The organism is Paenarthrobacter sp. CCNWLY172 (assembly GCF_037402035.1).
In the GTDB taxonomy this organism is placed as follows: Bacteria; Actinomycetota; Actinomycetes; order Actinomycetales; family Micrococcaceae; genus Arthrobacter.
The window spans coordinates 1-57,130 of sequence record NZ_JBBEGB010000014.1 but is presented as its reverse complement, the minus strand read 5'-3'; the positions used below and the strand labels follow the sequence as shown (position 1 = coordinate 57,130).

Below are 57,130 nucleotides of genomic sequence, written 5' to 3'. Positions count from 1 at the left end.
CCCTGGCGAACGGGCCCTTGTGGAGGAATGGAGGCCGCTGGTGATGAGATGGCGGGCTACCCGCCGATGGCACTGTAAACTCTTTGTGGCGCCAGCCGCCCATGGTGGTGACGGCGTCAGTGCGCCCCAGTAGCTCAGGGGATAGAGCAGCGGCCTTCTAATCCGCCGGTCGGGGGTTCGATTCCCTCCTGGGGCACCACCGCATCCCCCTTGGACAAGCTTCCAAGGGGGATGTTCCTTTATCGCCTCGCTTCAAGAACTTCGATGCAACGGCATCACGGGCCTTCCGCTCATGGTGGTTTGCGCCATTCCTCAGCCGGGTTACCAAAATCCCTTCAGCCGAACCCTGCCGGTGAGCCCCCCGTGTGAATGGCACAATGTCTAAGTGATGAGCAGGGGAACGACGCCGGGTGGCAAGTCAACGGGGGCAGCGAAAATCCGCGGTGCAGCATTGTCGCTGTCGGTAGCGGTAACAATTGCGCTGACTGGTTGCACTTCAAGCACGGGGTCCACGGCGCAACCAGGGACCGTCCCGGCCCCCTCCACCTCTGCCCAAGCCACAGCTCCGGTGGATCCTGCCGTGGCCGCCACCTCGGCAACCGTCGAAACCACGTTGAAAAACCTCGTGGCCGGCAACCCCAAGCCGGACCAGGAAGCACTCCGATCGGCCTTGGTGTCGGCCGGGATTCCGAAGGCCAACGTGGAAGTCTCTGTCAGCCGTACGCCCACGGGCCTTGACGTCGATGCCCTGGAGGCAGCCGCTTTGACCGGAGGGAGCTGCGTCGTGGGGCAAATCCGAGACGGTGGTGTCCTGGTGACCGTACTGCCCGTGCTGGCTACCGGTAAATGCTTCGTGGGAGACGCCCGCTAGCGGCTCTTCGGGGCGCGAATGTGAGTTAAGCAGGCCGAGCCATTAGATTTAAGGGCATGGCGGAATTCATTTACACGATGACCAAGGCTCGCAAAGCCGTTGGCGACAAACTTATTCTGGACGATGTCAGCATGTCGTTCTACCCTGGCGCGAAGATCGGCGTCGTGGGACCGAACGGTGCTGGTAAGTCCACCATCCTGAAGATCATGGCCGGACTGGACACCCCTTCGAACGGCGAGGCCCGCCTGAGCCCCGGCTACACCGTGGGCATCCTCCTGCAGGAACCGCCGCTGAACGAGGAAAAGACTGTCCTGGGCAATGTCCAGGAAGGTGTAGGCGAGATCTACGGCAAGATCCAGCGTTTCAACGAGATCTCCGAAGAAATGGCCAACCCGGACGCTGATTACGAGACGCTCCTGGATGAAATGGGCAAGTTGCAGGAAGCCATTGACGCTGCCGATGCCTGGGATATCGATTCCCAGCTGGAACAGGCTATGGACGCCTTGCGTTGCCCGCCGGCCGATTCCGACGTCACTGTCCTCTCCGGTGGTGAGCGCCGCCGCGTGGCCCTGTGCAAGCTGCTCCTCCAGAAGCCTGACCTGCTGCTCCTCGATGAGCCCACCAACCACTTGGACGCCGAGAGCGTGCTGTGGCTCGAACAGCACCTCTCCCAGTATCCCGGTGCTGTCCTTGCCGTGACCCACGACCGTTACTTCCTGGATCATGTGGCAGAGTGGATCGCAGAAGTTGACCGCGGCCACCTCTACCCATACGAAGGCAACTACTCCACCTACCTGGAGAAGAAGAAGGCCCGTTTGGAGGTTCAGGGCAAAAAGGACGCCAAGCTGTCCAAGCGCCTTACCGAAGAACTTGAGTGGGTGCGCTCCAACGCCAAGGGCCGCCAGACCAAGTCCAAGGCCCGTCTTGCCCGCTACGAAGAAATGGCTGCAGAGGCCGACCGCACGCGCAAGCTGGACTTCGAAGAAATCCAGATCCCGCCGGGACCGCGCCTGGGTTCCCTGGTCATCGAGGCCAAGAACCTGAAGAAGGGCTTCGACGACCGCGTCCTGATCGATGGCCTCTCCTTCTCGCTGCCCCGCAATGGCATCGTTGGCGTCATCGGACCCAACGGCGTGGGTAAGTCCACGCTGTTCAAGACGATCGTCGGCATGGAGCCTTTGGACGATGGTGAGCTCAAGATCGGCGAGTCCGTGAAGATCTCCTACGTGGACCAGTCCCGTGGCGGCATCGATCCGAACAAATCCCTCTGGGAAGTTGTCTCGGAAGGCCACGACTTCCTCCAGGTCGGTCAGGTCGAAATGCCTTCGCGTGCCTACGTGTCGGCGTTCGGCTTCAAGGGCCCGGACCAGCAGAAGAAGGCCGGTGTCCTCTCCGGTGGTGAGCGCAACCGCCTCAACCTTGCCTTGACGCTCAAGCAAGGTGGCAACTTGTTGCTGCTTGACGAACCTACCAACGACCTCGACGTCGAAACCCTGAGCAGCCTTGAAAACGCTCTTCTCGAATTCCCTGGTTGCGCAGTGGTTGTTTCGCACGATCGCTGGTTCCTCGACCGGGTAGCGACCCACATTCTCGCCTACGAAGGCGACGACGAGAACCCGTCCAAGTGGTACTGGTTCGAGGGAAACTTCGACTCCTACGAAGAGAACAAGGTGGAGCGCCTTGGCCCCGATGCCGCCAAGCCGCACCGCGTCACGCACCGCCGCCTGACCCGCGACTAGGAATTCCAGGTACACACAGAAAGGCCGGTCCCGCAAGGGACCGGCCTTTCTGCTTTAACTTCCCGCCGTCACACGGCGCCTCGAAAGCCTACGGGATCCGCACCATACCCTCTTGGGCCACGGTGGCAACATGCAGTCCGTCACGGTTGAAGATGCGGCCCGTGGCGAGTCCGCGCGCGCCTTGGGCGCTGGGGGACTCCTGGACGTAGAGCATCCACTCGTCCACCCGTACCGGGCGGTGCCACCACATGGCGTGGTCGAGGCTGGCGACGCTCATTCCCGGCGTCATCCATGCGAGGCCATGTGCGCGAAGAATAGGCTCGAGCAGCGTGTAGTCGCTGGCATAGGCCAAGGCCGCGCGGTGCAGGTTGGGATCATCGGGCAACGGTCCCATGGTTTTCATCCACACGGCGTTGCTTGCCACGTGCTGGGTGGGCGGGGAAACATAGAGTGCCGGGTCAATGTGGCGGACGTCGAACGGACGTTCCGATGACATGTGCCGCGCCATCGGGTGGTCGTACTGCGACAACAGCTCCGCAGTGCTGGGCAGGGATTCCGGGTCGGGGATGCCTTCGGGCATGGTTGCCTGGTGGTCCAGGCCGGTGTCCTCCACCTGGAAGGACGCGATCATCGAGAGAATCGGCACGCCGTCCTGGTACGCGTGAACGCGCCGGGCGGAGAACGAACGCCCGTCCCGCAACCTCTCAACACCGAAAGTGATGGGCTTGTTGGCGTCCCCCGGCCGCAGGAAGTAGCCGTGCATGGAGTGTGCCACCCTGTCCGGTTCCACTGTTCGCATGCCTGCCATCATCGACTGCGCCAAAACCTGGCCTCCAAAGACCCTGTGCCTCGGCTGTTTCTGCGATGGGCCCAGGAAGATGTCCTCGTTGGTCCGGGCTCCGTCAAAGTCACCAAGGTCCAGCAGGCCGATCAGCACATCCATGGGGTCTTCTGCGGGTGCTTCCACTTCAAGGCCAGCATTCGTCTCAGTCATGGTTCGACTTTAGACGCCGCCCCGACCCCTCTCAACCGGGGACATGCCGGTAGAGTCGATGATGTGACAGACGTCTTGACCCAGTCCTTCCGCTTCGCCGATCCCCATGACCTCGCTGACTTGAAAACCTTTGTGACGCGGGCAAAGAGCATCGACGACGGCGCCATCCGCCTCCAGGCCGCGGGCAGTGTCCTGGCCGCATACGTGTGCGTCCTGCGGCCGCGCATCCTGGGGGAGTCCACTCCCACCATCCTCGGCCTGCGGACCATGGCCCTGGCTGAGCCGGCCCATGCCGATGTGACGGTGACGCTTGCGTCCGTTATGGACCGGTTGGCCCGCTCGGGTGCCGACGACGTGGAGCTGCCCATTCCGCCGTCGACCGTTTCCGAGTCCTGGGCCGGCGTTGGGGCGCCGCGCTCCGGGTGGGAAGCGCAGGGATCAATACTCGACGCCGACCTCAGGTCGGCGGCCGAGGCCGGCATAGCCGAGGTGGCCGGTGTCATTCCGGCTCTGGCGGGTGCGGCGGTGGTCAACAACGCCAGGGCAGCAGTATGGGGTCGTGAGCTTCCAGACGCCGGCAACCTTCCTGCCGGCGCGGCCTTCGCTGCTTTCGCTCTGGGCTTCCTGGGCGACGCCGAGCAGAAGGTCTTCCGCAATGGCCGCTGGTTCCGTTTGAGCGGCCCCCGCGGCCATGTGCTGGTGCGCACAGGCGCAGGCCTGGGACTCGGCTTCTAAAGGTCAGGCTCCGGACGAAGGACTGTTGACCATGGTCAGCGCAGCCCGTTCCATGTAGTCCCACAACGTTCCCTCATGCAGAGGGGAGAGCTCCAAGGAGTCCACCGCCGTGCGCATGTGGAACAGCCAGCGGTCCTTGGCCTCGGGGGTTACCCGGAACGGCATGTGGCGCATGCGGAGCCGGGGATGGCCGCGTTCTTCGCCATAGGTGGTGGGGCCGCCCCAGTATTGTTCCAGGAACATCAGGAAGCGCCTCTTGGCCGGCCCCAGGTCCTCCTCCGGGTACATGGGCCGAAGCAAGGGATCCGTGGCAACGCCGTCGTAGAAGACGTCGATGAGCTTGACGAATGTCTCGTGACCGCCCACTGCGGCGTAAAAACTGTCCGTGTAGGCGGGCTGGCTGAAGGGATCATTCTGCATCAGCTGGCGTCGGGGGCCTGTTTGGGGTGCCGGGGGTTGCCCGCCTGCTGTGCTACTCATTGGACTTCTCCTCGGCTTTGGTGACGCGGGGTGCGCCTGCTGTGACGGGCGCAGTTGCTGCAGCGCCGGGCTCAATGGTGGTGTCCGGTGTTTCCAGTGGGACGTAGTCACCCTGCGAGCGGTTGCCCACGCGGAGGATCTCGCCGTTGCGCAGATACCAGATGGCTCCGTCTTCAGCGCGGACCCGGGTGATGCGCAGGCCCACGGATTCAACGGTACCAATCACTTCGCTGGTGACAATGACATCGCCGATTCCGTATTGGTCTTCGATGGTGATGAAGATTCCGGCGAGGAAATCACGGATCAGTTGCTGGGCGCCAAAGCCGATGGCGACACCCAGGATGCCCACGCTGGTCAGCAGCGGCGCGACGTCCACGTTCATGTACTTGAGGACGTAGATGATCACGATCACCACCACCACAACGCTCACCAGGCTCGTCAGCAAGGTGCCGATTGTCTCGGCGCGCTGTGAGCGGCGCTCGTGGTCGAGCGCGCGGATGGCTGGTTGCACCCACTTGAAGTGCGCTTTCTTGAAGAAGGAACTTCCGGCGGAAACCCGCCGGGTGATGCGCAAGATGATGAACCGCGCCACGATCCACACACCCAGGCCCACGCCTACGGTGATGAGGATTGAAACGAGGTCGATCTTTTCGGGTTCCAAAGTGACAATTTCTGCCAGGGGGATGGAGGTCAAGGGTGAATTTCTCCTTGTCGTCGGCCCGTGTTCGCCGGGCGCGGAACACTCTGTCCACCTACAACCCTAGCGCCGTAGCGTGACGGTATGCGCATCCTGGTCCTTGGCGGTACCGCCTTCCTGTCCGCAGAAACCGCCCGGCAGGCTGTTGCCGCCGGACATGACGTCACCTGCTTTGCCCGTGGCACCTCAATGACCCCGCCCGACGGCGCCACCTGGGTCAGGGGGGACCGCGCCTTGGGCGCGGCGGCCTATGCTGAACTCGACGGCGGATGGGACGCGGTGGTGGAGGTATCGCGGGATCCCGTGCAGGCGGGCGAGGCGTTGGACGTGCTGGGAGCCGCCGCCGCGCACTGGACGTTTGTGTCGAGTTGCTCTGTTTATGCAGACCATTCGATACCCGGCGCGGATGAGGGCGCGGAGCTGCTTGAGCCGCTGCCGGCGGGACAGGCCGGTACCCCGGAGACTTACGGCGAATCCAAATCGGCTATTGAGCAGATGACTCTGGCTGTGGTGGGGGAGAAGGCACACATCGTGCGGGCGGGTCTCATCAGTGGCCCGGGGGACGGCACTGACAGGTACGGATACTGGCCCGCCCGATTCGCTGCTGACACTGACCCGGTGCTGGTTCCTGACATCCCGGATGCCGCAACACAGATCATTGACGTCCGGGATCTTGCCGCCTGGATCCTGCAATCCGCCGGTGGAGGACTGACCGGTACCTACAACGCGCTGGGAGACGTCGTGCGCTTTGAGGACTACCTGGCCGAGTCCCGGCAGGCGGCTGGAACCGGAACCGGGGATGGAGCGGTGCAGGACGTTGTCCGGGCTGGCGAAGGGTGGCTCCTTGAGCACGGCGTCGACTACTGGGCAGGACCGGACTCGCTTCCCTTGTGGTTGCCGGCGGACCATGATGGCTTCCAGGCCCGGTCCAACAAAGCTGCACGTGAGCGCGGAATGGTCCTGCGGCCCTGGCAGGAGACGTTGGCGGCCACGCTCGAGGATGAAAGGAGCCGGGGATTGGACAGGGAACGCAAAGCCGGGCTCAGCCGCGAAACCGAACGACGTCTCGTGGCACTATGGCGGGCCCAACAGACCTAGGCCGCTGCCGGCGTCGTGCGTGGTTCGTGGAGGACCGGGAAGTTGACGCTGCGGGCGATGAAGCAGACCTGGTTGGCTTCATGGTGCAGTTGGGGCATCAACTCGGAATGGCTGGCATCGGCTATGGTGACGTGGGGTTTGAGCGTGACGCTTTCGAATTGACCGCTGCCGTCCCGGTTGAGCTTCATCAGGCCCTCGGCATTGTCCTCGTAGCCGGTGACCACCACCCCGTGCTTGACGGCCACATGGAGAAAAGACAGCATGTGGCACTGCGAGAGGGCAGCGAGCAGCAGCTGCTCCGGGTTGTAGCGTGAACGGTCCCCATGGAAGGTGGGATCAGCGGAGCCCTGAAGGGTGGGCAGACCCGGGATCTCCACGTCGTGGTCCCGTGAATAGGCCCGGTAGCCGGCCGTGCCCTCACCCAGGTTTCCGGTCCAGCGGACTGTCAGAGCGTAATGGTGTTCGTTGAGGCCCATGCGGACAGTCTAGCCAGCAGGCATCGACTGTCCGCAGTGACCTCGTCAGGTGCGGGCCTAGACGTCGGCAGCCCGTGCGCGGAGAGCACGGGCCACGCCGTCACGGTTCTCCAGCATCATCCGGCGAAGGGCCGCGCTGTCCTCCGGAAGCGCCGCCAGGAACTCGTCCGTACGGTCCACCGTTGCCTGCGTCGTAAGCTGCGCGGGGTAGAGTCCCACCACGATCTGCTGCGCCAGGGCGTGAGTGCGCTCCTTGACGATTCCAGGCACGGCGTCAAAGTACTTTTCGGCGTAGGGCTCCAGCAAGTCAGTGGTGGGGACCCGCATGAACCCGGCCACGGCTGACGCCTGCAGCGCGTTGGAGAGTTCTCCGGTGACAACGATCGCGTCCCACGCTGCAGCTTTGGCTTCAGCAGTGGGGATGGCAGCCTTTGCTTGGGCGGCTGCATTTTGACCGTTGGAGGTGTTGTCGCGGGCAAGTTCGGCGTCGATGCGTTCCTGGCCTTGGCGCCCGCCGGCCACCAGTGCGGTCAGGAGCTCCCAGCGCATGTCCTGGTCCACCGTGAGGCCTTCCAGGGTTTCGGCTCCGTCCAGCAGCGCCTGGATGCGGTCCAGCTGGCGCCCGCCGCGCGCGAGTTGGGCAAAGGACTTGGCGAACTGCAGCTGGGCATCCGAGCCCGCTTCCACCGAGGATGCAAGCTCCCACAGCTTTTCTGCGGCCGCGATGGTGACCTCGGCTTTGTGTTCGGCGGCCACGTAATAGGTCAAGGTGGTGGCCAGCTGGCGAAGTTGGACCAGAATGACCGAGGAATCCGTTTCATGGGCAATGTTGGCCAGGACCAGGTCCACGTAACCACGGGCGGGGGTTTCGCCGTCGCGCGCCGCATCCCAGGCCGAGCCCCATACCAAGGTGCGCGGCAGGCTGGCTGAGAAGTCCTTCAGGTGGGCCGTGGCGGTGGCAAGGGAGTGCGGGTCGAGGCGGACCTTGGCGTAGGCGAGGTCGTCGTCATTGAGCAGGATGAGGTCCGGACGTGCCTTGCCCATCAAGGCAGGGACCTCCGTGCGGGGGCCATCGACATCAAGCTCCTCCCGGTGGGACCGTTCCAGCTTGCCGTCACCGGAGAGCGAGTAGAAGCCAACCGCGAGGCGGTGCGGACGGAGGGTTGGCTGTTCGTCGATCGCGGTCTGCAGAATCGCGAATCCGGTGATGATGCCGTCAGCGTCAACGCTGACCTCGGGAGCCAGGGTGTTGACGCCTGAAGTTTCAAGCCAGAGCTTGCCCCACCCATCCAGATCGCGGCCGCTGGCCGCCTCAAGCTCCACCAGGAGATCGGTGAGCTCAGTGTTCTTCCAGGCGTGCTTGGCGAAGTAGCTGCGGACGCCGGCCATGAACTGCTCCGGACCGACCCAGGCCACCAACTGCCGGAGCACGGAAGCCCCCTTGGCATAGGTGATGCCATCGAAGTTCACCTCCACGTCTTCGAGGTTGTTGATTTCCGCGAAGATCGGGTGGGTGGTGGGCAGTTGGTCCTGCTTGTACGCCCAGGACTTTTCCACCGAGGCGAAAGTGGTCCAGGCGCGGTCGAATTCCGTGTTTTCCACAGCGGCCAGGTGCGACATGTATTCGGCGAAGGACTCGTTGAGCCAGAGATCGTTCCACCACCGCATGGTCACCAGGTCCCCGAACCACATGTGGGCCAGTTCGTGCAGCACGGTGATGGCACGCCGTTCGACCTGGGCGCCGGTGACCTTTCCACGGAATACGTAGCCCTCCAGGATGGTCACGGCGCCGGCGTTTTCCATGGCCCCGGCGTTGAACTCGGGGACGAACAACTGATCGTACTTTTCAAACGGGTAGGGGCAGCCGAACTGTGCTTCGAAGAACTCAAATCCTTGACGGGTCAGGGTGAAGATGTTGTCCGCATCGAGGTACTGCATCAGCGACTTGCGGGCAAAGACTCCCAGCGGCACAACCCGCCCGTCGGCGCTGGTGACTTCGGAACGGACCGACTGATACGGTCCGGCGATCAACGCAGTGACGTACGAGGACAGGCGGGGAGTAGGCGCGAATGCCCACACGGACCGGGCGCCGCCGTCTTCTCCGGCAGGAGCTTCAACGGGAACCGGCGTGGGGGAGTTGGAGATGACATCCCAATGCGACGGCGCTGTGACGTTAAAAGTGAAGGTTGCTTTCAGGTCGGGCTGCTCAAAGACGGCGAACATACGCCGGGAGTCCGGAACCTCGAACTGCGTGTAGAGGTACACCTCGCCGTCCACGGGGTCAACGAAACGGTGCAGTCCCTCGCCCGTGTTCATGTAGGGAGCGTCGGCGACCACCACCAGCTCGTTGTCTGCGGCGAGGTCCGGGAGGTGGATACGGATACCGTCCGAAACTTCCGCGGGGTCCAGATCGGTTCCATTCAAGGTCACGCTGTGGACGGCCTGGGTGATGGCATCAATGAAGGTTGTGGATCCCGGGGTCGCGGAGAACTTCACCACAGTGGTGGAACCGAAGACCTCAGGGCCTTTGGTCAGGTCCAGAGTGACGTTGTACGACTCGACATTGAGCAGTCGGGCGCGGATCGCGGCTTCGTCGCGCGTGAGGTTCAGGCCTGGCAAGTGGTGCCTCCGGAAGATTTTGGGATGCCCGGCCACTCGAGGCCGGACGCTGGTGTGAAGCCATTCTTTCACTCCACGGCCCGAAGGCAAGGAGGGAACACCACAGTGTCGCCCCACGGAGTAGCGTTGGATTATGGGATCGTTCCGGGACACTCTCGACTTCCGCGCACTGAGGTTTGCGGTTGCCTTTCCTTTGCTCCTCGCCGTCGGATTCGTGGTGTGCGCCCAAATGCTGCGCAACGATCTCCCCAACCCCGTTGCCGTGATGTGGAACGCCGACGGCGGCAGCTCGTTCGCGCCGTTCGGCGCCTATGTGACCGGCGGCGCAGCCCTCATCACCTTCTGCGGATGGGCGGTATTCCTCCAGGCGGTGCCCATCACCAGGCCTGTTGTCATGAGGCGCGTCATGATGGGCCTGGGACTGACAGTGAGCCTTTTCATCACCACGGTGGTGGCAGCCGGACTGGTGGGACAGTCCGGGCTGGGGGACGCGCGCGAGTCCCACGTGGACCCGATCGTGCTGGCCATGGGCAGTGGCGCCGCGGTGGCCCTGGGCGTCGTGATGATGTTCGCCTTCAAGCCGGACCCGCGCTGGACCCGCGAGGATGACGTTGCCCTCCAAGAGGAACTGTCCCTGCTCGCGGACCCGGACCTGGCCCGCGACACGCTTCGCCTGTGGGTGCATGCCCGGAGCTCGGTTTTCATCATGATCATTGTCTCCGCCGTTTTTCCGGCGGCCTTGATTGCGGTCGCCGTCCCTTGGCTCGGCGCCTTGGTGGCCGTTGCTGCTTTGGTAGGCGCCGGCTTCCTGTTTGCCCGCGTGCGGGCGGACAGGGGCGGCCTGCAGGTGTTTGCCGGTGGCATCGTGCGCGTCTTGACCGTCCCCGCCGTCGAGATCGCCGGGGCGGCTCCGGCGGACGTCAAAGCGGCTGATTATGGGGGGTGGGGTTGGCGGCATCACGATGACGCCACGGCAATGCTGGTCAGCAGCGGGCCTGCCGTCGTCGTAAGGAAACTTAACGGGGGACGGGTGGCTCTCAGTGCCGGCTCCCAAGCCTCAGCTGACAAGCTGGCGGGGATACTCAACCGGGCGGCCCACCGGGCCCGGGATGATGGACAGTCCCAACAACCCCGGTAGCGGTACCCTAGGTAGCGCATCCCTCACCGCCGCGCCCCGGCCAGACGCCGTCCCCGCGCGCCAGAAAGAACGGACTTCCTGTGACTACACCCCGCGTCCACATCGCTACTGACCATGCCGGCATGGAACTGAGTGCCCACCTGGTCAGCCACCTCACGGCCAAGGGCTATGAAGTGGTGGATCACGGACCCAAGGAGTACGACGCCCTGGACGACTACCCCTCTTTCTGCATCAACGCCGGCGTTGCTGTCGTGGCGGATCAGGAAGCCGGCATCCACGCCCTGGGAATCGTCTTGGGTGGTTCGGGAAATGGTGAGCAAATTGCCGCCAACAAGGTCAGGGGTGTCCGCGCTGCGCTCGCCTGGAACCTTTCCACCGCAAAGCTGGCCCGGGAGCACAACGACGCCAACGTCGTCGCTGTTGGAGGCCGCCAGCACTCGGTTGAAGAAGCTACCGAGCTCATTGAAGCCTTCCTTGAGGAACCGTTCAGCAACGATGAACGCCATGTCCGCCGGATCGGAAAAATCGCGGTGTACGAAACCACCGGCGAAATCGTCGAGTAGTGCCTGAAGGACATTCGGTCCATAGGTTGGCCCGCCAATTCCAGGATGTTTTTGGCGGCCGCCGCCTGGCCGTTTCCAGCCCGCAGGGTCGGTTCACCCACGGCGCGCAGGTGCTGAGCGGGCACACCATGGTTGAGTCGAGGGCCCACGGGAAGCAGTTGTTCCTCAGGTTCGACCACGATCTCTTCCTTCACGTCCATCTTGGCCTGTACGGTGCGTGGAACTTCGGCGGGGACAGTTCCTTCAAGGGTGCCTCCAGCATCGGTGCGCCACGACGCATCGGTGAGCGGGAAACAGGGCCGGCACAGGACGAAGCGGCGTTAGGTGAAACGGAGTACACGGGCCCGCCTGCACCGGTGGGCGCCGTCCGTGTCCGACTCGTTTCAGACCATGGCTGGGCCGACCTCCGTGGCGCCACGACATGTGCCGCCATTACGGCGGCGGAAGTTGCCGTCGTCATGGAACGGTTGGGTCCGGACCCGTTGCACAACCACCCCGGCGACCGGGGGGAATTCATCCGCCGCCTGCGCCGCCGGAAAACGGCGGTGGCCCTGTTGCTGATGGATCAGTCCGTCTTGGCCGGCGTGGGCAATATTTATCGAGCGGAAGTGCTGTTCCGGCAAGCCGTCGATCCCTGGACGCCGGGCAGCTCCCTTGACGAGGAAACGGCAGGGCGTCTGTGGGACGACACCGTGGCCACCATGTCCGACGGTGTTCGTGACGGACGGATTGTTACGACGCCTTCCGCGCTGTGGAGTGGTGGCGGTGTCGTAGCGCCCGACGCCGACGCCCACTTTGTCTACAAGCGGGACGGCATGCCCTGCCGGGCCTGCGGGACGCCGGTGGGCATGACGGAAATCGGTGCGCGCAAGCTGTATTGGTGTCCGGGCTGCCAGGTGTAGCAGCAACAAAAAACGCCCCGATCCGAGGATCGGGGCGTTTTCCCTTGGAGGGGACGACGGGAATCGAACCCGCGTAATCAGTTTGGAAGACTGAGGCTTTACCATTAAGCTACGTCCCCAGGACGGATCTCCTTCTTTCAGGACATCTTCCCGGTGGCTGTTCAAGCCGGGTACAACTAAACCTAATTCCGGCGGCGGTGTCAAATGTGCATTCCTGGCTCGCTTGCCCGTAGACTGTCCTGTGCGTTCGGGGTGTAGCTCAGCTTGGCTAGAGCGCCTGCTTTGGGAGCAGGAAGTCGCAGGTTCAAATCCTGTCACCCCGACTCTGTGTTTGTGTCCGCCTCAGGGACGCGACAGAACCCCATACCCACAAAATCAGGAGTACTTAGACTGTGAAGAGCGCTGTCGAGAACCTCACCGCAACGCGGGTCAAGCTCAACGTTGAGGTTCCCTTTGAGGAACTGAAGCCGAGCATCGATGCCGCGTACAAGACCGTTGCTTCGCAGATCCAGGTTCCCGGATTCCGCAAGGGCAAAGTTCCCACCAAGCTGATCGACCAGCGCGTTGGCCGCGGCTACGTCCTGGAGACGGCCATCAACGATGGCCTCAATGGCTGGTACCAGGCTGCAGTTCAGGAAACGGGCGTTCGCCCCCTGAGCCGTCCCGAGGTTGAAATCACCGAGGTTCCCGACCCCACCTCCACCGATGGTGAACTCAAGTTCCAGGTGGAAATCGATGTCCGCCCCGAGATCGAGCTGCCGGACTACGCCGGCATCAAGGTCGAGGTGGCTGCCGCTGAATCCTCCGAAGCTGACGTCGAGAAGTCCCTTGACGAACTGCGTGGCCGTTTCGGCACGCTGAAGTCCGTTGAGCGCCCCGCCAAGAACGATGACTTCCTGACCATCGACATCACCGCCACCATTGACGGCAAAGAGATCGATTCCGCGGCAGGCCTTTCCTACCAGGTTGGCGCGGGCACCATGCTCGAAGGCCTCGATGAAGCCGTGACCGGCCTTTCAGCCGACGAAGAGGCAATCTTCGACACCACGCTGGTGGGCGGCGACCACGCCGGCGAGTCTGCCCAGGTGAAGGTTGTTGTCAAGGCCGTCAAGGAGCGCGAGCTCCCCGAGGCCAACGATGACTTTGCACAGCTTGCCTCCGAGTTCGACACCCTTGCCGAGCTCCGTGAGGACCTCGCCAAGCAGGCTTCCGACTCCAAGGTTGTGGAGCAGGGCGTTGAGGCACGCGACAAGGTCCTGGACAAGCTCGTTGAGCTCGTAGAGGTTCCGGTTCCGGATTCCGTGGTCGAAGAGCAGATCGAAGCGCACTTCAACCCGGAGAACGCCCACGGCGAAGGTGACCACGACACCGAGGAACACCGCGCCGAGGTCAAGGCCAACACCGAGCGTGCGTTCCAGAACGAGATCATCCTTGACGCCATCGCGGACAAGGAAGAAGTGGATGTCAGCCAGAACGAGCTGATCGACTACATCGTCACCACCGCAAGCCAGTACGGCATGGACCCCAACCAGTTCGCCCAGATCATTGATCAGAGCGGCCAGGTCCCCATGATGGTTTCCGAGGTCCGACGCCGCAAGGCGCTGGCAGTTGTGCTCGGCCAGGCAGAGGTTGTCGACTCCGAGGGCAACAAGGTTGACCTCACCGACTTCGTTCGTCCTGCCGGTGAAGCAGCAGCCGAAGAGGCCGCCGCAGTCGAGGCAACCGACGAGGCCGACGCTGCAGCAAGCGACGACCCCGCAGCAGTGAAGTTCTAGTCAACGACTTCAACCGGCCCCGGATCTTCTGATCCGGGGCCGGTTTGCTTTTAAGGCTGAACATTGGTGCTGAACGCAGACGTGCGCCGTCAGCGAACAGCGCGATTCCGGCGAACAAATCACCGCGGAAAACGGTTAGTGTCCAAGTAGTGAAGTTCAGTGAGGTCACTGGCACCAGCGAGAGGTAAGTACTTATGTCACAGCAATCAGAGGCTCCCCGGATGGCAACTGTCGATCCCGCAGCCCAGGACAACTACATCTACAACCGCCTGCTGAAAGAGCGCATTATCTGGCTCGGCTCTGAAGTCCGTGACGAGAATGCCAATGCCATCTGCTCCCAGCTCCTCCTCCTCTCGGCCGAAGACCCGGAGAAGGACATCTACTTGTACATCAACTCCCCGGGTGGGTCCGTGACGGCCGGCATGGCCATCTACGACACCATGCAGTTCATTCCGAACGACGTCGTCACCGTCGCCACGGGTTTGGCTGCCTCGATGGGCCAGTTCCTCCTGTCGTCCGGCACCAAGGGCAAGCGTTACGCCACGCCCAACGCCCGCATCCTGATGCACCAGCCTTCCGGCGGCATCGGCGGCACGGCCTCGGACATCAAGATCCAGGCTGAACTGATCCTGCACATGAAGAAGGTCATGGCGGAACTCACGGCTGAGCAGACCGGTCAGTCCGTAGAGACCATCCTCAAGGACAATGACCGCGACAAGTGGTTCACTGCCGCCGAGGCGTTGGAATATGGCTTCTTCGACAAGATCTCGGCGCACGCCGGTTCTGTTGCCGGTGGTGGCGGAACGGCCAACCAGTCGGGCGCAGAGCCGAACTCCGAAAACTAACCGGCACAAAGAACCACTGAAACCCCAGGAGTAAAGAACATGAATTACAACTTCGGATGGTCTGCCGGTAATCTCCCGTCCAGCCGTTACGTCCTGCCCCAGTTCGAGGAGCGCACGCCTTACGGCTTCAAGCGCCAGGACCCGTACACCAAGCTGTTCGAGGACCGCATCATCTTCCTCGGTGTCCAGGTTGACGACGCCTCCGCCGATGACATCATGGCCCAGTTGCTGGTCCTTGAGTCAACCGACCCGGACCGCGACATCACCTTGTACATCAACTCGCCAGGTGGTTCGTTCACTGCCATGACGGCCATCTACGACACCATGCAGTACATCCGTCCGGAAATCCAGACGGTATGCCTGGGCCAGGCTGCCAGTGCAGCTGCAGTCCTGCTCGCTGCCGGTACCCCGGGCAAGCGACTGGCACTCCCGAACGCACGTGTCCTGATCCACCAGCCGGCTCTCTCCGGTGGCCAGGGTGGCCAGGCCTCGGACCTCGAAATCCAGGCTGCGGAAGTCATGCGCATGCGTACCTGGCTTGAGGACACGCTGGCACACCACTCCGGCCGCACGTCCGAGCAGGTGAACAACGACATCGAGCGTGACAAGATCCTCACGGCTGCTGATGCCTTGAGCTACGGCCTGATCGATCAGGTTCTTGACTCCCGGAAGATCAAGCCGCAGGCAATCACCCGGTAGCACACGGAATTCGACGCCGGTGCGGTTCACGAAATATGGACCGCACCGGCGTTCTGTTTCCACCCAAGCAGCTCATTGTGACCTAGAGTGGATCTTGTCACGGTGGTGCCAACCGCGGCTTGGCCGCACACTTGAGTACGGCGCGGAGCCGCATCACCCGCATGCAACGAAGGGATTCCCACATGGCTCGGATTGGCGAGAGCACGGATCTGCTGAAGTGTTCTTTCTGCGGAAAGAGCCAAAAGCAGGTACGGAAGCTGATAGCCGGGCCCGGTGTCTACATCTGCGATGAATGCATCGAGCTGTGCAACGAGATCATTGAAGAGGAACTCGCTGAAGTTTCCGATCTCGGCAGTTTCGAACTGCCCAAGCCCCGTGAGATTTTCGACTTCCTGCAGGAATACGTCATTGGCCAGGAACCGGCCAAGCGGTCGCTGGCAGTGGCTGTCTACAACCACTACAAGCGGATCCAGGCCGGCCATGCACCCAAGACCGGCAGCCTCGGCGAGGGATCGCATCACGAGGACGTGGAGATCGCAAAGTCCAACATCCTCCTGATCGGCCCCACCGGCTGTGGCAAGACCTATCTCGCCCAGACCTTGGCCCGTCGACTCAATGTTCCCTTTGCCGTAGCGGATGCGACTGCACTGACGGAGGCCGGCTACGTGGGCGAGGATGTGGAGAACATCCTGCTTAAGCTCATCCAGGCCGCGGACTATGACGTCAAGAAGGCCGAGCAAGGCATCATCTACATTGACGAGATCGATAAAATCTCGCGTAAGAGTGAGAATCCATCAATCACCCGTGACGTATCCGGTGAAGGTGTGCAGCAGGCGCTCTTGAAGATTCTTGAGGGAACCGTGGCATCCGTGCCCCCTCAGGGCGGCCGCAAACATCCGCACCAGGAATTCATCCAGATCGACACCACCAACGTGCTCTTCATCGTAGCCGGCGCTTTTGCGGGCCTTGAGGACATTATTGGCTCACGGTCCGGGCGTAAGGGCATCGGCTTTGGTTCACCCCTGAACGAGGCCCGGGACAACGTGGACAGCTACGGTGAAGTGATGCCGGAGGACCTGCTGAAGTTCGGCCTCATTCCGGAATTCATTGGGCGGCTCCCGGTGATCACCACTGTCTCCAACCTGGACCGGCCCGCCCTCATCCAGATTCTGTCCACCCCCAAGAACGCGCTGGTGAAGCAGTACCAGAAGATGTTCCAGCTGGACGGCGTGGATTTGCAGTTCGAAGACGACGCACTGGACTCCATCGCGGATCAAGCGCTCGAACGCGGCACTGGTGCCCGTGGACTCCGGGCCATCATGGAAGAAGTGTTGCTGCCCGTCATGTTCGATCTCCCCAGCAGGGACGACATAGCCACGGTGGTCATCACAGCTGATGTTGTTTTGAAGAAAGCCCAGCCCACCATGATTGCCCATGACGTGGTGGCCAAGCGCCGGAATAAGTCGGCCTAGCAACCTGTTGGCCTAGGCAAGGAGCGGTTCCGTTGGACCGCTTGCCACCACACGTATCCCACCTTTTCCGAGGAGTTCCCTATGCCCGAAAAGTCCACGCCCGAACAGACCGTCAACAAAGCCGATTTTTGGTTTGATCCTGTTTGCCCGTTTGCCTGGATCACGTCGCGCTGGATTGGTGAGGTTGAGGAGGTACGTGGCATCCAGACTGAATGGCACGTGATGAGCCTCTCCGTCCTCAACGAGGGCCGGGACCTTCCTGCCGATTACCGGGCAATGATGGATGACAGCTGGGGTCCTGTCCGCGTGATCATCGCCGCCCAGGAACTTCACGGCCCGAACTACGTCAAGCCGCTGTATGACGCCATGGGAGAGCAGATCCACCACGAGGGCAACAAGGACCGGGCATCGGTCATCCAGAAGGCCCTTGCCGAGGTAGGCCTGCCGGCTGATCTGGCACGCTTCGCTGACTCGGAGGAGTACGATGCCCAACTGCGCTCGAGCCACGAGGCGGGGATCTCATTGGTAGGCCAGGATGTTGGAACTCCCGTAGTTGCCTTCAATGGGACTGCTTTCTTCGGTCCCGTAATGACCCGTATTCCCCGCGGTGAAGAAGCCGGTAAGATCTGGGACGCCACGGTGACCTTGGCCGGCTACCCGCACTTCTTCGAGTTGAAGCGCAGCCGCAGCGAAAGCCCCGAATTCAACTAGTTTCCCGAACCCAAGAGGCTTCCCAACCTCAACCAGCAGGTTACTTCAGGAACCGGGATGTCCGTCGGTCAGCAAGGATCTTTCCGTTGGTCTGGCAGGTGGCACAGTATTGCAGGGAGGTGTCCGCAAAGGACACCTCCCTTACTACGTCCCCGCATACCGGACAGGGAAGGCCGGTCCGCGCGTGCACTCGGAAGTTGCTGCGTTTGGTGTCCTTGAGTTCGCTGGACGGCTTGCCTGCCGCTGCGTTGACAGCTCCCACCAGGATCTCCTGCATGGCCTCGTAGAGCCGCGCCACTGTGGCCTGGTCCAAGGACTTGGCACTGGCGAAAGGAGAGATTTTTGCTGCGTGCAGGATTTCGTCACTGTACGCGTTTCCTATGCCGGCAATGACGCCCTGGCTCCGAAGCAAGCCCTTGATCTGTTGGGAACTGGATCCAAGGATTGACGCCAACGCGGCAAGGTCGAAGTCGGGGCTGAGGGGCTCCGGTCCCAAGGTGGCGATTCCCGGCACGTCCTGGGGATCCCGCACCACATAGATGGCCAGGCTTTTCTTGGTTCCGGCTTCCGTGAGGTCCACGCCGATGTGGGCTTCGTCGGCAGGACGGTGCAGCAGGAGCCTTGCAGAGATGTTGCTTTTGCCCATCCGCAGTCCGGCAGACGAAGGGTGCTCGGTGTAGCGGACCCAACCGGCCTTGGCCAGATGGAAGACAAAGTACAGGCCGTCAACATCAACGCACACGAACTTACCGAGGCGTTGTACACCCTGAACGGTTCTGCCTTCCAGGACGCTGTACGGAGGATCAGCAGTCTTCAGTGCGGAGAAGGAGTTGATGCGGACCTCGTTGAGCACGGCTCCACTGAGTTGGGTGTCCAGATACATGCACAGGCCGTGCACTTCGGGGAGTTCCGGCATGCTCAATACTCTGCCACAGGTAGCCCCCGGAGCGTAGGAGAACTACAGGTTTGTAGTTCTTCCAAGGGTCTTGTGCATTGCATTCAGCGGGACAACAATGGTTCTTACCCACTTCGAAAGAAGAGGGACACGGAAACCAAAGATTCAGTGATTGCAGCCAACGCAGCCTTTGGCAAAGTTGGAAGCAGGCTACCAGTGATGAGGTAGGAAGACCTGAAATTCCTAGGATTCCGCCAGACTGTCAAGACATCACCAGACAGCCGAAAAGTCGAAGCCCCACCAACGGCAAAACGCTGATGGGGCTTCCCCTTTGCCCTGAATCAATGGGCGCAGTGACTTCCGGGACTACGACTGGGACGCGGACGTCTCCTCGGCAGGCGCCAGGACAACGTCGCTGACGGTCAGTTCGCCTTCACCGGACTGGAGCGTGATTTCCTGTGCGTTGGCGGCTGCCTTCAAGTCGCCCAGGCCGGCCTTCAGTTGGGCCACCAGAACCTCCGAGGCCGTGATCGAGGCAGAGACCACCTCTGTCCGCTGCTTGACCTTTGCCTCGGACTTCGCTTTGCGGATACCGCTGAGAGCAATGCCCACTGTGCCAAGCATGGTGGTGTCGCCGTCGGTGATTTCCAAGGCGGCGGGCCACTCTGCACGGTGGACGGACCCTGCGCGCCACCAGCCCCAGACCTCTTCGGTGGCGAAGGGCAGGAACGGTGCGAAGAGACGCAGGAGCGAGTCCAGCGTTGTCGCCAGCGCAGCAAGGACCGAGGCCTGCTCAGTCTCGCCGGCGGCACCATAGGCGCGGTCCTTGATGAGCTCTACGTAATCGTCCGTGAACTGCCAGAAGAAGGATTCGGTGATCTGGAGTGCGCGGGCGTAGTCGTAGTTCTCAAACGCCTTGGTGGACTGGGCAACGACGTCGGACAGTTGCGCGAGCAGCGCACGGTCCAGCGGGTTGGTCAGCACAGAGAGGTCACCGGAGACCACGGAGTCCTCGGTGGCACCAAGGTTGAGCACGAACTTGGAGGCGTTCAGCAGCTTGATGGCCAGGCGACGGCCGATCTTCATCTGCGCTATTTCGTAGGCAGTGTCTGCGCCAAGCTTGGCCGAGGCCGCCCAGTAACGGACGGCGTCGGAACCGTACTCGTTGAGCACATCCGTGGGCACCACAACGTTGCCCTTGGACTTGGACATCTTCTTGCGGTCCGGGTCCAGGATCCAGCCGGAGATGGCCGCATGCTTCCACGGGGCATTCTTCTGCAGGGCATCAGCGCGGACAGCCGACGAGAACAGCCAGGTGCGGATGATGTCGTGGCCCTGCGGACGGAGGTCGAAGGGGAAGACCTTGGAGAACAGGTCCTCGTCACGGCTCCAGCCGCCCACAATCTGCGGGGTGAGAGAGGACGTGGCCCAGGTATCCAGGACGTCGGCGTCACCTGTGAAGCCATTGGCTTGGTCACGCTGCGCTTCGTCGAAGCCGGGAGCAGCGTCCGCAGCGGGATCCACGGGCAGCATGTCGTCCGAGGGCAGGATGGGGTTGTCGTAATCCGGGTTGCCCTGGGCATCCAGCGGGTACCAGACGGGGATGGGCACGCCAAAGAAGCGCTGGCGGGAAACCAGCCAGTCACCGTTCAGGCCGGCGATCCAGTTCTCGTAGCGGGAGCGCATAAAGGCCGGGTGGAAGGTGATTTCCTGGCCTCGACCGATCAGGCGTTCGCGGCGTTCCTCATCGCGGCCACCGTTGCGGATGTACCACTGACGTGACGTGACAACCTCGAGGGGCTTGTCGCCCTTTTCGAAGAAGTTCACCGGGTGGGTGATCTTCTTCGGTTCGCCGTCCAGCAGGTCCGCTGCCTTGAGCAGTTCAACTACGGCTTCCTTGGCGGAAAAAGCGGTCTTGCCCGCGATCGCAGCGTAGGCTTCCTTGCCTGCCTCGGTGGTGATCCATTCCGGGATGTCGGCAATGATGCGGCCGTCGCGGCCCATGATGGCACGCGTGGGCAACTGCAGTTCGCGCCACCAGGTGACGTCGGTGAGGTCGCCGAAAGTACACACCATGGCAATGCCGGAGCCCTTATCCGCCTTGGCGAGGGGGTGGGCCTTGACCTCAAGCTCGACGTCGAACAGCGGGGACTTCACGGTCTTGCCAAACAGCGGCTGGTACCGTTCGTCGTCGGGGTTTGCCACCAGGGCCGCGCAGGCAGCCAGCAGTTCCGGGCGGGTGGTCTCGATGAAGATCTTTTCGCCGTCTTCAGTGAAGAACGGGTAGCGGTAGTACGCGCCGGCAACTTCGCGGTCCTCAAGTTCGGCCTGTGCAACAGCCGTGCGGAACGTCACATCCCAAAGCGTGGGAGCTTCGGCCATGTAGGCGTCACCGGCAGAGAGGTTGGTAAGGAAGGCGCGCTGGGAGACCGCACGTGAAGTGTCGTCAATGGTGCGGTACGTCAGGTCCCAGTCCACGGACAGGCCGAGGGTCTGGAACAGGTTCTCGAAGACCTTCTCGTCCTCAACGGCGAGTTCCTCACACAGTTCGATGAAGTTCCGGCGCGAGACGACGTCGAAGTCGCGCTGGTTCTTGGCCGGCTGTGCGGGCGGCGTGTAGTCGGCCTGATAGGGGATGGCCGGATCGCAACGCACACCGTAGTAGTTCTGGACGCGGCGCTCGGTGGGCAAGCCGTTGTCGTCCCAGCCCATGGGGTAGAAGACGTTTTTCCCGGTCATTCGCATGTACCGGGCCTGGACGTCAGTCTGGGTAAAGGAGAACATGTGGCCCACGTGGAGCGAGCCGGATGCCGTGGGCGGGGGAGTGTCGATCGAGTAGACCTGCTCCCGGGTGGTGTCCGGGTTGAACTTATAGGTTCCTTCAGCCAGCCAGCGCTGCGTCAAGGCAGCCTCAAGGCCTTCAAGGGCCGGCTTGTCGGGAACGTTGATGGGGTTGGTGGCGGGCGTGTCTGTACCCTGCGTTGATTCAGCCATGGATCAATTGTTTCATGGCCTGGCGTTACAGCCCGCCGGGGAATGACTGCGCACCCCCGGATAAGGTGGTGCCATGACTTCGGCAGCGCACAGCACCCCCTCAGGACAGAATTCCGGCACAAACAGGACGGCCGTGGTGACCGGTGCAAGCACCGGCATCGGTGAAGCCACCGTGAGGGCCCTGGCTTCCTCGGGTTGGACGGTATTCGCGGTGGCGCGCAGGGCCGACAGGCTCGAGGCCCTGGGTGCTGAGACCGGCGCTGTGCCGTTCCCTGCTGACATCACCAACGACGACGACGTCGCCGCCTTGCTGGAGGCCGTGACCACGTCCGGAGGTGCTGACACCCTCATCAACATCGCCGGCGGTGCACGTGGCGCGGACACCATCGCCAACGCCGACACCGGGGATTGGGAATGGATGTACCAGGTCAACGTGTTGGGGACCATGAAGATCACCCGGGCGTTCCTGCCCATGTTGCGGGACCACGGCGAAGGTACGGTCCTGAACCTGACCTCCACTGCCGGCCTGTCGGCGTATGAGGGCGGTGCCGGCTACAACGCCGCCAAGTTTGCCCAGCACGCCATGACCAACGCCTTGCGCCTGGAAGAGGTGGGCAACAACATCCGGGTCATCGAGGTGGCTCCGGGACTGGTGCAAACGGAGGAGTTCGCCCTCAACCGGCTGGGCGACAAGGACGCGGCCGCGAAGGTGTATGCCGGCGTCGAGAAACCCCTGACGGCCGCGGACGTGGCGGACGTCGTGAAGTACGCCGTCTCCTTGCCGCATCACATCAACCTCGACGAGATCGTCGTTCGTCCTGTGGCACAGGCAGCCAACCACAAGCTGATCCGCAGGGAAAGTTAACCGGCCGGAATGCTGAGCGTTGCCAGGATGGCGGCGTGGTCGGTACCCGGAACGTGGAGGACCGCGTAGCCGCTGCTGCTGATCCGGGGCGAGGTGACCATGTGGTCGATGACAATGCCCGGCAGCGGCTGTCCCTCCATGGGCCACGTCGGGGAGAACCGCCCACCGGAAGCAATGCCGACGTCAACGAGCTTCGTGCCCGTTTGCTGACCACCCAAGGGGTTATCGAGCAACGAACGGAACTCGGCGTGATCGTACGTTGCGTTGTAGTCGCCCACCAACAGATGGTTCCCGGGCCGGGAAGCCTGCCGGGACAGCTTGTCCAGATCGCTGCGCCACTGCCCGATCCGCTCATCAACCGGTGGAAGGGTATGGACGTTGGTGAGGTTCAGCGCCGCCGTGGAACCAGCACCGGCATCCGTGACCTGTACCCGGGTCACGTCCATCCGGAACGGGGTGTCAGGGAGCAGCCCCACGGCCTCCAGCGGGAACACGGAGTACACCGCGCCGCCGGACGCGTCGTCATTGGGTTGGCTGAGGAGATTCGGCAGCACGTGCTCCAGGCCCGCTGAGCGGAGGGCGTCTTCAAGCCGTTGGGTGTGTTCCTGGATCGTCAGCAACTGGACACCGTTCTCGCGGACCAGCCTCACAATGGTCGCCGCGTCCGCCTCGCCATACTCGGAGTTGAGGCTCATCACCTTCAGCGAAGCCGTGGCCGTCCCAGCCGGCAGTGCTTCCGCTTTTCCGCTGTCCAAAGGGAACAGCCAGAAGAGTTGAACCGCCAACAGCGCCGCCGTCGTGAGGATGACCCACCGCCGCCGCCCCACCACAGCAAGCACCAGCGCAAGCGCCGCGGGCAGCACCATCCAGGGTGTGAAGGACAGCAACTGCACCACAACGAGGGGCCATTCAGCAGGGATGGCACGGAAAATCGACAGCCCCGCTACCGGCAGCGACACCACCAGGCCCAGTACCGACCACGCGATGGACGCGGACTGCCGGGGGCGGCTTTCCTGAAGTGCAGGAGCGGGAAGCATCATGGGGATGAGTCTATGTACCAGCAGCGCCACCGGACTCCATCCATGGGATGAACTCCGGGTAGAGGGAGGCGCCAGGCTGCCGCTAGACTTGGGGGAGCAGCTTTGACCCGGCCATCACCGGTGAGCTTCCGGAAGAACAGCTCTGACCACCTGCAAAGGTGGCAGGCGCCCAGTAGAACCGGACGGGTAAGCCCGTCACAGCAGTAATGAGAGGCCGGAATATCCGTTCCGGTAAGTGAGGTGGTACCGCGGTACCTGCGCAGCCGACAGGCAGCACAGAAGCCGTCCTCGCATCCTGACAGTCAACCAGCTATCACAGGATATGAGATGACCCACTACCCCAAGGCCTCAGCGTCTTCGTCCGGCACGCACGGCGTGTCCGCTTCCGTGAAGTTCCCGGAAATCGAAGAGCGCATCCTCAAATACTGGGATGAAGATGGCACCTTCCAAGCCAGCATCGACCAGCGCGACAGCGACCTTCCCGGTGGGACAGCCGGAAGCAACGAATTCGTCTTCTACGATGGCCCTCCTTTCGCCAACGGCCTGCCCCACTATGGCCACCTGCTGACCGGCTATGCCAAGGACCTCGTAGGCCGCTACCAGACCCAGCGCGGCAAGCGCGTGGAACGCCGCTTCGGTTGGGACACCCACGGGCTCCCCGCAGAGCTCGAAGCCATGAAGCAACTGGGTATGACGGACAAGACCCAGATCGAAGCCATGGGCATCGACAAATTCAACGACGCCTGCCGCGCCTCCGTCATGAAGTACGCCAATGAGTGGAAGGCCTACGTCACCCGCCAGGCCCGCTGGGTGGATTTCGACAACGACTACAAGACCCTCAATGTCGAGTACATGGAGTCGGTGCTCTGGGCTTTCAAGCAGCTGCACGAGAAGGGCCTGACTTACAACGGTTACCGCGTCCTCCCTTACTGCTGGAAGGACGAGACGCCGCTGTCCAACCACGAACTCCGCATGGACGACGACGTCTACAAGAACCGCCAGGACCAGACTGTCACCGTGACGTTCCCCATCAAGGCAGGAGAGTCCGAACTCTCCAAGGCTCTTGAAGGTGTGCAGGCGCTTGCCTGGACCACCACGCCCTGGACGCTGCCCACCAACCTGGCGCTCGCCGTCGGGCCTGACATCTCCTACGCCGTCCTGCCCGCAGGACCCAACGGCGTGAAGGCGGCCTCCGCTGAGGCGCCGGTCACCGGCAGCTTCCTGCTCGCTGCTGACCTTGTGGGCTCCTACGCCAAGGACCTGGGGTACGGTGACGGTGCCGACGGCGTCGCTGCCGCAACTGCCGCCGTTGTCTCCACCCACTCAGGCTCCGAGTTGGCAGGCCTTGAGTATGAGCCGCTGTGGAACGACTTTGCGGATACTGAGAAGTACGGGACGCAGAATGCCTGGCGATTCCTGGTGGCGGACTACGTCACCACCACCGACGGTACGGGCATCGTCCACCAGGCTCCGGCCTATGGTGAGGATGACCAGAAGGTCTGTGAAGACGCCGGTATCCCTGTGGTCCTCTCCGTGGATGAAGGCGCCAAGTTCCTGCCGCTGTTTGCCCATGGCGAGCTGGCCTCGATCGTTGGCCTGCAGGTTTTCGACGCGAACAAGCCCATCACCCAGGTGCTCCGCGCCGATGGCCGGTTGGTCCGCCAGGCCAGCTACGAGCACAGCTACCCGCACTGCTGGCGTTGCCGGAACCCCCTGATCTACCGCGCAGTGTCATCCTGGTACGTGGAGGTCACCAAGTTCAAAGACCGCATGTCCGAGCTCAACCAGGAGATCAACTGGATCCCGGGCAACGTCAAGGACGGCCAGTTCGGCAAGTGGCTGGACAACGCCCGCGACTGGTCCATCAGCCGCAACCGCTACTGGGGCTCACCCATCCCCGTTTGGCAGTCGGATGATTTCGAGTACCCGCGCACCGACGTCTACGGTTCGCTGGCGGAACTGGAAGCCGACTTCGGCCGCCTCCCGGTCAACAACGAAGGCCAAGTGGACCTGCACCGTCCGTTCATCGATGAACTGACCCGCCCCAACCCGGACGACCCCACAGGTCAATCCACCATGCGCCGCGTCGAGGACGTCCTGGACGTCTGGTTCGACTCCGGCTCCATGCCGTACGGACAGGTGCACTACCCGTTCCAAAACGAAGAGTGGTTTGACACCCACAACCCGGCGGACTTCATTGTGGAGTACATCGGACAGACGCGCGGCTGGTTCTACATGCTGCACATCCTGTCCACCGCTCTGTTTGATCGCCCGGCATTCCGCAATGTGATCAGCCACGGCATCGTACTGGGCTCCGACGGCCAGAAAATGTCCAAGAGCCTGCGCAACTACCCGGACGTGTCCGAGGTCCTGGACCGCGACGGTTCCGACGCCATGCGCTGGTTCCTCATGTCCAGCCCCATCCTTCGCGGTGGGAACCTCGTGGTGACCGAGCAAGGTATCCGCGATGGCGTCCGTCAGGTCATCCTGCCGCTGTGGAACGTCTACAGCTTCTTCACGCTGTACACCAACGCATCGAACGGGGGTTCCGGTTACGAGGCGAAGCTGCGCTACGACGGCTACGCCGACACGCTGGACCAATACCTCCTGGCCAACACCGGAGACTTGGTCCGGAACATCACGTCAAGCCTGGACAGCTACGACATCTCGGGTGCCTGCGATCAACTGCGCAGCTACCTGGACATGCTCACCAACTGGTACGTCCGGCGCAGCCGCCAGCGTTTCTTCGACGAGAATGTTGACGCCTTTGACGCGCTCTACACTGCGTTGGAAGCCGTGTGCCGGGTTTCGGCATCGTTGTTGCCGCTGGTCTCCGAGGAGATCTGGCGTGGTCTAACGGGTGGCCGCTCCGTACACCTGGCTGACTGGCCGGACGCGTCCTTGTTCCCTGCCAACGCCGGGCTGGTGGAGGCCATGGACCGTGTGCAGCAGATCTGCTCCACTGGTTCCAGCTTGCGCAAGGGAGCCAACCTGCGCGTCCGCCTGCCGCTGCAGGAACTGACTGTTGTGGCACCTGGAGCAGACGCGCTGGAAGGCTTTGCCGCCGTCGTCGCCGATGAACTGAACCTCCGGTCCGTCCGCCTGCTGGACGCGGCAACTGCCTCGCCTGAGGAATTCGGCATCGAGCAGAAGCTGGTGGTCAACGCCCGCGCTGCCGGACCTCGCCTGGGAAAGAACGTCCAACAGGCCATCAAGGGATCCAAGTCCGGAGATTGGTCTGTCAATGATGCCGGTGTTGTGGTTGCCGGTGGCCTCGAGCTCGAACCGCACGAGTACACGCTGGAGACTGTGGTTGCGGAAGCCGCCGATGGCGGCAGTTCGGCAGTAGCGGTACTTCCTGGCGGTGGCTTTGTGGTCCTCAACACCGAGGTCACCCCGGAGCTTGCGGCAGAAGGGCTGGCCCGGGACATGGTCCGCGCCATCCAGCAAGCCCGCAAGGACGCTGGACTCAACGTGAGCGACCGCATCCGGACGTCTGTGGAGGCCGCACAGGATGTCGTTGACGCCCTGAAAGCCAATGCGGAGCTCGTCAAGACAGAAACGCTGACCCTTGAGCTGGAGGTTCTGCTGGCCGGCGTCGACGAACCGCAGGTCACGGTCACCAAGGCAGGAGCCTGACCATGACTGACGAATTCTCAGTAGAAAGCGTCTACGCCGAATTTCTGGGCCGTGCTCCGGAAAACAAGATGGAACCGCGCCTGGCCCCCTTGTTCCGTGCCATGGATGTACTGGGGGAGCCGAACAAGGCGTACCCGATCATTCACATCACCGGTACCAACGGCAAAACGTCAACGGCCCGCATGATCGAGGCCGGACTCCGTGCCCACGGACTGAGCACGGGCCGCTATACCAGCCCGCACTTGTCCAAGGTCACCGAGCGCATCAGCATCGACGGCGAGCCTGTGCCCGACGCGACGTTCGTGCGCATCTGGGACGAAATCCGCCCCTACCTGGAAATCGTGGACAGCGAGCTCGAGGCCGACAACCAGCCCCGGCTGACCTACTTTGAGTGCCTCACAATCCTGGGCTTTGCTGTGTTCGCGGACCAGCCGGTTGATGTTGCCGTGATCGAAGTCGGGTTGGGTGGCATCACCGACGCCACCAACGTGGGCGACGGTCAAGTCTCGGTCATCACGCCGATCTCTTTGGACCACACGGATCTCCTGGGCGACACCACCGAGGACATCGCTTATGAGAAGGCCGGCATCATCAAACCCGGCGGGTTCCTGGTCAGCGCCGCCCAGCCGGTGGACGCCGCGCAGGTCCTGTTGGAGAAAGCCCGCGAAGTGGACGTGCCGTTCCGGTTCGAGGGCGTTGAATTTGGCGTTGAGTCCCGCGCAGTGGCCGTGGGTGGCCAGGTGCTCACCATCCAGGGATTGGCCGGCCGCTATGAGGACCTGCTGCTTCCGCTCCATGGGGCCCACCAGGCTGAAAATGCTGCCGTCGCCGTTGCAGCACTGGAAGCCTTCTTCGGCGGGGGAGAGAAGGAACTCGATGCAGAGGTGCTGACGGAAGCGTTCGGCAACGTGACGTCGCCAGGGCGGCTGGAGGTTGTCCGCACGGCGCCTACCGTAGTGGTTGACGCTGCGCACAATCCGGATGGCATCCGCGTCTCAGCTGAGGCCATCCAGGAGGCCTTCAGTTTCAGCAAGCTCGTAGTCGTGGTAGGAGTCCTGCGCGAGAAAGACGCGGAGGAAATCCTGAAGACCCTCAGGGATTCCCTCGGTGGACTTGCCGGAGAATTCTGCTTCACGCAATCCAACTCGGCGCGTGCCGTTCCCGCAGCGGAACTGGCCGAACTCGCCGTCGACCTTGGCTTCGGCGAGGACAACATCCACATTGCGGAGAAGCTCGATGACGCCCTTGAATGGGCCGTGGAGCGTGCGGAATCCAACGACGACCTCGCAGGCGGCGTCCTGGTGACCGGCTCCATCACCGTGGTGGCCGAGGCCAGGATCCTGCTCGGAAAGGCCGGTGCCTAAGCATGGCAAAAATGACCAAGGCGCAGCGTGAATGGCGCCCCGGCATGCCCAAGAAGCGCCGCTCCACCAAAGTGATGTTCGCATCCACCGTGCTCCTCCTCGAAGCCTTCGTCGCGTTCTTCGGCACGCTGGCGGTCTTCGGGTTGAGGCGCGGGGAGGTGGCCCCCGGCATCATCCTGGGCGTGGGCATCGCCCTGAGTGTTGTGCTGGTCCTCGCCTGCGCTGTGTTGTCCAAGCCTTGGGGGATCGCCGTTGGCTGGGCGCTGCAGCTGGTGCTGATCCTGACGGGCTTTGCAGAGCCAACAATGTTCATTGTGGGCATCCTGTTCGCCATCTGCTGGTGGTACGGGATCAGGGCCGGCATGAGGATTGACCGTGAAGTAGCCCAGCGGGACCGTGAACAAGCCGAATGGGATGCTGCCCACGGTGACGAAGCAGACCCGCAAACCCCGTAAACTGGCTGGGAAAACCACCGACCAACCACATTGGAGCAACTGTGAGCATTGAACGGACCCTCGTCCTGGTCAAGCCCGACGGCGTCGCCCGCAACCTGGGCGGAACCATCCTCGCCCGGATCGAAGCCAAGGGTTACACCCTGGCGGAACTGAAGAAGGTCAACGCATCCCGCGAGCTGCTGGAGCAGCACTATGAGGAGCACGTGGGCAAGCCGTTCTACGAGCCACTGGTTGAATTCATGCTGAGCGGACCGGTCATCGCGGCGGTCTTCGAGGGCCACCGTGTCATTGAGGGCTTCCGTTCGCTGGCTGGAACCACTGATCCCACCACGGCAGCGCCGGGCACCATTCGTGGTGACTTCGGCCGCGACTGGGGCCTGGCAGTCCAGCAGAACCTCGTCCACGGCTCGGATGCCGTTGACTCGGCTGAGCGCGAAATCAAGATCTGGTTCGCGGGCTAGTCACGCATCACCGAAACTATGGAAAAGGCCAATGTTCATCACGAACATTGGCCTTTTCTGTCATCCCGCGGGAGGTTTTCCTAAGCGGAGGACCCCACGAAGATGTGAATGAACGAGAAGAAGATGGTAGCGGCGACGGCAACGTACAGGAGCGCCACAATGATCCAGCCGGATTCGCCCAGCAGCTTTGCCAAGGCCGGTGGCGCCTTGATGACTCCGTGGGTGACATTGCGGATGGTTACCCACACGAACAACGGGATCATGGCCGCCCACACCACCATGCAGAACGGGCAGAGCACGTGGATGGCGTAGAGGGCCTGCGACCACAGCCAAACAACGAACGCGAAGCCAAGGGTAACGCCTGCCTGAAGGCCCAGCCAGTAGCCTCGTGAGAACTTGGCCCCCGCGAGGATACCCATCGCCGTGGTGATGATGACGGCGAAGGCCACGATGCCGATGAACATGTTGGGGAACCCGAACACGGAACTCTGCGGTGTCTGCATGACCGCCCCGCAGGAAACCCAGGGATTCACATCGCAGACGGTTACGTGGTTGGGGTCCTTGAGTACTTCAAGCTTCTCCAATACCAAGGCTCCGGATGCCACCCATCCGATCACACCGGTGACCAGCAGCAGCCAGGCAAAGGGTTTGTCACGGACAGTCCGGGGGAGTGGATCCTGGTGTGGACCTGCCTGTGTGGAGAAATCCTCCACGGAGTTGGTGGATTGGTTGGCCAGGTTTCCCCTGGCTGTGCTCGGCATCGCGGATCTGGTCCTTTTCAATGTACGGTCCGGCCACGCCGGTATGGGCTCTTGGGAGGATTGTAACTCCGGAGGCTGGACGGTGCCCCCAAGCTTCCGGTTGGCGCCTGTTCCCCGGAGCTGCGACACAGCGGCCTACCGTGGGAAGGTGAACAGGTGTGAGAGAATGAACATGGCCGGAGCCCGATCCACATTCGGAATCCGGTCCGGTGACTTTGTTCCCAAGACCGCCAGTATGAGCTGGGCATGCCTGGATCACGTGATCCTTGGTGGGCCCGCCATGACAATGGACGGCACCTGGTTGTGGCAGCAGAACAACGGGTTTCAGAACAAGGGCGCCGGCTTTCCAGGGCTGCCGCACCCCAATGATGGTGCGAACCGGAGAGCATACTACCGACTTCTGTCAACGCCTGCGGGTTTTGACAATATTTGCCCCACTGGGCGCCGGATGTGGCGGTGTCGCTGGGGCAGGAGTGTTGCCACATATGGATAATGACCAGGTTGTAGCCGTTAATGATGAGGCAGCTCCCGCGGAAACTGCGGAAGCGCCAAAGAAAGCCACCCGGACCCGGCGCAAGGCTGCGCCCAAGGTTGCAGCTGACGCCGAGGCACAGGCCGCAGCAGCGCCTGTCGTTGAATCGACGGAGGCCCCTGAGGCAACGGAGGCCCCCGTTGCGCCGGTACGACGTACCCGCTCACGCAAGAAAGCAGAACCCGCTGAGCCCCTGCCCGGTTTGGGTGAGGACGTCGCTGCCGCGCCGGAAGCCGCTGTAGAGACCCAGCCCGAAGCCGTCGCCGGGCCTGCCCCCGAAAAGCCGGTCCGCCGTCGTCGTACTGCCAAGCCCAAGGTTGAAGCGGAGGCGCCTGCCGCCGACGAAGCACCTGTTGCTGCGGAAACCACTGTTGAAACCACGACGCCGGACGCCGCCTCCCCGCAGGCGTCGCCTGCTGCTGAAGCAGATACCGTTGATGCGGCTCCTGTTGAGGCAACCCCCGAAGAGGAGGAAGCCGCCGCTGCAGGCTCTGCTTCGCTCTTCCTGGAGCCCGTGTCCATCACGTCCATGATCTTCCAGGCTCCGGACCTCACCACTGTTCCCCGCGTTGTCGCGGTGGAGGAGAAGGAAGAGGATTCTGGGGAAGAAGCTGAAGCCGGTGCCGAGGATGAGCTGGAAGATGCCGGCAGTCGTCGCCGCCGCCGTAGCCGTGGCCGCCGTGGCCGCCGCGGGACCGAACGCGAAGAAAGTGAAGCCGGAGAGGGCGCCGAGTCTGACGATGAGGAAACTCCCGCTGCTGAAGCCTCCGACGAAGGGGTGACCTCGCGTCGCCGTCGTCGTCGCCGCCGTGGCGACCAGGACCTTGAACTGACCGGCGGCTCGGACGACGATCCGCCCAACACAGTCACCCGCGTCCGCGCTCCCCGCCCCATCACGGAAACTGCTCCCTCGAATCGCGTGACCAGCGTCAAGGGCTCCACCAGGCTTGAGGCCAAGAAGCAGCGCCGCCGTGAATCCCGCGAGACCGGACGCCGCCGCCAGGTCATCACCGAGGCCGAATTCCTGGCCCGCCGCGAATCAGTGGACCGCCAGATGATTGTCCGCCAGCGCGACGACAGAATTCAGATCGGCGTCCTGGAAGACGGCGTGCTTGCCGAGCATTTTGTCTCCAAGACCCAGCAGGACTCCCTGATCGGCAACGTTTACCTGGGCAAGGTCCAGAACGTCCTGCCGTCCATGGAAGCTGCCTTCGTGGATATCGGACGCGGCCGCAACGCCGTGTTGTACGCCGGTGAAGTGAACTGGGACGCGGTCAACCTCGAAGGCCAGCCGCGCCGGATCGAGAATGCGCTGAAGTCCGGCGATTCCGTTCTGGTCCAGGTCACCAAGGACCCTGTAGGCCACAAGGGTGCCCGCCTGACAAGCCAGATCTCCCTGCCCGGCCGCTACCTGGTGTACGTGCCCGGTGGTTCCATGACCGGCATTTCACGCAAGCTGCCCGACGTCGAACGCAACCGCCTCAAGCGCATCCTGAAGGACCGTTTGCCGGAAAACGCCGGCGTCATTGTCCGCACGGCTGCTGAAGGTGCGTCGGAAGAAGAACTGACGCATGACATCAACCGCCTGCGCGCCCAGTGGGAAGGCATCGAAGGCCAGGCCTCCTCCACCAAGGTCCTGGCACCGGAACTGCTCTACGGCGAACCCGACCTGACCATCAAGGTGGTCCGTGACGTCTTCAATGAAGACTTCTCCAAACTGATCGTTTCCGGCGACGACGCCTGGGACACCATTGAGGCTTACGTAACCTACGTTGCCCCCGACCTTGTGGGCCGCCTCGAGAAGTGGACCAAGGACCAGGACATCTTCGGTGCCTGGCGCATTGACGAGCAGATCCACAAGGCACTGGAACGCAAGGTCTTCCTCCCATCCGGTGGTTCGCTGGTCATCGACCGCACCGAAGCCATGACCGTGGTGGACGTCAATACCGGTAAGTTCACCGGCAGCGGTGGAAACCTTGAAGAAACCGTCACCAAGAACAACCTCGAAGCTGCTGAGGAAGTAGTTCGCCAGCTTCGCCTGCGTGACATCGGCGGCATCATTGTCATCGACTTCATCGACATGGTCCTTGAGTCCAACCGCGACCTCGTCCTCCGCCGTATGGTTGAGTGCCTTGGCCGCGACCGCACCAAGCACCAAGTGGCTGAAGTGACGTCACTGGGCCTTGTCCAGATGACCCGCAAGCGCATGGGTACCGGCCTCCTTGAGGTCTTCGGTGAGCAGTGCGAGCACTGTGCAGGCCGCGGCGTGGTCACCCACGATGAACCGGTGGAGCACCGTCGCGCCAACGTTGTGGCTGCCGAGCACCACCGCCCCCACACTGAGGCGCAGCAACCCACAGCCCGAACAGAACGCAAGCGCCGCCGTGGCAAGGGCGGGGGACAGGCTGTCGCCGAGGCTCCCGCGCAGGTCCACAGCACTGCTTCCGCCCCTGCCGCACCTCCCGCGGCTTCCGAGCCGCAGGATCCTGCCAAGCAGGCCAAGGCAGAGGCAACCCGCGCTGCGCTGGCGACGATCGCTGCTGCCGCCCACGCTGCCCACCTCCACGATGACGAAGTTCACCGTGCAGAAGAGCAGGCACGGGCGGCCGGCCAGCACCAGGCGCCTGCCGCATCACAGCCGGAGGCTGGAGAGCACTCCGACCCCGAATCAGACCGGGAAGCATCGGTTCGTGACACACGGTCCACACCGGTTCTGCGATTCGGCGGCGAAGAAGTGGCCTTGCCTTTCGGGGAACACCACGAGGAACCGCCTGCCGCCAAGCCTGCCATGAGCCTGGATCTCCTGGCCGAAGCGTTCTCCCACCTTGGCGCAGCACCCGAGGCGAAGCCCGAAACCGTGGTTCCTTCCAAGGCAGCCGCTGCACCTGCAGCCGCCGTGGCGGGGCCCGTGGACGAGGACCCTGAAGCTGCTTCGGCGTCGAAGTCCCGCCGGGGGCGCCGCAACCGCAGTGCGAGCCGCGCCCAGGGTGCAGCCAACGAGACCAGCGTTGAGCACCACGAGGTAACTGCTACCGCAGCGCGTGGAACTGCACACCAGGCCAAAGCACCGGCGGAGCCTGCCAAGAAGGCAGCGTCCGAGGAACCCATCATCCTTGGGGTTGGTGTTCCCGCTTCGGAGCTCTAGGACCCGATCCGCAAGGGCCCCGCAGTAACCGCCACAGGCGGGTACTGCGGGGCCCTTTGCTGTCTGCTCACAGCGGTCATAACCGGTCTTCTGCGGAGTGCAGTTCCCGGGCCGTGCTGCTTCCCGGCTACGCTGGGGATTGACACGGGGTGCCGGGCATAGGGCCCGGCTGAGATCCAGACCCGTTGAACCTGTCCGGTTAGCACCGGCGAAGGGATGTCCCCATGACGTCATCGTCGTATTCTTCTGTGTACCCTCTGGCTGTTTGCGGCCGGGAAACGCCCCGCGTACTGAGTATCGCGGGCTCGGACCCCTCCGGCGGTGCCGGTATCCAGGCTGACCTGAAGAGCATTGCTGCGCAGGGCGGCTACGGCATGGCGGCGATCACCGCGTTGACGGCCCAAAACACGCTGGGCGTCAGTGCTGTCCATGTTCCTCCGGTGGAGTTCCTGCGACAGCAGTTGGAGTCCATCAGCACGGACATCGCCATCGATGCCGTCAAGATCGGCATGCTGGGTGACGCTGCGGTGATCGATGAGGTCCGCAGCTGGCTTGAGTCGGTGCGTCCCGGCGTCGTGGTCCTTGACCCGGTGATGGTGGCCACCAGCGGCGACCGCCTCCTGCGGGGGTCTGCCGAGCAGGCCCTGCGCGCTCTGCTGCCGTTGGCGGACCTTATTACCCCGAACCTCCCGGAGCTTGCCATGCTGTTGGGGGAGCCTGAAGCTGCTGACTGGGATTCGGCGTTGAACCAGGGCAAGCGACTGGCTGCTGAGTGCGGCACCACGGTCCTGGTGAAGGGCGGACACCTGGCAGGGGCGGAATGCCCGGATGCCCTGGTTAACACCAGCGGCCTCCTGCGGCAGGACGTCATCGAGGTAGCCGGACCCCGCGTGGAAACGAAGAACAGCCACGGCACGGGCTGTTCGTTGTCGTCGGCTCTGGCCACGGTCCAGGCCCGCACCGGCGATTGGGAAGCTTCCCTGCGCGAAGTCAAGCCGTGGTTGCTTCAGGCGCTGCTGCATTCGGACAGCCTCGACGTAGGCCAGGGAAACGGGCCGGTCCACCATTTCCACCACCATCAGGTCCTGAGGCCGGGGCAATTCGCCGCGGCGCTGTGGAAGGAAGCTGCTCCGGAGCTCGAGGCAATCTACAAGCTCAGCTTTATTGACGGCCTGCAATCGGGCGACCTCCCGGAGGCTGCGTTCAATTACTACCTCGCGCAGGATGCCCTCTACCTCAACGGGTATTCCAGGGTCCTGGCGCGTGCGGGCGCCCTTGCCCCCACGGAGGAGGAGCAACTGTTCTGGGCCAAAGCGTCACAGCAGTGCCTTGAGGTCGAATCGGAACTGCACAGGAACTGGCTCAGCACCCGAGAGGCATCCTCGGTGACCGGACCCGTCACGAAGTCCTACGTGGACCACCTGCTGGCGTCCTCGGCCACCGGCAGCTACTCCGTGGTGCTGGCGGCCATCCTGCCGTGCTACTGGCTCTACGCAGAGGTGGGCCAGCGGCTCCATGCATCGTTCGTGGAGGCGGGATCCCCGGCGGCGCATCCCTACGCGGACTGGCTCAGGACTTACGCCGATGAAGAGTTTGCTGCAGCCACCAGGAATGCGATCAATTTCACGGACGCCGCTGCAGCGGCAGCTTCCGAGGGGGAGCGGGCATCAATGGTGGAGGCTTTTGCCCAGTCCTGCCGCTACGAAACTGCATTCTTCGACGCTCCCCGGCTGTTCGCCTGACCGTTCCTGCCCGGACTTTTTATCTCCGGGTTTCTAACCGCCCCAGCGCGTCGCGGGTCAAATCACGTTAATCGCCCCAAACCCTGTAGGCTGTATGGGCACGGTGCCGGGAGAGTCCGTTACAACTGGTGATGCAAGTCACGTGGTAGCCTCCGGACCCGGCCTCATTTGCAGCCGAGGGTCAAACTAGCGTAATCTTGATCTTCGGTGCTTACGCCAACACTTGGGTTATGCCCCTTGGAATTGTTCAAGGGATGACTCGCGGACTTCGATCAGAAGTCCACGGCGTTGAGGCACAGCGCGAACCAAGCCTGATTTCGGTTCCAGGTTCCGCACGCAAATTTAGTTATAAACGTCGAGAGAAGTGAGTACCCAAGTGGTGTACGCGATTGTCCGCGCAGGCGGCCGCCAAGAAAAAGTTTCCGTTGGAGACTACGTAACGCTTAACCGCGTCCCCGGTGGAGCCGGCAGCACGCTTGAGCTGCCCGCCTTGCTCCTGGTTGACGGCGATAAGGTCACCTCCGCAGCTGCGGAACTGGCCAACGTCAAGGTGACGGCTGAGATCCTCGAAGACCTCCGTGGTCCGAAGATCGTCATCCAGAAGTTCAAGAACAAGACCGGCTACCGGAAGCGTCAGGGTCACCGTCAGGAACTGACCAAGATCAAGATCACCAGCATCGCGTAACTTTCGTTACCCGCTGTTCAGGTTTTTCAGTTTCCCCAGAAATTTAGAGGCAGGCATTTCACATGGCACACAAAAAAGGCGCGAGTTCCACTCGCAACGGTCGTGACTCCAACGCACAGTACCTGGGCGTCAAGCGCTTCGGTGGTCAGGTAGTCTCCGCAGGCGAAATCATCGTTCGCCAGCGTGGCACGCACTTCCACCCCGGTGCAGGCGTTGGTCGCGGTGGCGACGACACCCTGTTCGCCCTGCAGGCCGGCTCGGTTGAGTTTGGTACTCGCCGCGGACGTCGCGTAGTGAACATCGTTGCTGCTGCAGCTGCAGAGTAACAACAAGTTCTGAACCGGTGGAGCGGGCCAAACGGCCCGCTCCACCGTTCTTTTAACCGCATTACAATCGACTAGGGCGCTTTAGCGCACTGGTTTTGCAACAGCGCTGGCAACAGCAACAAACGCTGTAAGTAAGACAGCAACTGAGGAGATCCACGTGGCGAGCTTTGTAGACCGGGTAGTCCTGCACGTATCCGGCGGAACCGGCGGCCACGGCTGTGTCTCTGTAAAGCGGGAGAAGTTCAAGCCCCTCGGTGGCCCCGACGGCGGCAACGGCGGCAATGGCGGGGATGTCATCCTCCGGGTGTCCGCCCAGACCACCACGCTGCTGGACTACCACCATGCACCCCACCGCCACGCCACCAATGGTGGCCCGGGCATGGGCGACTGGCGCGGTGGCAAGAACGGCGAGACCCTGGTTCTTCCGGTCCCGGACGGCACCGTCGTTAAGACCAAGGACGGCGAAGTCCTGGCCGACCTCGTGGGTGAGGGTACTGAATACGTCGCAGCTGCCGGCGGCCAAGGCGGCTTGGGCAACGCTTCCCTTTCCTCCCAGAAGCGCCGAGCGCCGGGCTTTGCCCTGTTGGGCATCGAAGGCGAATCCAGCGACATCGTCCTGGAACTGAAGTCCATTGCGGACATCGCGTTGGTCGGCTTCCCCTCTGCCGGCAAGTCCAGCCTGATCGCAGCCATGTCTGCTGCCCGGCCGAAGATCGCCGATTACCCGTTCACCACGCTCATTCCCAACCTGGGCGTGGTCCAGGCGGGAGAAGTCCGTTTCACCATTGCCGATGTCCCCGGTTTGATCGAGGGTGCCAGCGAAGGCAAGGGACTCGGGCACAACTTCCTGCGGCACGTTGAACGATGCGCGGCATTGGTGCACGTCCTTGACTGCGGAACCCTGGAGTCGGACCGGGATCCCCTGTCCGATCTCGCCATCATTGAGGCCGAGCTGGAGAAGTACGCGGTTGACATGAGTTACGCCGGTGTTGACGGCGAAGTTGTTCCCCTGAACGAGCGCCCCAAGCTGGTTGTCCTCAATAAGGTTGACCTGCCCGATGGCAAGGACATGGCTGAGTTCGTTCGTCCCGACCTGGAAGCGCGGGGTTACCGCGTGTTCGAAGTCTCGGCAACCAGCCACGAGGGCCTGCGCCAGCTCGGATTTGCCATGGCGGAGATCGTCAAGGCAGCGCGCGATGCCGTGGCAATCGCACCCCCCAAGGTTGCACCGCCGGTTCTGCGGCCCCGTGCGGTCAACGAGTCCGGTTTCAAGATCCGCCGCGAAGAAAAGAACCTCGAGCCGCTGTTCCGCGTTCTGGGCGAAAAGCCTGTGCGCTGGGTCAAGCAGACCGACTTCACCAACGAGGAAGCCATCGGCTATCTTGCCGACCGTCTGGCTAAGCTGGGCGTGGAAACTGAGCTCTTCAAGGTTGGCGCCAAGCCTGGCGACACCGTGGTCATCGGTGAAGACGACGGCGTGGTGTTCGACTGGGAGCCCACCATGATGGCCGGCGCCGAACTCCTGGCAACCCCCCGCGGTACCGACATCCGCGTTGCGGACATTGGCGACCGTCCTACACGTTCGCAGAAGCGCGATGAGCAGATTGAGCGCCGCGAAGCCAAGGCCGCCGCCCGTGCCGAGCTTGAAGCAGAACGCAAGGCCGGCATCTGGACCGAATCCGTCAGCGGCCGCCGCGCACAGACCGTGAGGGAGAGCACCCTGGACGCCGGTGATGACGACTAGGACCGTCGACGTTCCGGCCACGGCCGAAGGCCTTGAACGCCAGGCCCTCGCCACCGCCAAGCGGATTGTGGTCAAGGTGGGGTCCTCTTCCTTGACCAGCATCAAGGGCGGTATCTCCGAGAAATCCCTTGCGGGACTGGTGGACGCCCTGGCGGACAAGCGCAACGCCGGCACCGAGATCATTCTGGTCTCTTCGGGGGCCATCGCTGCGGGCCTGGCACCTTTGGGACTGGCCAAGCGACCCAAGGACCTGGCAACGCAACAGGCTGCCGCCAGTGTAGGCCAAGGATTGCTGATGGCCCGCTACACACAGGCATTCAGTGCCCACGGCGTCACCGTCAGCCAAGTGCTGCTGACCGCGGATGACCTCATGCGCCGCACGCAGCACACCAACGCTTTCAGGGCGTTGGACCGCCTGCTCAACCTTGGCGTGGTGCCAGTGGTCAACGAGAACGACACCGTGGCCACGCACGAGATCCGCTTCGGTGACAACGACCGGCTGGCCGCTTTGGTAGCCCACCTGGTCCGCGCGGATGCGCTGGTACTGCTGTCCGACGTCGATGCCCTCTATGACGGTCCGCCGTCCCAGGGTGCCAAGCGTATTCCGTTGGTTCAGGGTCCTCAGGACCTTGAGGACGTCACCATCGGCAAGGCCGGTAAGGCCGGCGTCGGAACCGGTGGAATGATGACCAAGGTCGAGGCGGCGTCGATCGCTGCCGGCTCGGGTATCCACGCTTTGGTGACGTCAACGGCCAATGCCGCGGCCGCCTTGGCGGGGGAGGACGTGGGGACTTGGTTCTCCGTCAATGGCAACCGCAAGCCGGTGCGCCTCCTGTGGCTGGCGCACCTGGCGACGGTTCAGGGACGCTTAATGCTCGACGACGGCGCTGTTAAAGCAGTCCGCGAACGGCACAGGTCACTCCTTCCCGCGGGCATTTCGGAGGTCAGCGGTGACTTCGAAGCCGGCGATCCCGTGGAAATGGTTGCCCATGACGGAACCGTGCTGGCGCGTGGGCTGGTGAACTACTCTTCGGAGGAACTTCCGCGCATGCTGGGCCGCACTACCCAGGAGCTCGGCCAGGCGATGGGCCGGGGTTACGACCGCGAAGTTGTTCATGTTGATGATCTGGTGCTCCTGCGGACGCCCCGCTCATCTAAACTTGGAGCATGACTGAAGCGCTGACCCCTGATGCCCCTGTGATCTCCGACGTTTCCGGTGTTGCCGGACAAACGCCGGAGAACCCTGTGGCAGGCGGCGCTCCGCTCTCCCCGGAGGATGTCCAGGCCGCCGTTCATGCCATTGCCGACCGTTCCCGCAAGGCTGCCCGCCGGATGGGCCAGGCGAACCGTGCCTGGAAGGATCGTGCGCTCCGTGCCATTGGAACAGCCTTGGTGGAGAACCGGAAGCATGTTTTGGAGGCCAACGCCAAGGACGTTGCCGCAGGCCGCGCCAATGGCACGTCCGCAGCGCTCCTGGACCGCCTCACGCTGACTCCTGCCCGGATCGATGGCTTGGTTGCGGCCCTGGAGAATCTGGCAGGCCTGCCGGATCCCGTAGGCAACGTAGTCCGCGGACAGACGCTCCCCAACGGCCTGCGCCTGCGCCAGGTCAACGTACCCATGGGCGTTGTGGCCGCCATTTATGAGGCCCGCCCGAACGTGACCGTTGATATCGCCGGCTTGGCCCTCAAGAGCGGCAACGCCGTGATTCTTCGTGGCGGGTCAGCTGCGGCGAACACCAATGAGGCTTTGGTGCGGATCCTTCGGGAAGCACTGGATTCGGTGGGCCTGCCGGCCGATGCTGTCCAGACCGTGGACCAGTACGGCCGCGAAGGTGCCAACGTGCTGATGCGTGCTCGCGGGCGCGTGGACGTCCTCATTCCGCGGGGCGGGCGGGACCTCATCCAGACGGTGGTCACCAACTCTGCCGTACCCGTTATTGAGACCGGCGAAGGCAACGTCCACATCTTCATCGACGAGTCCGCGAATGAAGAAATGGCTGTGGAGATCCTCCTCAATGCCAAAACACAGCGTCCCAGCGTCTGCAACACAGTTGAGACCCTGCTGGTGCACTCGGGCTCAACGGTGCTTCCTGCTGTTGCCAAGGCATTGCGGTCACAAGGGGTGACGCTCCATGTGGACGAGAGGATCGCCGCTGCCTTGGGCAAGGACGTTGAAAGCGTTCCCGCTGACGACGACGATTGGGCCACCGAATACATGGACCTGGACCTTGCAGTGGCCATGGTGGACAGCCTGGATGAGGCCGTCAACCACATTCGCACGTGGACCACGGGACACACTGAAGCGATCCTCACCAACAACCTTGCCAACGCCGAGAAGTTCATCGCAGAGGTTGATTCCGCTGCCGTGATCGTCAATGCCTCCACGCGCTTTACCGACGGCGGTGAACTGGGCCTCGGCGCCGAGGTGGGCATTTCGACACAAAAGCTGCACGCACGGGGTCCCATGGGCCTCACGGAGTTGACCACCACCAAGTGGATCGTCCAGGGTGAAGGCCAAGTCCGCAGCTAGCAACGCTGTAACATAGAACAGAAGTCCGGAACGTCGGGATGCCCCGCCGTGCAAACATTTGAGAACCAACTAGGGGAGAAGATGCTGTTTCAGCAGATCGCCACGTCCATTGCCGCCCAAACTGAAGGCGGCGGCCACGAGGAACTCGCACCCCTGTGGGCAGAGCCGTGGGTCTTCGGCATCGTGATGTTTGCCCTGATGCTGGTCCTCCTGTTCGTCACCCTGTCCTACACCAACCTGGGCAACCGCCACGAGGCTGTTGAAGAGCACGCTGATCCGCACCGCCAGCACCCGAACAAGCACACCCACGGGCAGGGCCACTAACATTATTGCCGCAACACCACGTGGGGAGTCGGGGCGCAGGCTTCGGCTGGGCGTGATGGGTGGAACATTTGATCCAATCCATCACGGCCACCTTGTGGCTGCCAGTGAAGTAGCAGCCAAGTTCGGACTCGACGAAGTGGTTTTCGTGCCGACGGGACAGCCGTGGCAGAAGTCGCACAAACTTGTCAGCGAGCCGGAGCACCGGTACCTGATGACAGTGATTGCCACGGCATCCAACCCACGGTTCACTGTCAGCCGGGTTGACGTTGACCGTCCCGGCCCAACGTTCACCATAGACACCCTGCGTGATTTGCGGGCCCAGCGTCCTGACGCGGACCTGTTCTTCATCACCGGTGCGGACGCCTTGGCCCAGATCCTGTCCTGGAAAGATGTGGACGAGTTGTGGTCGTTGGCGCACTTCGTCGGGGTGACCCGTCCCGGACATGAACTGAACGACCTCGGACGGACTGATGACGTCAGCTTGCTCGAAGTTCCGGCTATGGCGATCTCCTCCACGGATTGCCGGATCCGCGTGGGCGCAGGCAATCCCGTCTGGTACCTGGTGCCGGACGGAGTGGTGCAATACATCGCAAAATATGGTCTGTACGCGCCCCAGCCCGTGGCAGGGGAGCTGACGCCCGCACTGTCCGGATCAGACGACCAAGCACGTACTGAATGAGTTTTGAATGAGCAGCCAGGAACAGCGACCCATCCGCAGCAGGCGTGAGCTTCGCCGCGCCCGGGAAGAACAGTCGGGAGCCGCCGCGCAGCCGGATGCCACTGCGCAGCCGGACGCGCAACCAGAAGCCACCGCGGAACCGACGGCGCAGCCGAAACCTGCCGCGGAGCCAAACGTGCCGGCAAAAGCCGGCGTGGTTTCCAAGGCCCCCACCACAAGTGCCGCTGCTGGCGCTGACCGTCCGGCTGGGTCTGACCGCCCCGCTGCCCGTAACCGCCGTGCCGCTGATGGTCCGGTGGATGCTGTAGGAACCGCCGCGCAAGAGCGATCCTCTCAGGTCCGGGCACGTGACCGTGCAGCCCTGCGGACCATCAAGGAACTCGCGGACAAGGAAGAACAGCTCTCCGGAGGTGGGCCTCCCACGCGGCGCCAGCTGCGGCTTCAGCAGCTCCAGGCCGAAGTTGCCACGTCAATGAACCCGATCGTTCCAGTGCCGGGTTCCGCGCAGGAAGCTGCAAAGCCGGGTGCTCCAACTGATGACGCCGGAAACGCCGACGCTACGAAGTCCGCGACCACCAAGCCCGGCATGGCAAAGCCCGAGGTTGCCACAGCCGGGGACGGCAACGAAACTCCCGCAGAGAAGACCACGCCCAAGGACAAAGCTCCGGATGCCGCCACGGAGTCCGGAATGTCCGTTGAGCAGGCCCTTGCAGTCCGTGAGTTGATCGCGGCGCAGGTTCAGAACCAGACGTCCAAGCTGGAACACATCGCCGAGCAGGATCCGTTGGCTGTTGATCCAGCGGTGTTGGCGGAGCAGATTGCCCTTGCCGAACGTGCGGCGGTGTTGAACAAACGAGCTGCAGCCAAGCAGAAGCTTGCCGAGCAGAACAAGGCTGAGCAGGGCAAGGTCGAACAGGGCAAGGTCGAGCAGGCAAAGTCTCCGGCGGCCACGTCAGGCCCTTCCACGGCCAACAACCTGGCCATGGTGACTCCTTTGGAGTTCGTCAAGGTTCCTGGTGTTGAGCGTCCGGTCATGAAGCGTCCCAGTACCACGTTCGTACCGTTGATCACGTCGGCAGGTCCAACTCTGGATGACCCGTCGCAGGTCAAGAAGCCAGGATCCCGAGGCCGCGCAGGAGTTCTTGCCCGGGCGGAAGCTGTAGCCAGGTCCGCCAGGAAGAAGCCTGCTGCACCTGTGGAGCGCAGCGAAGAGACGCAGCGCCCGCCCGTTTCTGCCAGTACGGCTTACGGACTTGATCCGTTGGACGTCAATACTGCAGGACTGGCACGGGCTCAGCGCAACAGGCTCCTGCAATACGGTGTTTTGGCCATGGGCCTGGTTGCGCTCATCGTCGGCATCATCATGATCACCAGCGGCTAGTTCCGCTTTATCCCGGCAAACGCCAAACCAAGGCCACCGGCCACAACAAGGAGTCCCCGTGTCTGCACATGAACAATCCATCACCCTCGCCCGTCACGCAGCGCGTGCAGCGGCCGATAAGCTCGCCGAAGACATTGTTGCGCTTGATGTGAGCGAGCGCTTGGCGCTTACTGACATCTTCCTTATCGCGTCTGCTCCCACTGAGCGCCAGGTTAACGCAATCGTCGATGGCATCGAGGAAGAACTGCTCAAGCAGGATCTCCGTCCCGTGCGTCGTGAGGGCCGCTCCGAAGGCCGTTGGGTCTTGCTGGATTATGCGGACATCGTAATCCACGTCCAGCACGCAGAAGATCGCGTGTTCTATGCACTGGAGCGCCTCTGGAAGGACTGCCCTGTGGTGGATCTGGAGCTCGGTGACGATGCCTCCGCCAAGGCTGTTTCCGCGGAGGACTCAGAGCACTAGAAGCTACGGCAACCGAATATGCCCGATTTGGAATTTTCGGAAATGCTGTTCTAAGATATTTGAGTTGCTTCGGCGCGGATGGCTGAAATGCTGAACGTGAAGCAGCAAGAATATGGGGCTGTGGCGCAGCTGGTAGCGCACCTGCATGGCATGCAGGGGGTCAGGGGTTCGAGTCCCCTCAGCTCCACCATCAAGGGTCCTGCTTTCGTCAAGGAAAGCAGGACCTTTCTTGTACCCGGAGTCAATTGATCCAGCTGGCTGTACCGGGCTCACGCAGTTGGGTGATCAGCGGGTCATGGAACCTGCGGCTGGGTGCTAGCGCCTGATGTCAGGGTTGGCAGCATGAATTCCCACATTTGTTCGATCCTGGCCATAACGTCGGCGCGCGCGGTGAGAACCTCGGAAACCATCTGGACTCCGGTGAAGGATGCAATCAGGTATCGGGCAAAGGCAGCGGCATCCAGATCGGCGCGGACATCCCCCTCCGTCTGGGCTTGAGCCAATAACTGGTGGGTGGTGTTGATCCAGTCCTGATACGGGGCGGAAACGTCAGCTTGGAATGCGGAGGCTTCAAAGGTGAGCCGGATACCACCTTGGACTATCGGTTCATCCAACAACTGCTGCCCGAACATTCTGCAGAGGGTGATGATTTTTTCCAGCGCAGTGTTGTTGGAGCCGGCGATCTCCGAGCCCGCCGACTGGACCAAGGCGTGTTGTTCGTCGATGACCGCCAGGGCAAGCTCCCGCTTGGACGTGAAATGGAAATAGAGGGCGCCCTTGGTCACGCCCGCGCGCTTGGTGATGTCAGCCAGGCTGGCGTTTCCGTACCCAATCTCAGCGAAGACGCGCGCTGCGCCTTCAATGACTGCCAGTCGGGTGTCCTGCGCACGTTGCTGCATCGGTAGTGGCTGACCTTTCGAGCGATGTGGTGGGGTCGGATGATCTGTCAGGGGATGCTGGCAGTGGCACCTCCGGAACCCCATAACGCTATCACCGGGCGCGGCCGGGTCAGTCAAATAAACCGACTGGACGGTTTGGTTTCTGGAGGTATCGATCTTAGACTTCATGGGGGCGGAGCTGGATGACAGCACGCTCCCAGGCAGCCGGTTTGGGGGGAGGCGCGGTGGATTCGTCCAGCGCGCCTCGGCTGCCGGGTTTCATTGATAAGCCACGGCCCGGGGGTGACGCAGTTCACGGTTGGCCGATTTCGCTTCTCGATGGATTGTGGTTAGTATTGACGAGTTGCTTCGACGGGAAGAGAAAAACTTCACCGGAAAATCAACAAATCCGGGGCTGTGGCGCAGCTGGTAGCGCACCTGCATGGCATGCAGGGGGTCAGGGGTTCGAGTCCCCTCAGCTCCACTTCGGAAAAAGACCCCGCTCACTTGAGCGGGGTCTTTTTGCATGTACTGAAACCCGATCTCCTTATCCAGGGGGGCGGGCGAACTCGGCGCCGCTGACGAACTCGACACCTTGGAACGGTTCGTCGCCTACAACGTGGGCATTGTGGCCCGGCGGGATCGTGTAGGAGTCGCCGGCAGAGATACTGATCTGGCCGCCGTCGTCGGTTTCAACGTCCAACTTGCCGGAAACGCAGAATCCCACGTGGCTCAACTGGCAGGAGTCGGTGCCCACCACAGGTTTGATGCAGTCAGCCCAGGTCCAACCGGGCTCAAAGGTCATACGGCCGATTGTGTATTCTCCTACGGTGACGAGGTCCAGAACGGTCTTATCCGGGCGGCGCGTTTCGTCGGGAGAGTTGTGGGACTTTACTTCAAGGTTCGTGACAACATTGACACTCATGGCTTCTCGCAGGGGAGGGGGAGCCGGATGATGGATGGTCCCGGTGCCTGGCTCCCTTGTCACCGCGACGTGTGCCGGCCGCCTCTGTGATGGTTCTACCAAACTGACGGGACAGCCAGGTGTTTAGGTGCTGCACTTTCAGGTTCCTCCCAAGCACTGACAAAGTCGAGTCAAAAACGCAACGAAAGTGAGAACCTCCATCGTGACGGCATTGGAACTGGAAACCCTGTTTGGCTCCTTGAGCAGGCTCCCGGACGTCGAAGCGGAGAATTTGCAGGCTTACGACGCCACTGACCGGATTTTGCTGGAAACAGCGGCAGAAATGGTAGGCCAGGAAACCGGGGTTGTCGTCATTGGCGACCGTTACGGTGCCCTGACGCTGGGTGCGCTGGTGCGACTCGGCGTCGGGCATGTCCGTGTTCACCAAGACCTTGTCACGGGGCGGCTCGCGTTGGAGCGCAACGCAGCTGCAGCAGGTCTCGAGGGCCGTTTCACACAGCACGGTTTAGGCCCGGAATTGCTCGGCAATGCAGGGCTGGTACTGGTTCAATTGCCGAAGTCGCTCGCTGAGTTGGAGGAAACCGCCGAAGCCGTTGCGCGGTTCGCGGCGCCGGATACGGTGATGTTGGCAGGCGGCCGTGTCAAACATATGTCCACCGGGATGAATTCAGTCCTGGAGAAGTACTTCTCTTCTGTCCAACCGCAACTCGCCCGTCAGAAATCCAGGGTGCTCATTGCCCGGGATCCCCAACCGGTTCCGGACACACCACCATTCCCCGTTGTGGAACCATTGCAGGAGTTGGGAATCACGGTCTGCGCTCATGGCGCAGTCTTCTCCGGAGCCCGCCTGGATATTGGAACGCGTTACCTGCTGACCTTCCTGGACCGGATGCCGGCTGCCCGCCGCGTGGTGGACCTGGGATGTGGCACGGGGATCCTGGCCACCATGTATGCACGGCGCCATGAGGAGGCGAACGTGGTGGCAACGGACCAATCCGCTGCTGCTGTTGCCTCGGCCCGGGGTACGGCGGCGGCCAATGGTGTGGGGGATCGGGTGGCCGTCCTTCATGATGACGCGATGTCCACGCTTGCACCCGGCAGCGCGGACCTCATCCTGCTGAACCCGCCGTTTCATGTAGGGGCAAGTGTCCATGCAGGCGCTGCGCTGAAGATGTTCCAGGCCGCCGGACGTGTGCTGGCGCCAGGTGGGGAGTTGTGGACCGTCTACAACAGTCACTTGCAGTACCGGGGTGCGCTGGAACGGCTTATTGGACCTACGTCGGAGGAAGGCCGCAACCCCAAATTCACGGTGACACGCAGCCTCAAATCCTGAGGTCACCGTCATCAAGGGCCGGTGCAGGAAGCTGTCACATACAATTCAGTGGCATCGTTACCAACCCCTGACTTCGTCGCCAGCGTGTGCTCGTACCTGTGGGGCTGTGGGTATCGTACGATGCAGACAGAGACTAAACCCGACCAAGTTTTTCCGAATGACGAGGGGCATCAGTGACTGAGATCCGGCAGCCGACACCGAGGCGCGGAACGAATCTACCCCGTATGGGGGACTTCAATCTGACCGTCATTCTGGAGGCGATCCGGCGGTCAGCGCAGGGACTCAGCCGCGTGGAGCTGGCACAGATTGTTGGACTTTCCCCCCAAACCATTTCCAATATTTCCCGGCGCCTGCTGGATCAAAAGCTGATCGTCGAAGCCGGCAAGGAAGGATCGGGGCCGGGCAAGCCGCGGACCATCCTTCGGTTGAACCCGGCTGGGATGTACGCCGTCGGTGTCCATCTGGACCCGGCCGTCATCACTTTCGTGGTCCTTGATCTGTTGGGCGACGTCGTCAGGCATTCCCGGATGTCCACCCCTGGCGGGGACCCCGCCGGCGTGATCACCAGCATCGCCGCGCAAATCAAGGTCCTGGTCGAAGAATCGGGCGTGGACGCATCCAAGATCGCTGGTCTTGGCGTTGCCGTCCCTGGACCGATTGACCTGGATGAAGGCTCTGTAGTGGAGCCGCCCCTGCTGACCAGGTGGAATCGGGTGCGTATCCGCGAGGCCCTGAGCGAAGCCACCGGGCTGGAGACCCTGGTTGACAAGGACGTCACCAGTGCAGCTGTTGCTGAGACCTGGGCCGGAGGCGCGAGCGGCGCCGGCAGCTTTGTTTTTATGTACATGGGTACCGGCATCGGTTGCGGAATCGTGCTCAACGATGAAGTAGTGCGTGGAACCTCCGGCAACGCCGGCGAAATCGGCCACATCGTGGTTGATCCTTCCGGACCTTTGTGCGATTGCGGACTGCACGGATGCGTTAAGTCCTCCTGCATCCCTCAGGTCCTGGTGGCCGAAGCCGAAGCAGCCGGTGTCCTGGACGGTCACCGTGAGGGGGCAGACGGCCCCGAGGTCCAGGAACGTTTTGCAGCGCTGTGCGACCAAGCCGACGCCGGGAACCAAAAAGCCATTGCCATTCTGGACAATTCGGCCACCCTTGTGGCTCGTGCCGTGTCCGTAGTGACCAATACCCTGGATGTGGAGCGCGTGGTTTTCGGTGGACCCTTCTGGGGCCGTATGTCGCCCTACTTCCTGGAGCGGGTTCCGGAACTGCTGGACAGGAACAATGCCGCCCGCATGATCCATGACCTGGAAGTTGTAGGCACGGGAGTGGGCGAGGACGTGGGCGCCATCGGTGCAGCATGTCTCGTCCTGGAGCACATGCTGGCACCGCGGGCCCAGCGGCTCCTTCTGGAAGGCTGAATCAGCACGACGTTTGACGGATTGGAGCACCATGGGCCGCCCGATGAAGTTAGCCGGTATCAAACACGTGGCGCGGAAGTTTGCCGCCATCGCTTCAGCCACCGCCGTCTTTGTGGCAGCCAGCTCCTGTTCGCCTGCGCCTGACGCGGCCGGGAACAAGACGCTGAAGATCGTCTATCAGAAGACGGATGCCTTTACTGCCCTCGACGCAGTCATGCAGGACGCCAAGAATGAGTTCGAGGCAGCCAACTCCGGGGTTGCCGTTGAGCTTCAGCCCATCCAGGCCAACGACGACGACTACGGAACCAAGCTTGCCCTGGCCCAGCGTTCCGCGGAAACGGCACCGGATGTCTTCTACGAGGACACCTTCAAGGTCCGTTCGGACGTCGACGCCGGGTACCTCCTTAAGCTTGATGGCTACCTTGAGAAGTGGGACGACTGGTCCCTGTTCAATGAAGCAGCCAAAGCGGCCGGCCGGGCAGATGACGGCAGTATTTATGCGGTGCCGCTCGGTACGGACACCAGAGCCATTTGGTACAACAAGACAGTCCTTCAAAAGGCGGGCGTTTCCTTGCCCTGGCAGCCAAAGACCTGGGATGACATCCTGACCACGGCCCGCGCAGTGAAGGCATCCGATCCCAACGTGATCGCCTTCAACATGTACGCAGGCAAGGGGACCGGCGAGGGCACAGTCATGCAGGGCTTCTATGAACTCCTCTACGGGACAGACAGCACCTTGTATGACGAGAACGCCAGGAAGTGGGTAGTCGGGTCCCAGGGATTTACTGACTCACTGGCGTTCTTGAAGACCCTCTACGACGAAAAACTCGCAGTGAGCCCCGCCGAGGCCTTGGATGCCAACGTCTGGAAGAAAGTCTTTGGCGAGTGGTTCCCGCAAGGCAAACTGGCGGCCACCGTGGAAGGTTCCTACACGCCGTCGTTCTGGCAAAAGGGTGGGGCGTACGAGTGGGCAGGATATGAGCAGGACATGGGCGTCGCGATGTTCCCCACCAGGAATGGCCAGGAGCCCGGAGGCGTCAGTATGTCCGGCGGCTGGACGCTTGCGGTGGGTGCGAAGAGCAAGAACCCTGACCTTGCCTTCCAGTTCCTCACCACTGCTCTGAACAAGAAGAACGCGTTGGCGTACGACATCAACAATTCGCAGATTGCCGTCCGGACCGATGTCGCCGCGGAAGCGGATTATTTGGCAGCCAACCCGTTCGTCAAGGATGTCTCGGACCTGGTGGCCGTAACGCATTACCGGCCCGCCACTGCTGACTATCCGAAGATTTCCACTGCAGTCCAAGTGGCCACGGAGTCAGTAATAACGGGCAAGCAAAGCCCCGAGGATGCCGCGGCAGAATACGATGCCACCGTCCGGAAGCTTGTGGGTGAGGACAAGGTCCTGGAGAAATGACCATCCGCCGCGTCCTGCGGCTCCTGCCGGTAGTTCCGTCGATTCTGCTGCTCCTGCTTTTCCTCGTGGCCCCGGTGGCTTGGTCCTTTTATGCGTCCTTCACCAATGCGTCGTTGACGGGCAAAGCGGCGCAGGACCCGCAGTGGGTGGGCGCCGACAACTACGCCCGGATGTTCAGCGATGACTCGTTTCCGCTGTCGGCCTGGCTGACCGTAGTCTTTGTCGCGGCGTCGGCGGTGTTGGGGCAAAATGTGCTGGGCCTGCTGATTGCGCTGCTGATGACGCGTTCACGGAAGGTGGTCTCCTCCGTGGTGGGTACGGCAGTTGTTGCGGCCTGGGTCCTCCCGGAAATTGTGGCTGCGTTTGCCGCCTATGCCTACTTCAACCGGGAAGGAACTCTGAACCAACTGGCCGGCATCGTAGGTGTCGACGGCGTGGACTGGCTGTATTCGTTCCCCCTTGTGGCGATCATCCTGGCCAACACCTGGCGCGGCACCGCTTTTTCCATGCTGGTGTACCGGGCGGCTTTAGCGGACGTACCCCGGGATATATCCGAGGCCGCGCTCATGGACGGCGCCCGGGGGTGGCAAAGGCTCACTTTCATTACCCTGCCTCTGATCCGGAGCAGTATCACCACCAACCTGATGTTGATTACGCTGCAGACGCTGGCCGTTTTCACCCTCATCTGGGTGATGACAGCGGGCGGTCCAGCCAACACCAGCACCACTTTGCCGGTCCTGGCGTACCAAGAGGCGTTCAAGTTTGGTGACATCGGCTATGGAACGGCGGTGGCGTCGGTCCTGATCCTGCTGGGCATGGTGTTCGGTGCGCTCTACGTTCGGCTCCTGAGGGAGCGTCGCCCGTGACGACCAAGGGACTGCGAGCGCGGGAGAAGGCACCAGGCACGACGACGGGCGGCACCGCCCGTTCCAGGGCCAGGTTGGGTGCGGATATCGCCTTGGCCGTGATCGGTGTCTGCTTTGTGGCGCCTTTATTGTGGTTGCTGCTGGCCGCCGTCGATCCCCAGGCCGGATACCAGACCAAGGTGCCATCGGCGCCGTCGACCGCCAACTTCAGTGCGGTGCTGACTCCTGAGCTGCTGTTTCAGCCGTTGGCCAACAGCTTGTGGTTGTCTGCCGGTACGGCTGTGGTGAACCTTCTTGCTGCTGTGTTGGCCGCTTATCCGTTGTCCAGATATCAGTCCCGGTTCAACAAGCCGTTCATGTACACGGTGCTGTTCGGCACCTCGCTGCCGGTGACGGCCATTATGGTGCCCGTGTATGGGTTGTTCGTCCAATTGCACCTGTTGGATTCCATGGCAGCCACTATTTTCTTCATGGCGACCACTACTTTGCCCATGGCGATCTGGATGACCAAGAACTTCATGGACTCGGTTCCTTTGGAACTTGAGGAGGCGGCCTGGATGGACGGGGCGTCAGCCATGGCGGCGTTGCGTACCATCGTCCTGCCGGTGATGAGGCAGGGGCTGGGCGTGGTGTTCATCTTCGTCTTCATCCAGGCGTGGGGAAACTTCTTTGTTCCCTTCATCCTGTTGTTGTCACCGGGCAAGCAACCGGCGGCGGTGTCCATCTTCAGTTTCTTCGGTCAGCACGGAGCGGTCGCTTACGGCCAGTTGGCAGCGTTTTCCATCCTGTACTCGGTCCCGGTGCTGCTGCTCTACGCGTTGGTGTCCCGGGGCATGGGGAACTCTTTTGCCCTTTCTGGGGCCATGAAGGGTTAGCAGGCGCTCAGTCGATGTCCTCGATGATCTCGCCGTACGGTATGGACTCGTCCAGGTGGGCTTGGTGGCCGGTGGGTCCCCGGTTGTAGGTGATTCGGACCCCGTGGCGTTCGTCGGCGGCTGATTGCAGGAGGACGGGCCGAACGGCGTCGATGACGTGCTGGTCCTGGGCGGCGAGGTACTTCTGATAGGCGGCTGGTAGCTGATGCATGGCAAAAGGATAGACCTCGGAGGGCTGCATGGGGAGGGGTCCCCATTGCGGCCCTGGACAGGTCAGGCTTCGATAGAGTGGCCCATGCAGGCGGAAGCACTGATGCCCGGATTTTTGGCCGGCCGCCTGCCGGGAGACGTCAGACGCCAGCGAGGGGACCACGAGTGCAACAGACTACTGCCACGGCCGGCATCGACGCACCGGACATGGCCCGTGCCCAACAACTCGTGGGCAGCATCATCCGGAGTTTCGAGAACAAAGTGGTGGGCCAGTCCAGGCTCCGCGAGACGTTGGTCATCGGCTTGTTGACGGGCGGCCACGTGCTGCTTGAAAGTGTGCCGGGCCTTGCCAAGACCACGGCCGCCCAGGCCATCGCGGAATCGGTCAGTGCGGAGTTCCGCCGGATCCAGTGCACTCCGGACCTGTTGCCCAGTGACATCGCAGGCACGCAGATATTCGATGCTGCCAAAGGAACCTTCATCACGCAGCTGGGCCCGGTCCACGCCAACATCGTGCTCCTGGATGAGATCAACAGATCCAGCGCGAAGACCCAGAGTGCCATGCTCGAGGCCATGCAGGAACGGCAGACCTCCATCGGTGGCGAGTCTTACCCTTTGCCGCAGCCGTTCCTGGTGCTGGCTACACAGAACCCGATCGAGCAGGAAGGGACGTACCGGCTCCCCGAAGCCCAAATGGACCGCTTCATGCTCAAGGACGTCCTGGACTACCCGAGTCCGGCCGAGGAAGCCGAAGTCATCCGCCGGATTGACGCCGGTGTGTTCGATGCCGACCAGAAGCCGCCGGCTGCTGCCTCACTGGACGCTGTTGTCCAGGTCCAGAACCTCGTGCGACGGGTCTACATCGACCCCGCGATCGTCAGGTACATCGTGGGCCTTGCCTACGTCACCCGCAATGCTTCCCAATATCTGGAGCCCAAGCTCGCCAACCTGGTGGAGTTCGGCGCCAGCCCCAGGGCCAGCATTGCCTTCAGCCAGGCAGCCAGGGCCCTGGCCTTGCTGAACGGCCGAGACCACGTCATTCCCGAGGACGTCAAAAACCTCGCCCACCGGATCCTGCGGCACCGCATCATTCTCGGGTTCGATGCTGTGGTTGAAGGCGTCCCGGTGGAAACTGTCATTGATGCCGTCGTGGCGTCTGTCCAGACACCGTAGCGGGGACTACGCGTGCCCAGCCTGCTTCGCCGGGTTAAGTCGAAGATGTTCATCTTCGCCCACCGGAGGACACTGACCCTGCTCGATGGTGAATACGGCTCCGTTTTCACAGGCCGCAGCCTGGACTTTGATGAACTGCGGGCCTACGTTCCTGGAGATGAAGTCAGGGATATTGATTGGAAAGCCACCGCACGGCACGGATCGCCCCTGGTCAAGCGGTATGTGGCGGTTCGCCGTCACTCGGTGCTGTTGCTGGTGGATACCGGACGGACCATGGCTGCCCAGGCTTTGTCTGGTGAATCCAAGAAGGACATCGCTGTGCAGGCAGCCGGAGTGCTGGGGTATCTGGCGTGTCGCCACGGTGACGACGTCGGCCTCCTGCACGGGAACGAGACCACAACCCGGTATGTACCTCCCCGCAGCGGCGAGGAGCACCTGGAACGCTTGCTGCAGGAGGTCGATGCGGGCGTCGTCCTGGACGGGCCGCCCAGTTCCCTCTCGGAGCAACTCGACTACGTCCTGAGATACCTGAAGGGACGCCTGCTCGTGGTTGCCGTGACGGACGAGTTCATGCCCGATGCCCGTACTGAGGGGCTGATGCGCAGGCTTCGGGCCAGGCACGAAGTCCTGTGGCTGACAGTGCGGGACGCGAACCTCACACCGGTGGCAGACAAAGGTGCCACGAACAGTACGGATGTGGGCACCGGGCAGGGAATCCCCGCGCTGCTGGCCGCCGACAGCAAGATCCAGGCAGCCTATGAAGCTGCCATGGTGGAACGCGGAGAACGTCGCAGCTCCATCTTCCGCCGATTGGGCATAGCCGAGGAACAAACCTCAGGCAGTGCGGACGTCCTGCCTGCCGTCTTTGCACTCCTTGAGAAGCACCGTTCGGGTGGGCCAACTGCCAGGGGTTCCGGTGGAGGTGGCAATCGTGCAGGATGATGCCGGCTTCTACGCGCCACTGCAGTATCAGCCGCAATGGTTCTGGGCCGGCCTGCTGATAGTGGTGGTGGTGGGTGCTTGGTATGCCTGGATCTTCCGGCCCATTCGCCGGAGACCACCAGCCGGACAAGGACCGCCACAGCAGGACCTGGACGCCCTGCGTTCTGCGTGCCTCGCGGCCATCAACGCCACAGCAGAAGACGCCGACGCCGGACGGATACCAGTGCGCGACGCCCACCAAAGACTTAGCTTCCTCGTGCGGGAGTTCGCCGGGGCAGCCACGGGGCTACCCGTCACGTCCATGACGCTGGAAGATCTCCGCCGCCAAGGTCTCGAGGAACTTGCTGAAGGAATCGCGGGCATCTACCCCAACGAATTCTCCCGTGTGCCAATCCACCCCGTGGGGCACTCAGCAGAGGCTGCGCGACAGGTGGTGATCGGATGGAACTGAGCTACTGGTGGATCCTTCCCCTTGCCGCAGCAGCGGTGGCCATCAGCGCCTGGCTGTACCGCCGTCGTCGTCCTCCACGGACCCGGCCCGTCGCGCACGGTGACCGCCTGACCGACCTGCCGGAGTACCAGCACGCACTACGCAGGTACCGGCTGCGGCTGATGGTGTCAGTGGCGCTCGGTGTCGTATTCCTCGCCGCCACCGCTACGGCTGCCGCCCGGCCCGTCCTGCGCGCCACGGAGCAACCGGAAATCCGGAACAGGGACATCGTGCTCTGCCTGGACGTGTCCGGATCCATGACCAGCACCGATGCCGCCATAGCCACCGTGTTCCAGGAACTCGCCAAGGAATTCGACGGCGAGAGGATCGGCATGGTCATCTTCGACAGCAGCAGCGTGCAACTCTTTCCCCTCACGGACGACTACGACTACGCCGCCGAACAGCTCGCCGAAGCCAAGGAAGCCTTGGACAGCGGGGCAGGATCCTTCTTCGACGGCACGTGGAACGGCGCAGGCTCCTCGCTGATCGGCGACGGCCTGGCGTCCTGCGTGCAGAGCTTTCCCGATGACGCAGGCGCCACCGATGCCCAGCGCTCGCGGTCCGTGGTGTTGGCCACTGACAATTTCCTCTCCGGCGAGCCGATCTTCAGCCTGCAGGAAGCAGCAGCACTGGCAGTCGACAAAAATGTGAAGGTCTATGCCCTGAACCCCAGCGACATGGACTACGGCAACCAACCTGATGAACCCGGTGCCCAACTCAGGGCTGCCGCTGAGGGTACCCAGGGCGCCTACTTCACCGTGGACGGCGCTGAGGCCGTGCCGGGCATTGTGGGGAAAGTGCAGGAAACAGAAGCCACCAGCTACCGGGCAGCTCCTCAGTCGGTAGTAGCCGATGCTCCCGCCTGGCCGCTCGGGATCGCCCTGCTTGCCGGAACGGGCATGCTGGTGCTCGGATGGAGGCTGGAACCATGACGTTCGCACCGGTCTTTCCATGGCCCCTGTTGGTCCTGGCCTTCGCCGCCATGCTGATGTTCACCGTGCTGGCCCTGACACGGAACGCGAGGCCGGCAGCGTTGCGGGGCGCCGCCGTCGTGCTTCTGCTCCTTGCCGCGCTCCGGCCGGGTTGGCCCGGTGGACAGGCCAACACCGCCACCGCGGAGATGGACGTCTTCTTCGTGGTGGACACCAGCACCAGCATGGCAGCCGAAGACTACAACGGCTCTACTACCCGCCTGACGGGGGCCCAACGTGATGTCATGGCGATAGCCAAGGAGCTCGCCGGTGCCAAATTCTCCCTGATCACGTTCGACAACCAGGCCACCGTCCGAATGCCCCTCACCCGCGACGCCACCGCGCTGCAGACTGCCATGACCACGCTCCAACCCCAAAACGCCCGATACGCCAAGGGAAGCAGCGTCACCGGTGCGGCACAGCTCCTCAAAGATCGGCTTGCCGCGGCCAAGGAGCAACACCCGGGCCGGCCCGCTCTGGTCTTCTACGCCGGCGATGGCGAGAACACCAGCGCCGAGCGGCCAGCTGCCATGGACGCCGCCAACGTAGCCGGGGGAGCAGTCCTTGGATACGGCACCCCTCAGGGAGGACGCATGAAGGAAACCCCGGATGCCGACGCCGGCTACCTCAAGGACCGCAGCTCCGACACCACGCAGGACGCCGTTTCACGCATCGACGAAGACCAACTCCGCGCTATCGCCGAGCAACTCCGCCTCCCCTACGCACACCGGACCGGGACAGAGCCGCCGTCGGACATGCTTGCAAAAGCCCAGCCAGGTGTCCTCACTATCAGCGACGCGGACACCCCCGGACGCATTGAGCTCTACTGGCTCCTCGCCCTGGCTGCCTTCCTGCTGGCATTGCACGAACCACTGCGCCACCCCGCCGCACTCCTGAACCTCCGGCCTGCAGCAGCAAAGGAGCGTACCCCATGACCCACGACGTACGACGACGGCGACTCCGCCTTGCGCTGTGGTCCGCGCCGGCGGCCCTGCTGGCGCTCGCAGTTGCCGCGAAACTCCTGGGTGTGGGCGTCCTGGGTGGTGCAGCCGCGGAGTCCTACGCAGCCGGTCAGGAAAATGACGTTGCCCGGGCTGCCTCCTGGCTCCATGTAGCCAACTTCGTGGAGCCGCACAAGGCGTCGTTCGCCTCCGGGGACGCCCGGGTGCTGGCCGGTGACTTCGCCGCTGCACGGGAAGAGTTCGAGACGGCTTTGCGGCTCGGCCCAGGTGATGACGAGTGCAAAGTCCGGGTCAACCTTGTCCTGAGCATCGAGAAATTGGGGGACGCGGCAGGGGACGGTGACGCTGCGGCCCGGCTGCTTGCGGAAGGACTTGCTGTCGCCGAAGCATCACCGCCGCAATGCCATGCTGTTGGTCCCGCCAACGCCGCAGGGGAGGGCGCAGCCCTTGACGCGGCGGAGGACCGGCTCACGAACAAAATCGCCGAAGGAAAGACGCAACGCGGCACGGCGCAGCAGCCTTCCGGGGAATCCCCGTCCACGCCTCCACAGGAACAGCTCAAACAGTTGGAGGAGAGCGCGCAACGAGCCCAACGGGAACGCTCGGAGGGGCAGGAACGCGGAGAATACCTGCGCAGTCCTGACGATGGCCCTCGCGTTGACAGGCCATGGTGAACGTATGGGTGAATAAAGTTCACGAATCCTTGGACTCACATCGGACAACAGCGACGGCGGCCGGTCACCATAAGGGCCGGTTCTAGCGGTCGTTGCAACACCCAGAATTTTTGGGAGTTGCAACGACCGTGTCGTCTTTAAAGAAGGTA

General features: G+C 62.6%; 51 protein-coding genes, 5 tRNA genes and 1 riboswitch. Of the genes, 43 read left to right on the top strand and 13 right to left on the bottom strand.

Going from position 1 to position 57,130, the window contains the following annotated elements:
- The first annotated feature begins 123 nt into the window (after positions 1-123).
- The 3 genes from WBN73_RS18580 (at position 124) to ettA (ending at position 2,610) form a co-directional block, all read left to right on the top strand.
- Positions 124-199: transfer RNA gene (locus tag WBN73_RS18580), tRNA-Arg, on the top strand.
- Positions 200-388: 189 nt separating this feature from the next.
- Positions 389-871: a DUF6993 domain-containing protein gene (locus WBN73_RS18575; RefSeq protein WP_242703323.1), complete on the top strand. Its 483-nt coding sequence runs from the start codon at positions 389-391 to the stop codon at positions 869-871.
- A gap of 56 nt (positions 872-927) precedes the next feature.
- Positions 928-2,610, top strand: a complete 1,683-nt coding sequence (ettA, locus tag WBN73_RS18570; protein WP_207593754.1) for an energy-dependent translational throttle protein EttA — start codon at positions 928-930, stop codon at positions 2,608-2,610.
- 88 nt (positions 2,611-2,698) lie between these two features.
- Here ettA and WBN73_RS18565 read toward each other — a convergent pair whose 3' ends face one another.
- The gene (locus tag WBN73_RS18565; RefSeq protein ID WP_207593753.1) at positions 2,699-3,604 is read right to left on the bottom strand and encodes an acyl-CoA thioesterase; all 906 of its coding nucleotides are present in this window, start codon (positions 3,602-3,604) and stop codon (positions 2,699-2,701) included.
- A 63-nt stretch (positions 3,605-3,667) separates the two neighbouring features.
- On the opposite strand from WBN73_RS18565, the gene WBN73_RS18560 reads away from it, so the two are divergent.
- Complete coding sequence (locus tag WBN73_RS18560) at positions 3,668-4,339, top strand: hypothetical protein (RefSeq protein ID WP_337340998.1); 672 nt, start codon at positions 3,668-3,670, stop codon at positions 4,337-4,339.
- Positions 4,340-4,342: 3 nt separating this feature from the next.
- Here the strand turns inward: WBN73_RS18560 and WBN73_RS18555 are convergent, their stop codons facing one another.
- Both WBN73_RS18555 and WBN73_RS18550 read right to left on the bottom strand, forming a co-directional pair.
- Positions 4,343-4,819: a globin gene (locus WBN73_RS18555; protein WP_278251928.1), complete on the bottom strand. Its 477-nt coding sequence runs from the start codon at positions 4,817-4,819 to the stop codon at positions 4,343-4,345.
- Positions 4,812-5,513 (bottom strand): mechanosensitive ion channel family protein, encoded by a 702-nt coding sequence (locus WBN73_RS18550; RefSeq protein ID WP_207593751.1) that lies wholly within the window; start codon positions 5,511-5,513, stop codon positions 4,812-4,814. The genes WBN73_RS18555 and WBN73_RS18550 overlap by 8 nt, the downstream gene beginning before the upstream one ends.
- Before the next feature lie 87 nt (positions 5,514-5,600).
- On the opposite strand from WBN73_RS18550, the gene WBN73_RS18545 reads away from it, so the two are divergent.
- Entirely contained in the window at positions 5,601-6,614 is a 1,014-nt protein-coding gene (locus WBN73_RS18545; RefSeq protein ID WP_337340997.1) for an NAD-dependent epimerase/dehydratase family protein, read from the top strand.
- Here the strand turns inward: WBN73_RS18545 and WBN73_RS18540 are convergent.
- Together WBN73_RS18540 and pepN are read right to left on the bottom strand one after the other, a co-directional pair.
- Entirely contained in the window at positions 6,611-7,090 is a 480-nt protein-coding gene (locus tag WBN73_RS18540) for an OsmC family protein (RefSeq protein WP_207593749.1), read from the bottom strand. The genes WBN73_RS18545 and WBN73_RS18540 overlap by 4 nt on opposite strands.
- A gap of 57 nt (positions 7,091-7,147) precedes the next feature.
- Positions 7,148-9,709 (bottom strand): aminopeptidase N, encoded by a 2,562-nt coding sequence (gene pepN / locus WBN73_RS18535; protein WP_337340996.1) that lies wholly within the window; start codon positions 9,707-9,709, stop codon positions 7,148-7,150.
- A gap of 133 nt (positions 9,710-9,842) precedes the next feature.
- Here pepN and WBN73_RS18530 point away from each other — a divergent pair, with 133 nt between their 5' ends.
- From WBN73_RS18530 to WBN73_RS18520, 3 genes are all read left to right on the top strand, one after another.
- The gene (locus tag WBN73_RS18530) at positions 9,843-10,847 is read left to right on the top strand and encodes a hypothetical protein (RefSeq protein WP_337340995.1); all 1,005 of its coding nucleotides are present in this window, start codon (positions 9,843-9,845) and stop codon (positions 10,845-10,847) included.
- A gap of 80 nt (positions 10,848-10,927) precedes the next feature.
- On the top strand, positions 10,928-11,410 hold the full coding sequence (locus tag WBN73_RS18525) for a ribose-5-phosphate isomerase (RefSeq protein ID WP_337340994.1): 483 nt from the start codon (positions 10,928-10,930) through the stop codon (positions 11,408-11,410).
- Positions 11,410-12,312 carry an Fpg/Nei family DNA glycosylase gene (locus tag WBN73_RS18520; RefSeq protein WP_207593746.1) on the top strand — a complete coding sequence of 301 codons (903 nt, stop codon included), beginning with the start codon at positions 11,410-11,412 and terminating at the stop codon, positions 12,310-12,312. Before WBN73_RS18525 ends, WBN73_RS18520 begins: the two co-directional genes overlap by 1 nt.
- Positions 12,313-12,357: 45 nt before the next feature.
- On the opposite strand, the gene WBN73_RS18515 is transcribed toward WBN73_RS18520, so the two are convergent.
- A tRNA-Gly gene (locus WBN73_RS18515) sits at positions 12,358-12,431 on the bottom strand.
- A 129-nt stretch (positions 12,432-12,560) separates the two neighbouring features.
- Here WBN73_RS18515 and WBN73_RS18510 point away from each other — a divergent pair.
- From WBN73_RS18510 to WBN73_RS18485, 6 genes are all read left to right on the top strand, one after another.
- A tRNA-Pro gene (locus WBN73_RS18510) sits at positions 12,561-12,635 on the top strand.
- A 69-nt stretch (positions 12,636-12,704) separates the two neighbouring features.
- Positions 12,705-14,087: a trigger factor gene (gene tig / locus WBN73_RS18505; RefSeq protein ID WP_207593745.1), complete on the top strand. Its 1,383-nt coding sequence runs from the start codon at positions 12,705-12,707 to the stop codon at positions 14,085-14,087.
- 221 nt (positions 14,088-14,308) lie between these two features.
- Complete coding sequence (locus tag WBN73_RS18500) at positions 14,309-14,932, top strand: ATP-dependent Clp protease proteolytic subunit (protein ID WP_278251958.1); 624 nt, start codon at positions 14,309-14,311, stop codon at positions 14,930-14,932.
- 39 nt (positions 14,933-14,971) lie between these two features.
- Complete coding sequence (locus tag WBN73_RS18495; RefSeq protein WP_024816918.1) at positions 14,972-15,631, top strand: ATP-dependent Clp protease proteolytic subunit; 660 nt, start codon at positions 14,972-14,974, stop codon at positions 15,629-15,631.
- Between the two features lie 182 nt (positions 15,632-15,813).
- Complete coding sequence (gene clpX / locus WBN73_RS18490) at positions 15,814-17,103, top strand: ATP-dependent Clp protease ATP-binding subunit ClpX (RefSeq protein WP_207593743.1); 1,290 nt, start codon at positions 15,814-15,816, stop codon at positions 17,101-17,103.
- 81 nt (positions 17,104-17,184) lie between these two features.
- Positions 17,185-17,814: a mycothiol-dependent nitroreductase Rv2466c family protein gene (locus WBN73_RS18485; RefSeq protein ID WP_337340993.1), complete on the top strand. Its 630-nt coding sequence runs from the start codon at positions 17,185-17,187 to the stop codon at positions 17,812-17,814.
- 40 nt (positions 17,815-17,854) lie between these two features.
- Here WBN73_RS18485 and WBN73_RS18480 read toward each other — a convergent pair whose 3' ends face one another.
- Positions 17,855-18,730 carry an Fpg/Nei family DNA glycosylase gene (locus WBN73_RS18480; protein WP_280622983.1) on the bottom strand — a complete coding sequence of 292 codons (876 nt, stop codon included), beginning with the start codon at positions 18,728-18,730 and terminating at the stop codon, positions 17,855-17,857.
- 345 nt (positions 18,731-19,075) lie between these two features.
- Positions 19,076-21,703 carry a valine--tRNA ligase gene (valS, locus tag WBN73_RS18475; RefSeq protein ID WP_337340992.1) on the bottom strand — a complete coding sequence of 876 codons (2,628 nt, stop codon included), beginning with the start codon at positions 21,701-21,703 and terminating at the stop codon, positions 19,076-19,078.
- A gap of 73 nt (positions 21,704-21,776) precedes the next feature.
- Here valS and WBN73_RS18470 point away from each other — a divergent pair, with 73 nt between their 5' ends.
- On the top strand, positions 21,777-22,568 hold the full coding sequence (locus WBN73_RS18470; RefSeq protein WP_207593739.1) for an SDR family oxidoreductase: 792 nt from the start codon (positions 21,777-21,779) through the stop codon (positions 22,566-22,568).
- Here WBN73_RS18470 and WBN73_RS18465 read toward each other — a convergent pair.
- A complete protein-coding gene (locus WBN73_RS18465; protein ID WP_337340991.1) occupies positions 22,565-23,608 on the bottom strand; it encodes an endonuclease/exonuclease/phosphatase family protein in 1,044 nt (347 codons plus the stop codon). The genes WBN73_RS18470 and WBN73_RS18465 overlap by 4 nt on opposite strands.
- A 327-nt stretch (positions 23,609-23,935) precedes the next feature.
- Between WBN73_RS18465 and ileS the strand changes: the two genes are divergently transcribed.
- From ileS to ndk, 4 genes are read left to right on the top strand one after another with little or no spacing between them, the layout of a single operon-like run.
- Entirely contained in the window at positions 23,936-27,247 is a 3,312-nt protein-coding gene (ileS, locus tag WBN73_RS18460; protein ID WP_337340990.1) for an isoleucine--tRNA ligase, read from the top strand.
- Positions 27,248-27,249: 2 nt separating this feature from the next.
- Positions 27,250-28,611, top strand: coding sequence for a bifunctional folylpolyglutamate synthase/dihydrofolate synthase (locus WBN73_RS18455; protein ID WP_337340989.1), 1,362 nt, complete (start codon positions 27,250-27,252; stop codon positions 28,609-28,611).
- 2 nt (positions 28,612-28,613) lie between these two features.
- On the top strand, positions 28,614-29,066 hold the full coding sequence (locus WBN73_RS18450) for a DUF4233 domain-containing protein (protein ID WP_207593735.1): 453 nt from the start codon (positions 28,614-28,616) through the stop codon (positions 29,064-29,066).
- Between the two features lie 41 nt (positions 29,067-29,107).
- Positions 29,108-29,527: a nucleoside-diphosphate kinase gene (ndk, locus tag WBN73_RS18445; RefSeq protein ID WP_337340988.1), complete on the top strand. Its 420-nt coding sequence runs from the start codon at positions 29,108-29,110 to the stop codon at positions 29,525-29,527.
- Positions 29,528-29,607: 80 nt separating this feature from the next.
- Here the strand turns inward: ndk and WBN73_RS18440 are convergent, their stop codons facing one another.
- Positions 29,608-30,288, bottom strand: coding sequence for a vitamin K epoxide reductase family protein (locus WBN73_RS18440; protein ID WP_280622980.1), 681 nt, complete (start codon positions 30,286-30,288; stop codon positions 29,608-29,610).
- A gap of 485 nt (positions 30,289-30,773) precedes the next feature.
- Here WBN73_RS18440 and WBN73_RS18435 point away from each other — a divergent pair, with 485 nt between their 5' ends.
- The 12 genes from WBN73_RS18435 (at position 30,774) to WBN73_RS18380 (ending at position 44,031) form a co-directional block, all read left to right on the top strand.
- The gene (locus WBN73_RS18435; RefSeq protein WP_337340987.1) at positions 30,774-33,965 is read left to right on the top strand and encodes an Rne/Rng family ribonuclease; all 3,192 of its coding nucleotides are present in this window, start codon (positions 30,774-30,776) and stop codon (positions 33,963-33,965) included.
- A 135-nt stretch (positions 33,966-34,100) separates the two neighbouring features.
- Positions 34,101-34,199: riboswitch (TPP riboswitch) on the top strand.
- Positions 34,190-35,707, top strand: a complete 1,518-nt coding sequence (thiD, locus tag WBN73_RS18430; RefSeq protein WP_337340986.1) for a bifunctional hydroxymethylpyrimidine kinase/phosphomethylpyrimidine kinase — start codon at positions 34,190-34,192, stop codon at positions 35,705-35,707. (Overlaps the previous riboswitch by 10 nt.)
- Positions 35,708-36,083: 376 nt before the next feature.
- Positions 36,084-36,392: a 50S ribosomal protein L21 gene (gene rplU / locus WBN73_RS18425; protein WP_018777818.1), complete on the top strand. Its 309-nt coding sequence runs from the start codon at positions 36,084-36,086 to the stop codon at positions 36,390-36,392.
- A gap of 62 nt (positions 36,393-36,454) precedes the next feature.
- Complete coding sequence (rpmA, locus tag WBN73_RS18420; protein ID WP_024816903.1) at positions 36,455-36,718, top strand: 50S ribosomal protein L27; 264 nt, start codon at positions 36,455-36,457, stop codon at positions 36,716-36,718.
- 157 nt (positions 36,719-36,875) lie between these two features.
- Positions 36,876-38,462 carry a GTPase ObgE gene (gene obgE, locus WBN73_RS18415; protein WP_337340985.1) on the top strand — a complete coding sequence of 529 codons (1,587 nt, stop codon included), beginning with the start codon at positions 36,876-36,878 and terminating at the stop codon, positions 38,460-38,462.
- Positions 38,452-39,633, top strand: a complete 1,182-nt coding sequence (gene proB / locus WBN73_RS18410; protein ID WP_280622976.1) for a glutamate 5-kinase — start codon at positions 38,452-38,454, stop codon at positions 39,631-39,633. Before obgE ends, proB begins: the two co-directional genes overlap by 11 nt.
- Entirely contained in the window at positions 39,630-40,994 is a 1,365-nt protein-coding gene (locus WBN73_RS18405; RefSeq protein ID WP_337340984.1) for a glutamate-5-semialdehyde dehydrogenase, read from the top strand. Before proB ends, WBN73_RS18405 begins: the two co-directional genes overlap by 4 nt.
- An 81-nt stretch (positions 40,995-41,075) precedes the next feature.
- Positions 41,076-41,318 carry a hypothetical protein gene (locus WBN73_RS18400; RefSeq protein WP_089595294.1) on the top strand — a complete coding sequence of 81 codons (243 nt, stop codon included), beginning with the start codon at positions 41,076-41,078 and terminating at the stop codon, positions 41,316-41,318.
- 4 nt (positions 41,319-41,322) lie between these two features.
- On the top strand, positions 41,323-41,997 hold the full coding sequence (nadD, locus tag WBN73_RS18395) for a nicotinate-nucleotide adenylyltransferase (protein WP_369746664.1): 675 nt from the start codon (positions 41,323-41,325) through the stop codon (positions 41,995-41,997).
- A 7-nt stretch (positions 41,998-42,004) separates the two neighbouring features.
- Positions 42,005-43,378, top strand: a complete 1,374-nt coding sequence (locus tag WBN73_RS18390) for a hypothetical protein (RefSeq protein WP_337340983.1) — start codon at positions 42,005-42,007, stop codon at positions 43,376-43,378.
- Positions 43,379-43,436: 58 nt separating this feature from the next.
- Positions 43,437-43,841 carry a ribosome silencing factor gene (gene rsfS, locus WBN73_RS18385; protein WP_091553904.1) on the top strand — a complete coding sequence of 135 codons (405 nt, stop codon included), beginning with the start codon at positions 43,437-43,439 and terminating at the stop codon, positions 43,839-43,841.
- A 114-nt stretch (positions 43,842-43,955) separates the two neighbouring features.
- Positions 43,956-44,031, top strand: a tRNA-Ala gene (locus WBN73_RS18380).
- 103 nt (positions 44,032-44,134) lie between these two features.
- On the opposite strand, the gene WBN73_RS18375 is transcribed toward WBN73_RS18380, so the two are convergent.
- Positions 44,135-44,740: a ScbR family autoregulator-binding transcription factor gene (locus tag WBN73_RS18375; RefSeq protein ID WP_207593726.1), complete on the bottom strand. Its 606-nt coding sequence runs from the start codon at positions 44,738-44,740 to the stop codon at positions 44,135-44,137.
- Between the two features lie 390 nt (positions 44,741-45,130).
- On the opposite strand from WBN73_RS18375, the gene WBN73_RS18370 reads away from it, so the two are divergent.
- Positions 45,131-45,203: transfer RNA gene (locus tag WBN73_RS18370), tRNA-Ala, on the top strand.
- A 63-nt stretch (positions 45,204-45,266) separates the two neighbouring features.
- On the opposite strand, the gene WBN73_RS18365 is transcribed toward WBN73_RS18370, so the two are convergent.
- A complete protein-coding gene (locus tag WBN73_RS18365; RefSeq protein ID WP_207593725.1) occupies positions 45,267-45,644 on the bottom strand; it encodes a cupin domain-containing protein in 378 nt (125 codons plus the stop codon).
- A gap of 187 nt (positions 45,645-45,831) precedes the next feature.
- On the opposite strand from WBN73_RS18365, the gene WBN73_RS18360 reads away from it, so the two are divergent.
- The 5 genes from WBN73_RS18360 (at position 45,832) to WBN73_RS18340 (ending at position 51,559) form a co-directional block, all read left to right on the top strand.
- Positions 45,832-46,977: a class I SAM-dependent methyltransferase gene (locus tag WBN73_RS18360; protein ID WP_242703320.1), complete on the top strand. Its 1,146-nt coding sequence runs from the start codon at positions 45,832-45,834 to the stop codon at positions 46,975-46,977.
- A 224-nt stretch (positions 46,978-47,201) separates the two neighbouring features.
- Complete coding sequence (locus WBN73_RS18355) at positions 47,202-48,401, top strand: ROK family protein (RefSeq protein WP_337340982.1); 1,200 nt, start codon at positions 47,202-47,204, stop codon at positions 48,399-48,401.
- 43 nt (positions 48,402-48,444) lie between these two features.
- Complete coding sequence (locus WBN73_RS18350) at positions 48,445-49,818, top strand: extracellular solute-binding protein (protein WP_337340981.1); 1,374 nt, start codon at positions 48,445-48,447, stop codon at positions 49,816-49,818.
- Complete coding sequence (locus WBN73_RS18345) at positions 49,815-50,684, top strand: carbohydrate ABC transporter permease (protein ID WP_337340980.1); 870 nt, start codon at positions 49,815-49,817, stop codon at positions 50,682-50,684. Before WBN73_RS18350 ends, WBN73_RS18345 begins: the two co-directional genes overlap by 4 nt.
- Positions 50,681-51,559: a carbohydrate ABC transporter permease gene (locus tag WBN73_RS18340; protein WP_443193273.1), complete on the top strand. Its 879-nt coding sequence runs from the start codon at positions 50,681-50,683 to the stop codon at positions 51,557-51,559. The genes WBN73_RS18345 and WBN73_RS18340 overlap by 4 nt, the downstream gene beginning before the upstream one ends.
- Before the next feature lie 7 nt (positions 51,560-51,566).
- Here the strand turns inward: WBN73_RS18340 and WBN73_RS18335 are convergent, their stop codons facing one another.
- The gene (locus WBN73_RS18335; RefSeq protein ID WP_337340979.1) at positions 51,567-51,800 is read right to left on the bottom strand and encodes a hypothetical protein; all 234 of its coding nucleotides are present in this window, start codon (positions 51,798-51,800) and stop codon (positions 51,567-51,569) included.
- Positions 51,801-51,934: 134 nt separating this feature from the next.
- Between WBN73_RS18335 and WBN73_RS18330 the strand changes: the two genes are divergently transcribed.
- Genes WBN73_RS18330 through WBN73_RS18305 form a run of 6 tightly spaced genes read left to right on the top strand, consistent with a single transcriptional unit; the run spans position 51,935 to position 56,981 of the window.
- Positions 51,935-52,942: an AAA family ATPase gene (locus WBN73_RS18330; RefSeq protein WP_280622969.1), complete on the top strand. Its 1,008-nt coding sequence runs from the start codon at positions 51,935-51,937 to the stop codon at positions 52,940-52,942.
- A 12-nt stretch (positions 52,943-52,954) separates the two neighbouring features.
- Positions 52,955-53,884, top strand: a complete 930-nt coding sequence (locus WBN73_RS18325) for a DUF58 domain-containing protein (protein WP_337340978.1) — start codon at positions 52,955-52,957, stop codon at positions 53,882-53,884.
- Positions 53,874-54,335 (top strand): hypothetical protein, encoded by a 462-nt coding sequence (locus WBN73_RS18320; protein WP_337340977.1) that lies wholly within the window; start codon positions 53,874-53,876, stop codon positions 54,333-54,335. Before WBN73_RS18325 ends, WBN73_RS18320 begins: the two co-directional genes overlap by 11 nt.
- Positions 54,326-55,306 (top strand): vWA domain-containing protein, encoded by a 981-nt coding sequence (locus WBN73_RS18315; protein WP_207593718.1) that lies wholly within the window; start codon positions 54,326-54,328, stop codon positions 55,304-55,306. The genes WBN73_RS18320 and WBN73_RS18315 overlap by 10 nt, the downstream gene beginning before the upstream one ends.
- Complete coding sequence (locus WBN73_RS18310; RefSeq protein ID WP_337340976.1) at positions 55,303-56,280, top strand: vWA domain-containing protein; 978 nt, start codon at positions 55,303-55,305, stop codon at positions 56,278-56,280. The genes WBN73_RS18315 and WBN73_RS18310 overlap by 4 nt, the downstream gene beginning before the upstream one ends.
- Positions 56,277-56,981: a hypothetical protein gene (locus WBN73_RS18305; RefSeq protein ID WP_207593716.1), complete on the top strand. Its 705-nt coding sequence runs from the start codon at positions 56,277-56,279 to the stop codon at positions 56,979-56,981. The genes WBN73_RS18310 and WBN73_RS18305 overlap by 4 nt, the downstream gene beginning before the upstream one ends.
- Positions 56,982-57,130 lie beyond the last annotated feature (149 nt).

Coding starts and splice junctions, on each gene's coding strand:
- WBN73_RS18575 (WP_242703323.1), top strand. CDS start 389: ATGAGCAGGGGAACGACGCCGGGTGGCAAGTCAACGGGGGCAGCGAAA.
- ettA (WP_207593754.1), top strand. CDS start 928: ATGGCGGAATTCATTTACACGATGACCAAGGCTCGCAAAGCCGTTGGC.
- WBN73_RS18565 (WP_207593753.1), bottom strand. CDS start 3,604: ATGACTGAGACGAATGCTGGCCTTGAAGTGGAAGCACCCGCAGAAGAC.
- WBN73_RS18555 (WP_278251928.1), bottom strand. CDS start 4,819: ATGAGTAGCACAGCAGGCGGGCAACCCCCGGCACCCCAAACAGGCCCC.
- WBN73_RS18545 (WP_337340997.1), top strand. CDS start 5,601: ATGCGCATCCTGGTCCTTGGCGGTACCGCCTTCCTGTCCGCAGAAACC.
- WBN73_RS18540 (WP_207593749.1), bottom strand. CDS start 7,090: ATGGGCCTCAACGAACACCATTACGCTCTGACAGTCCGCTGGACCGGA.
- WBN73_RS18530 (WP_337340995.1), top strand. CDS start 9,843: ATGGGATCGTTCCGGGACACTCTCGACTTCCGCGCACTGAGGTTTGCG.
- WBN73_RS18500 (WP_278251958.1), top strand. CDS start 14,309: ATGGCAACTGTCGATCCCGCAGCCCAGGACAACTACATCTACAACCGC.
- WBN73_RS18495 (WP_024816918.1), top strand. CDS start 14,972: ATGAATTACAACTTCGGATGGTCTGCCGGTAATCTCCCGTCCAGCCGT.
- clpX (WP_207593743.1), top strand. CDS start 15,814: ATGGCTCGGATTGGCGAGAGCACGGATCTGCTGAAGTGTTCTTTCTGC.
- WBN73_RS18485 (WP_337340993.1), top strand. CDS start 17,185: ATGCCCGAAAAGTCCACGCCCGAACAGACCGTCAACAAAGCCGATTTT.
- WBN73_RS18480 (WP_280622983.1), bottom strand. CDS start 18,730: ATGCCGGAACTCCCCGAAGTGCACGGCCTGTGCATGTATCTGGACACC.
- valS (WP_337340992.1), bottom strand. CDS start 21,703: ATGGCTGAATCAACGCAGGGTACAGACACGCCCGCCACCAACCCCATC.
- WBN73_RS18470 (WP_207593739.1), top strand. CDS start 21,777: ATGACTTCGGCAGCGCACAGCACCCCCTCAGGACAGAATTCCGGCACA.
- WBN73_RS18465 (WP_337340991.1), bottom strand. CDS start 23,608: ATGATGCTTCCCGCTCCTGCACTTCAGGAAAGCCGCCCCCGGCAGTCC.
- ileS (WP_337340990.1), top strand. CDS start 23,936: ATGACCCACTACCCCAAGGCCTCAGCGTCTTCGTCCGGCACGCACGGC.
- WBN73_RS18455 (WP_337340989.1), top strand. CDS start 27,250: ATGACTGACGAATTCTCAGTAGAAAGCGTCTACGCCGAATTTCTGGGC.
- WBN73_RS18450 (WP_207593735.1), top strand. CDS start 28,614: ATGGCAAAAATGACCAAGGCGCAGCGTGAATGGCGCCCCGGCATGCCC.
- WBN73_RS18440 (WP_280622980.1), bottom strand. CDS start 30,288: ATGCCGAGCACAGCCAGGGGAAACCTGGCCAACCAATCCACCAACTCC.
- WBN73_RS18435 (WP_337340987.1), top strand. CDS start 30,774: ATGGATAATGACCAGGTTGTAGCCGTTAATGATGAGGCAGCTCCCGCG.
- thiD (WP_337340986.1), top strand. CDS start 34,190: ATGACGTCATCGTCGTATTCTTCTGTGTACCCTCTGGCTGTTTGCGGC.
- rpmA (WP_024816903.1), top strand. CDS start 36,455: ATGGCACACAAAAAAGGCGCGAGTTCCACTCGCAACGGTCGTGACTCC.
- proB (WP_280622976.1), top strand. CDS start 38,452: ATGACGACTAGGACCGTCGACGTTCCGGCCACGGCCGAAGGCCTTGAA.
- WBN73_RS18405 (WP_337340984.1), top strand. CDS start 39,630: ATGACTGAAGCGCTGACCCCTGATGCCCCTGTGATCTCCGACGTTTCC.
- WBN73_RS18400 (WP_089595294.1), top strand. CDS start 41,076: ATGCTGTTTCAGCAGATCGCCACGTCCATTGCCGCCCAAACTGAAGGC.
- WBN73_RS18390 (WP_337340983.1), top strand. CDS start 42,005: ATGAGCAGCCAGGAACAGCGACCCATCCGCAGCAGGCGTGAGCTTCGC.
- WBN73_RS18375 (WP_207593726.1), bottom strand. CDS start 44,740: ATGCAGCAACGTGCGCAGGACACCCGACTGGCAGTCATTGAAGGCGCA.
- WBN73_RS18365 (WP_207593725.1), bottom strand. CDS start 45,644: ATGAGTGTCAATGTTGTCACGAACCTTGAAGTAAAGTCCCACAACTCT.
- WBN73_RS18355 (WP_337340982.1), top strand. CDS start 47,202: ATGGGGGACTTCAATCTGACCGTCATTCTGGAGGCGATCCGGCGGTCA.
- WBN73_RS18350 (WP_337340981.1), top strand. CDS start 48,445: ATGAAGTTAGCCGGTATCAAACACGTGGCGCGGAAGTTTGCCGCCATC.
- WBN73_RS18345 (WP_337340980.1), top strand. CDS start 49,815: ATGACCATCCGCCGCGTCCTGCGGCTCCTGCCGGTAGTTCCGTCGATT.
- WBN73_RS18335 (WP_337340979.1), bottom strand. CDS start 51,800: ATGCAGCCCTCCGAGGTCTATCCTTTTGCCATGCATCAGCTACCAGCC.
- WBN73_RS18315 (WP_207593718.1), top strand. CDS start 54,326: ATGGAACTGAGCTACTGGTGGATCCTTCCCCTTGCCGCAGCAGCGGTG.
- WBN73_RS18310 (WP_337340976.1), top strand. CDS start 55,303: ATGACGTTCGCACCGGTCTTTCCATGGCCCCTGTTGGTCCTGGCCTTC.
- WBN73_RS18305 (WP_207593716.1), top strand. CDS start 56,277: ATGACCCACGACGTACGACGACGGCGACTCCGCCTTGCGCTGTGGTCC.